General features: G+C 36.2%; 80 protein-coding genes. 68 read left to right on the forward strand and 12 right to left on the reverse strand.

Annotation, left to right across the window (positions count from 1 at the left end; all coding sequences use genetic code 11):
• A partial coding sequence (locus MKX31_RS28375) for a Y-family DNA polymerase (protein WP_340981902.1) occupies positions 1-918 on the reverse strand: 918 nt, incomplete at its 3' end.
• Between the two features lie 112 nt (positions 919-1030).
• Positions 1031-1252 carry a helix-turn-helix domain-containing protein gene (locus tag MKX31_RS28380; protein WP_340981903.1) on the reverse strand — a complete coding sequence of 74 codons (222 nt, stop codon included), beginning with the start codon at positions 1250-1252 and terminating at the stop codon, positions 1031-1033.
• A gap of 299 nt (positions 1253-1551) precedes the next feature.
• Here MKX31_RS28380 and MKX31_RS28385 point away from each other — a divergent pair, with 299 nt between their 5' ends.
• The 5 genes from MKX31_RS28385 to MKX31_RS28405 all read left to right on the forward strand — a co-directional run bounded on the left by MKX31_RS28385 (position 1552) and on the right by MKX31_RS28405 (position 5369).
• A complete protein-coding gene (locus MKX31_RS28385) occupies positions 1552-2850 on the forward strand; it encodes an FtsK/SpoIIIE domain-containing protein (RefSeq protein ID WP_340981904.1) in 1299 nt (432 codons plus the stop codon).
• The gene (locus tag MKX31_RS28390; RefSeq protein ID WP_340981986.1) at positions 2789-3364 is read left to right on the forward strand and encodes a replication-relaxation family protein; all 576 of its coding nucleotides are present in this window, start codon (positions 2789-2791) and stop codon (positions 3362-3364) included. The genes MKX31_RS28385 and MKX31_RS28390 overlap by 62 nt, the downstream gene beginning before the upstream one ends.
• 19 nt (positions 3365-3383) lie before the next feature.
• Positions 3384-3872, forward strand: a complete 489-nt coding sequence (locus tag MKX31_RS28395) for a hypothetical protein (protein ID WP_098487947.1) — start codon at positions 3384-3386, stop codon at positions 3870-3872.
• Between the two features lie 128 nt (positions 3873-4000).
• Positions 4001-4681 (forward strand): S-layer homology domain-containing protein, encoded by a 681-nt coding sequence (locus tag MKX31_RS28400; RefSeq protein WP_098961849.1) that lies wholly within the window; start codon positions 4001-4003, stop codon positions 4679-4681.
• 97 nt (positions 4682-4778) lie between these two features.
• Positions 4779-5369, forward strand: coding sequence for a DUF3967 domain-containing protein (locus MKX31_RS28405; RefSeq protein WP_340981905.1), 591 nt, complete (start codon positions 4779-4781; stop codon positions 5367-5369).
• 77 nt (positions 5370-5446) lie between these two features.
• Here MKX31_RS28405 and MKX31_RS28410 read toward each other — a convergent pair whose 3' ends face one another.
• The 7 genes from MKX31_RS28410 to MKX31_RS28440 form a co-directional block, all read right to left on the reverse strand.
• On the reverse strand, positions 5447-5881 hold the full coding sequence (locus tag MKX31_RS28410) for a hypothetical protein (RefSeq protein WP_340981906.1): 435 nt from the start codon (positions 5879-5881) through the stop codon (positions 5447-5449).
• Positions 5882-6080: 199 nt separating this feature from the next.
• Positions 6081-6881, reverse strand: coding sequence for a DUF5677 domain-containing protein (locus MKX31_RS28415; RefSeq protein ID WP_340981908.1), 801 nt, complete (start codon positions 6879-6881; stop codon positions 6081-6083).
• A 101-nt stretch (positions 6882-6982) separates the two neighbouring features.
• Positions 6983-7357 (reverse strand): hypothetical protein, encoded by a 375-nt coding sequence (locus tag MKX31_RS28420; RefSeq protein ID WP_340981909.1) that lies wholly within the window; start codon positions 7355-7357, stop codon positions 6983-6985.
• A gap of 1 nt (position 7358) precedes the next feature.
• Positions 7359-8180: a ParA family protein gene (locus MKX31_RS28425; protein ID WP_340981910.1), complete on the reverse strand. Its 822-nt coding sequence runs from the start codon at positions 8178-8180 to the stop codon at positions 7359-7361.
• Positions 8181-10630: 2450 nt separating this feature from the next.
• The gene (locus MKX31_RS28430; protein ID WP_340981911.1) at positions 10631-11446 is read right to left on the reverse strand and encodes a hypothetical protein; all 816 of its coding nucleotides are present in this window, start codon (positions 11444-11446) and stop codon (positions 10631-10633) included.
• A 60-nt stretch (positions 11447-11506) separates the two neighbouring features.
• Positions 11507-12100 carry a DUF4352 domain-containing protein gene (locus MKX31_RS28435; protein ID WP_340981912.1) on the reverse strand — a complete coding sequence of 198 codons (594 nt, stop codon included), beginning with the start codon at positions 12098-12100 and terminating at the stop codon, positions 11507-11509.
• A 193-nt stretch (positions 12101-12293) separates the two neighbouring features.
• The gene (locus MKX31_RS28440; protein ID WP_154131762.1) at positions 12294-12638 is read right to left on the reverse strand and encodes a helix-turn-helix domain-containing protein; all 345 of its coding nucleotides are present in this window, start codon (positions 12636-12638) and stop codon (positions 12294-12296) included.
• Positions 12639-13175: 537 nt separating this feature from the next.
• On the opposite strand from MKX31_RS28440, the gene MKX31_RS28445 reads away from it, so the two are divergent.
• From MKX31_RS28445 to MKX31_RS28455, 3 genes are all read left to right on the forward strand, one after another.
• Entirely contained in the window at positions 13176-14330 is a 1155-nt protein-coding gene (locus tag MKX31_RS28445; protein WP_445661313.1) for an AimR family lysis-lysogeny pheromone receptor, read from the forward strand.
• Positions 14331-14370: 40 nt separating this feature from the next.
• A complete protein-coding gene (locus MKX31_RS28450; protein ID WP_340981916.1) occupies positions 14371-14523 on the forward strand; it encodes a hypothetical protein in 153 nt (50 codons plus the stop codon).
• Between the two features lie 157 nt (positions 14524-14680).
• On the forward strand, positions 14681-14800 hold the full coding sequence (locus tag MKX31_RS28455) for a DNA polymerase III subunit delta' (protein WP_240369155.1): 120 nt from the start codon (positions 14681-14683) through the stop codon (positions 14798-14800).
• 35 nt (positions 14801-14835) lie between these two features.
• Here the strand turns inward: MKX31_RS28455 and MKX31_RS28460 are convergent, their stop codons facing one another.
• Entirely contained in the window at positions 14836-15183 is a 348-nt protein-coding gene (locus tag MKX31_RS28460; RefSeq protein WP_240369156.1) for a helix-turn-helix domain-containing protein, read from the reverse strand.
• 179 nt (positions 15184-15362) lie between these two features.
• Here MKX31_RS28460 and MKX31_RS28465 point away from each other — a divergent pair, with 179 nt between their 5' ends.
• From MKX31_RS28465 to MKX31_RS28760, 60 genes are all read left to right on the forward strand, one after another.
• Positions 15363-15566: a helix-turn-helix domain-containing protein gene (locus MKX31_RS28465; RefSeq protein WP_021728877.1), complete on the forward strand. Its 204-nt coding sequence runs from the start codon at positions 15363-15365 to the stop codon at positions 15564-15566.
• 65 nt (positions 15567-15631) lie between these two features.
• Positions 15632-16465, forward strand: a complete 834-nt coding sequence (locus MKX31_RS28470; protein ID WP_240369157.1) for an ORF6N domain-containing protein — start codon at positions 15632-15634, stop codon at positions 16463-16465.
• Between the two features lie 13 nt (positions 16466-16478).
• A complete protein-coding gene (locus MKX31_RS28475; RefSeq protein WP_240369158.1) occupies positions 16479-16742 on the forward strand; it encodes a hypothetical protein in 264 nt (87 codons plus the stop codon).
• A gap of 133 nt (positions 16743-16875) precedes the next feature.
• Complete coding sequence (locus MKX31_RS28480) at positions 16876-17013, forward strand: hypothetical protein (RefSeq protein WP_340981917.1); 138 nt, start codon at positions 16876-16878, stop codon at positions 17011-17013.
• 210 nt (positions 17014-17223) lie between these two features.
• On the forward strand, positions 17224-17424 hold the full coding sequence (locus MKX31_RS28485) for a hypothetical protein (RefSeq protein ID WP_262754261.1): 201 nt from the start codon (positions 17224-17226) through the stop codon (positions 17422-17424).
• A 1-nt stretch (position 17425) separates the two neighbouring features.
• Positions 17426-18376, forward strand: coding sequence for a YqaJ viral recombinase family nuclease (locus tag MKX31_RS28490; protein WP_340981920.1), 951 nt, complete (start codon positions 17426-17428; stop codon positions 18374-18376).
• Positions 18376-18663: a hypothetical protein gene (locus tag MKX31_RS28495; RefSeq protein ID WP_340981922.1), complete on the forward strand. Its 288-nt coding sequence runs from the start codon at positions 18376-18378 to the stop codon at positions 18661-18663. Before MKX31_RS28490 ends, MKX31_RS28495 begins: the two co-directional genes overlap by 1 nt.
• Positions 18664-18696: 33 nt before the next feature.
• On the forward strand, positions 18697-19524 hold the full coding sequence (gene recT / locus MKX31_RS28500; protein ID WP_340981923.1) for a recombination protein RecT: 828 nt from the start codon (positions 18697-18699) through the stop codon (positions 19522-19524).
• 169 nt (positions 19525-19693) lie between these two features.
• Complete coding sequence (locus MKX31_RS28505) at positions 19694-19915, forward strand: hypothetical protein (protein WP_078183713.1); 222 nt, start codon at positions 19694-19696, stop codon at positions 19913-19915.
• On the forward strand, positions 19916-20707 hold the full coding sequence (locus MKX31_RS28510) for a hypothetical protein (RefSeq protein ID WP_340981924.1): 792 nt from the start codon (positions 19916-19918) through the stop codon (positions 20705-20707).
• Positions 20700-21056, forward strand: a complete 357-nt coding sequence (locus tag MKX31_RS28515) for a replicative helicase loader/inhibitor (RefSeq protein WP_340981926.1) — start codon at positions 20700-20702, stop codon at positions 21054-21056. Before MKX31_RS28510 ends, MKX31_RS28515 begins: the two co-directional genes overlap by 8 nt.
• Positions 21053-22384: a replicative DNA helicase gene (gene dnaB, locus MKX31_RS28520; protein WP_340981927.1), complete on the forward strand. Its 1332-nt coding sequence runs from the start codon at positions 21053-21055 to the stop codon at positions 22382-22384. Before MKX31_RS28515 ends, dnaB begins: the two co-directional genes overlap by 4 nt.
• A 56-nt stretch (positions 22385-22440) precedes the next feature.
• Complete coding sequence (locus MKX31_RS28525; protein ID WP_445661314.1) at positions 22441-22686, forward strand: helix-turn-helix domain containing protein; 246 nt, start codon at positions 22441-22443, stop codon at positions 22684-22686.
• Positions 22683-22946 (forward strand): hypothetical protein, encoded by a 264-nt coding sequence (locus tag MKX31_RS28530; RefSeq protein ID WP_340981930.1) that lies wholly within the window; start codon positions 22683-22685, stop codon positions 22944-22946. Before MKX31_RS28525 ends, MKX31_RS28530 begins: the two co-directional genes overlap by 4 nt.
• Before the next feature lie 13 nt (positions 22947-22959).
• Positions 22960-23283, forward strand: coding sequence for a hypothetical protein (locus MKX31_RS28535; protein WP_340981931.1), 324 nt, complete (start codon positions 22960-22962; stop codon positions 23281-23283).
• Positions 23280-23963 carry a hypothetical protein gene (locus MKX31_RS28540; RefSeq protein WP_340981932.1) on the forward strand — a complete coding sequence of 228 codons (684 nt, stop codon included), beginning with the start codon at positions 23280-23282 and terminating at the stop codon, positions 23961-23963. Before MKX31_RS28535 ends, MKX31_RS28540 begins: the two co-directional genes overlap by 4 nt.
• Positions 23923-24063, forward strand: a complete 141-nt coding sequence (gene fbpA, locus MKX31_RS28545) for a Fur-regulated basic protein FbpA (protein WP_340981933.1) — start codon at positions 23923-23925, stop codon at positions 24061-24063. The genes MKX31_RS28540 and fbpA overlap by 41 nt, the downstream gene beginning before the upstream one ends.
• A gap of 166 nt (positions 24064-24229) precedes the next feature.
• Complete coding sequence (locus tag MKX31_RS28550) at positions 24230-24511, forward strand: glutaredoxin family protein (protein WP_340981934.1); 282 nt, start codon at positions 24230-24232, stop codon at positions 24509-24511.
• 10 nt (positions 24512-24521) lie between these two features.
• Positions 24522-24698: a hypothetical protein gene (locus tag MKX31_RS28555; RefSeq protein WP_179861607.1), complete on the forward strand. Its 177-nt coding sequence runs from the start codon at positions 24522-24524 to the stop codon at positions 24696-24698.
• 4 nt (positions 24699-24702) lie between these two features.
• Positions 24703-25206, forward strand: coding sequence for a dUTP diphosphatase (locus MKX31_RS28560; protein ID WP_340981936.1), 504 nt, complete (start codon positions 24703-24705; stop codon positions 25204-25206).
• Positions 25207-25237: 31 nt separating this feature from the next.
• A complete protein-coding gene (gene dcm / locus MKX31_RS28565; RefSeq protein WP_340981938.1) occupies positions 25238-26245 on the forward strand; it encodes a DNA (cytosine-5-)-methyltransferase in 1008 nt (335 codons plus the stop codon).
• Between the two features lie 32 nt (positions 26246-26277).
• Positions 26278-26547 (forward strand): hypothetical protein, encoded by a 270-nt coding sequence (locus tag MKX31_RS28570; RefSeq protein WP_445661311.1) that lies wholly within the window; start codon positions 26278-26280, stop codon positions 26545-26547.
• Positions 26548-26635: 88 nt separating this feature from the next.
• On the forward strand, positions 26636-26986 hold the full coding sequence (locus tag MKX31_RS28575; RefSeq protein ID WP_340981940.1) for a YopX family protein: 351 nt from the start codon (positions 26636-26638) through the stop codon (positions 26984-26986).
• A 26-nt stretch (positions 26987-27012) separates the two neighbouring features.
• Positions 27013-27399: a hypothetical protein gene (locus MKX31_RS28580; protein WP_340981941.1), complete on the forward strand. Its 387-nt coding sequence runs from the start codon at positions 27013-27015 to the stop codon at positions 27397-27399.
• 134 nt (positions 27400-27533) lie between these two features.
• Entirely contained in the window at positions 27534-27710 is a 177-nt protein-coding gene (locus MKX31_RS28585) for a hypothetical protein (protein WP_340981942.1), read from the forward strand.
• 2 nt (positions 27711-27712) lie between these two features.
• Positions 27713-28342: a Holliday junction resolvase RecU gene (locus MKX31_RS28590; RefSeq protein ID WP_340981944.1), complete on the forward strand. Its 630-nt coding sequence runs from the start codon at positions 27713-27715 to the stop codon at positions 28340-28342.
• Between the two features lie 14 nt (positions 28343-28356).
• Positions 28357-28602 (forward strand): hypothetical protein, encoded by a 246-nt coding sequence (locus tag MKX31_RS28595; protein ID WP_154131783.1) that lies wholly within the window; start codon positions 28357-28359, stop codon positions 28600-28602.
• Positions 28603-28739: 137 nt separating this feature from the next.
• On the forward strand, positions 28740-29123 hold the full coding sequence (locus MKX31_RS28600; RefSeq protein WP_000436121.1) for a hypothetical protein: 384 nt from the start codon (positions 28740-28742) through the stop codon (positions 29121-29123).
• A 984-nt stretch (positions 29124-30107) separates the two neighbouring features.
• Positions 30108-30311: a hypothetical protein gene (locus tag MKX31_RS28605; RefSeq protein WP_340981946.1), complete on the forward strand. Its 204-nt coding sequence runs from the start codon at positions 30108-30110 to the stop codon at positions 30309-30311.
• A gap of 88 nt (positions 30312-30399) precedes the next feature.
• Positions 30400-30570, forward strand: coding sequence for a hypothetical protein (locus MKX31_RS28610; RefSeq protein WP_340981947.1), 171 nt, complete (start codon positions 30400-30402; stop codon positions 30568-30570).
• Positions 30558-30737: a hypothetical protein gene (locus MKX31_RS28615; protein WP_340981949.1), complete on the forward strand. Its 180-nt coding sequence runs from the start codon at positions 30558-30560 to the stop codon at positions 30735-30737. The genes MKX31_RS28610 and MKX31_RS28615 overlap by 13 nt, the downstream gene beginning before the upstream one ends.
• A complete protein-coding gene (locus MKX31_RS28620; protein ID WP_340981950.1) occupies positions 30728-30880 on the forward strand; it encodes a BC1881 family protein in 153 nt (50 codons plus the stop codon). Before MKX31_RS28615 ends, MKX31_RS28620 begins: the two co-directional genes overlap by 10 nt.
• A 10-nt stretch (positions 30881-30890) precedes the next feature.
• A complete protein-coding gene (locus MKX31_RS28625; protein ID WP_340981951.1) occupies positions 30891-31034 on the forward strand; it encodes a hypothetical protein in 144 nt (47 codons plus the stop codon).
• A gap of 490 nt (positions 31035-31524) precedes the next feature.
• Complete coding sequence (locus MKX31_RS28630; protein WP_340981953.1) at positions 31525-32109, forward strand: recombinase family protein; 585 nt, start codon at positions 31525-31527, stop codon at positions 32107-32109.
• A 12-nt stretch (positions 32110-32121) separates the two neighbouring features.
• Complete coding sequence (locus tag MKX31_RS28635; RefSeq protein ID WP_340981954.1) at positions 32122-32877, forward strand: GIY-YIG nuclease family protein; 756 nt, start codon at positions 32122-32124, stop codon at positions 32875-32877.
• Positions 32878-32935: 58 nt separating this feature from the next.
• Entirely contained in the window at positions 32936-33829 is an 894-nt protein-coding gene (locus tag MKX31_RS28640) for a terminase small subunit (RefSeq protein ID WP_340981955.1), read from the forward strand.
• A complete protein-coding gene (locus MKX31_RS28645; RefSeq protein ID WP_340981956.1) occupies positions 33813-35111 on the forward strand; it encodes a PBSX family phage terminase large subunit in 1299 nt (432 codons plus the stop codon). The genes MKX31_RS28640 and MKX31_RS28645 overlap by 17 nt, the downstream gene beginning before the upstream one ends.
• Positions 35112-35126: 15 nt before the next feature.
• Positions 35127-36629 (forward strand): phage portal protein, encoded by a 1503-nt coding sequence (locus tag MKX31_RS28650; protein ID WP_340981957.1) that lies wholly within the window; start codon positions 35127-35129, stop codon positions 36627-36629.
• On the forward strand, positions 36629-37750 hold the full coding sequence (locus tag MKX31_RS28655; protein WP_340981958.1) for a phage minor capsid protein: 1122 nt from the start codon (positions 36629-36631) through the stop codon (positions 37748-37750). The genes MKX31_RS28650 and MKX31_RS28655 overlap by 1 nt, the downstream gene beginning before the upstream one ends.
• 11 nt (positions 37751-37761) lie before the next feature.
• Positions 37762-38382: a hypothetical protein gene (locus MKX31_RS28660; RefSeq protein ID WP_340981959.1), complete on the forward strand. Its 621-nt coding sequence runs from the start codon at positions 37762-37764 to the stop codon at positions 38380-38382.
• Between the two features lie 29 nt (positions 38383-38411).
• Entirely contained in the window at positions 38412-39305 is an 894-nt protein-coding gene (locus MKX31_RS28665) for a capsid protein (RefSeq protein WP_340981960.1), read from the forward strand.
• 53 nt (positions 39306-39358) lie between these two features.
• Positions 39359-39598, forward strand: a complete 240-nt coding sequence (locus tag MKX31_RS28670; RefSeq protein ID WP_340981961.1) for a hypothetical protein — start codon at positions 39359-39361, stop codon at positions 39596-39598.
• 8 nt (positions 39599-39606) lie between these two features.
• Entirely contained in the window at positions 39607-40008 is a 402-nt protein-coding gene (locus tag MKX31_RS28675; protein ID WP_340981963.1) for a hypothetical protein, read from the forward strand.
• Positions 40001-40336 (forward strand): putative minor capsid protein, encoded by a 336-nt coding sequence (locus MKX31_RS28680; protein WP_340981964.1) that lies wholly within the window; start codon positions 40001-40003, stop codon positions 40334-40336. The genes MKX31_RS28675 and MKX31_RS28680 overlap by 8 nt, the downstream gene beginning before the upstream one ends.
• A complete protein-coding gene (locus MKX31_RS28685; RefSeq protein WP_098831615.1) occupies positions 40333-40683 on the forward strand; it encodes a minor capsid protein in 351 nt (116 codons plus the stop codon). The genes MKX31_RS28680 and MKX31_RS28685 overlap by 4 nt, the downstream gene beginning before the upstream one ends.
• A gap of 10 nt (positions 40684-40693) precedes the next feature.
• Positions 40694-41113 (forward strand): phage tail terminator protein, encoded by a 420-nt coding sequence (locus tag MKX31_RS28690; protein ID WP_340981966.1) that lies wholly within the window; start codon positions 40694-40696, stop codon positions 41111-41113.
• Between the two features lie 3 nt (positions 41114-41116).
• Positions 41117-41560, forward strand: coding sequence for a phage tail tube protein (locus MKX31_RS28695; RefSeq protein ID WP_340981967.1), 444 nt, complete (start codon positions 41117-41119; stop codon positions 41558-41560).
• A 53-nt stretch (positions 41561-41613) separates the two neighbouring features.
• Positions 41614-42015, forward strand: coding sequence for a hypothetical protein (locus MKX31_RS28700; protein ID WP_340981968.1), 402 nt, complete (start codon positions 41614-41616; stop codon positions 42013-42015).
• The gene (locus tag MKX31_RS28705; RefSeq protein WP_340981969.1) at positions 42015-42671 is read left to right on the forward strand and encodes a Gp15 family bacteriophage protein; all 657 of its coding nucleotides are present in this window, start codon (positions 42015-42017) and stop codon (positions 42669-42671) included. Before MKX31_RS28700 ends, MKX31_RS28705 begins: the two co-directional genes overlap by 1 nt.
• 5 nt (positions 42672-42676) lie before the next feature.
• Entirely contained in the window at positions 42677-45238 is a 2562-nt protein-coding gene (locus MKX31_RS28710; RefSeq protein WP_340981970.1) for a phage tail protein, read from the forward strand.
• Complete coding sequence (locus MKX31_RS28715; RefSeq protein WP_340981971.1) at positions 45235-46047, forward strand: phage tail family protein; 813 nt, start codon at positions 45235-45237, stop codon at positions 46045-46047. Before MKX31_RS28710 ends, MKX31_RS28715 begins: the two co-directional genes overlap by 4 nt.
• 8 nt (positions 46048-46055) lie before the next feature.
• Positions 46056-47687, forward strand: a complete 1632-nt coding sequence (locus MKX31_RS28720) for a phage tail protein (RefSeq protein WP_340981973.1) — start codon at positions 46056-46058, stop codon at positions 47685-47687.
• A 45-nt stretch (positions 47688-47732) separates the two neighbouring features.
• Positions 47733-49316, forward strand: a complete 1584-nt coding sequence (locus tag MKX31_RS28725; protein WP_340981974.1) for a glycosyl hydrolase family 28-related protein — start codon at positions 47733-47735, stop codon at positions 49314-49316.
• Between the two features lie 2 nt (positions 49317-49318).
• On the forward strand, positions 49319-49468 hold the full coding sequence (locus MKX31_RS28730; RefSeq protein WP_340981975.1) for a hypothetical protein: 150 nt from the start codon (positions 49319-49321) through the stop codon (positions 49466-49468).
• Complete coding sequence (locus tag MKX31_RS28735; RefSeq protein ID WP_340981976.1) at positions 49452-49742, forward strand: hypothetical protein; 291 nt, start codon at positions 49452-49454, stop codon at positions 49740-49742. Before MKX31_RS28730 ends, MKX31_RS28735 begins: the two co-directional genes overlap by 17 nt.
• Before the next feature lie 399 nt (positions 49743-50141).
• On the forward strand, positions 50142-50792 hold the full coding sequence (locus MKX31_RS28740; RefSeq protein WP_340981977.1) for a DUF4760 domain-containing protein: 651 nt from the start codon (positions 50142-50144) through the stop codon (positions 50790-50792).
• Positions 50793-50816: 24 nt separating this feature from the next.
• Complete coding sequence (locus tag MKX31_RS28745) at positions 50817-50951, forward strand: hypothetical protein (RefSeq protein WP_340981978.1); 135 nt, start codon at positions 50817-50819, stop codon at positions 50949-50951.
• A gap of 129 nt (positions 50952-51080) precedes the next feature.
• Positions 51081-51233 (forward strand): hemolysin XhlA family protein, encoded by a 153-nt coding sequence (locus MKX31_RS28750; protein WP_445661315.1) that lies wholly within the window; start codon positions 51081-51083, stop codon positions 51231-51233.
• 1 nt (position 51234) lies between these two features.
• Positions 51235-51462, forward strand: a complete 228-nt coding sequence (locus tag MKX31_RS28755) for a hypothetical protein (protein ID WP_340981980.1) — start codon at positions 51235-51237, stop codon at positions 51460-51462.
• A complete protein-coding gene (locus tag MKX31_RS28760) occupies positions 51462-52223 on the forward strand; it encodes an N-acetylmuramoyl-L-alanine amidase C-terminal domain-containing protein (RefSeq protein ID WP_340981982.1) in 762 nt (253 codons plus the stop codon). The genes MKX31_RS28755 and MKX31_RS28760 overlap by 1 nt, the downstream gene beginning before the upstream one ends.
• A 31-nt stretch (positions 52224-52254) precedes the next feature.
• On the opposite strand, the gene MKX31_RS28765 is transcribed toward MKX31_RS28760, so the two are convergent.
• Together MKX31_RS28765 and MKX31_RS28770 are read right to left on the reverse strand one after the other, a co-directional pair.
• Complete coding sequence (locus MKX31_RS28765; RefSeq protein WP_340981984.1) at positions 52255-52596, reverse strand: YolD-like family protein; 342 nt, start codon at positions 52594-52596, stop codon at positions 52255-52257.
• Positions 52593-52940: DinB/UmuC family translesion DNA polymerase (locus tag MKX31_RS28770; protein WP_445661312.1), on the reverse strand; the 348-nt coding region annotated here is incomplete at its 5' end. The genes MKX31_RS28765 and MKX31_RS28770, both read right to left, overlap by 4 nt.

A 52940-nucleotide genomic window follows, 5' to 3' on the forward strand; every position in this document is an offset into this window, starting at 1 on the left:
ACCAATAGAAAAATGGATAGTTTGAGCCAGTTTGTTTTGTCTTCTCGTGCGGTAACAAACTTCCTCGATATGCTCCAGCAGAATAATTGGGAATTCCTCTATGGTGTAATCACGCATAAGTATTTGGCTTTTACCAATAGAAGTTGTTGCTGGAACGTATTTTTCTGATATTCGGCTAAAATCAATGCCGTTGCTATGTAAGTGTAGTTCTTCGCCAATGATCCCAAAGCTCTGCTTTAAGTATTTCAGTGGATATTGCGCTAAGTCACCTATTGAATGAATCCCTTTTCGGTTTAACTTCGCTTCTGTCTTACCCGAAATTCCCCAAAACTTAGTAAGTGGTCGTATTGGCCATAATTTTATGGGTACATCTTCGTACTTCCAGAATGCTATACAATCTTTTGTTTTTTTGGCTTCTACATCTAAGGCTACCTTGCTCATTAAAGGGTTAGGACCAATTCCTATCGTGCATTCAATTCGTGTTTTCGCATATATCTCACGTTTGAATTTCAATGCGAATTCATATGGATCGCTAGCAAATAAATGAATACTATCCGTAATATCCATAAAAAACTCATCGATAGAATATTGATGGAAATCCTCTATAGGAACGTATTGTAGAGCTAATTTCGTGATGAAATTGGAGCATTTTATATAGGTGCTCATAATTGGATTTACCACTAGAATGTCTTTTCTACGAGGAATCTGATAATTCCTTGCCATCTTCATGACGCCCAACGCTTTAAGTGGTGGAGTTGCAGCTAATACAATTGATCCGCTCCTATTTACATCACCAACTACAGCTAACTTCGTGTGGAGTGGGTCTAATCCCATCTTGATACAACTGACTGAAGCATAAAAGCTACGAAGATCTACACATAAAACAATTCGATTCGGCAATATTGAATAGTCATACACCGTTATTCCCCCTAAATAACAGAACGTTAGTTCTTATTATATACGAATGTATGTTCTTTTATGAAGAGGTTTTTTCAAAAAAATAAAAATAGCCCCACTGGTTTTAGTGAAGCTACATCCAAAATTCGTTTTCATTTATGTTTTTACCTAACTTCTTCAATCCCCTTGTTATTTGGGATATAGTCGAAAATTTAGGCATGTATTCTTTATCATTACACACTTTTGAAATAGTACCTCTGCTCAACTTAGCAGCTTTCTCTAATTCCCCTTGTGTGATTCCTTGTTTGTCTAACCATTTACCGAATTTACTACGTCTTTTGCCTAATCCAAACACCTCTATCACCTCATGAATAGCTTGCCCCTTTCGTCATTTTTTTAAACGCGAGAAAAAAACTGACATAAAGACCAAACAGTACACAATACTTTTTACCATACCAAACAAATTACGATTATCAGTTCCAATTTGATAGCATTTTAAAACTTCGGTTCACCTATTCGGAATAGAATTCGCCCACAGAATACTGCTTCAGACATTGCAAGATTAGTATTTTCAATGATTCGTAGCTGTTTTTATCTCTTCTAATCTTCAGGGACTATTCTTGCAGAATTCATGAGAAATGGTGGTGTGAGTTTGTGATATTTGAGTTAGTAAGTTCAGCTGCAGTCGGTGGTGTAGTCTTTCTATCAAAAATGCATCAAAAAGGAGCAACAAATGATGCCTCTAAGATTCAAAGAATCTGCGCTAACTGCGGATTAAAAATAAAAGAAGGGAAAGAGACCAGGACTATACAGCTGCTTCGCAAAACGAGAAATGATTGGGGAGTCGAATATGCGTATAGGATTCCGCTTGGCCTTAGTTTCTCCGATTTCGAACAAAAGATACAGCATCTAGAGGATGGATTAAATCACAAGAGCAAAGTGTATGATTTCAAATTACAAGACTTCAAATCTCTCCGAATGCGAAAAGATATTTTAAAACAAATACAAAACATCATAAATAAGAAAAAACTCGTTAGAAAGGAAATTGAGCTGTCTTACGATGGTTTACTGAAAATACGTGTTTACGAGAAAGGGATTCCGGATTTTGTAAAGTTTGAAGAAGACATGATGAAGCAATGTAGGGGTTGGGAGGTCCCGATTGGTTATACAAGGAATGGATTAGTAAAACACGATTTTGACCAGTTATCACACATGATATCAGCCGGTATGACGGATATGGGTAAATCAAATGTATTAAAACTAATTATTACAGCCCTGGTACGTAACCAATCAGAAAACATAAAGCTCTTCCTTATCGACTTGAAGGGTGGTCTCTCTTTCAACCGATACCGATTCCTAAATCAAGTCGAATCAATTGCGAAGAATCCAGAGGAAGCCCTTGAAACACTAAGGGAATTACAAGATAAACTGAATGCTAGAAACGAATACTTACTAGAAAAAGGATACGAAGATATAAAAGAAGCCGGGGATCCAATTAGGTACTTTGTAATCGTAGATGAAGCAGCCGACATAGCGCCGTATCAGGAGTGCAGAGACATCATAGTGGATATAGGTCGTCGCGGCAGGGCAGCGGGATTCCGCTTGGTATATGCGACACAGTACCCGACAAACGAAGCTTTGCCATCGCAATTACGACAAAACATAGGTGCTCGTGTTTGTTTTAGATTACAGACAGAAGCAGGGAGCCGTGCCGTTTTAGATGAGGGTGGCGCAGAGAGTCTTCCTAACATAAAAGGAAGGGCAATATACCAAACGAATGAGAAGAAGGTATTACAGACGGTTTATATCGATAACAAGCAGATTGATAATATCATAAAACCACATATCAATATCAGAGCGAGAAAGGAGCACGAAGATGCAAAAACTAGCCATGAAGGAACAACGATTAGAAAGCATACTCTCCAGCTTGAAGAGATTGGGATTCTTGACTAGGAAACAATTACAGGTACTTCATAATCTTGGTGGAGACAGGAATGCATCGCGTGTGATGAAAGAACTTGAAGAATACGTATCTAGCTTTAGGGATTCTGAAAAAATTTATTATCTCAATAAGGAAGGGCGTGAACGTATTGGAAGCAAGAAAATACTCAAGCGTTCGAATCAATTCCGCCACTACATCATGCGAAATGACATCTACATTGCTTACGAATGTCCGAAAACGTGGAAGCAGGAAGTGAAAATGAATGTAAAAGGTATTGTTTCTATAATTGCAGATGCGCTATTCACGGATAATGGCCGTTACCACATTGTAGAGGTGGATCATGAGCAAAAGATGAGTGCGAACCGTATCAAGATGCAGAAGTATCGCAAATTGATTGAATGCAATGTATTTGAGAAGCCGCCTAAATTTATTTGGTACACCACAACGGAATACCGCAGAAAACAACTCCAGAAGCTTTGCGAAGGATTAGATTGCAACATCTTTACGGTTACTGATTTCCATTAAAAATAGGGAGATGGTCCATATGGCAGCAGAGACAATGAGCATCAAAGATTTTATGGATGGTAACTACGGGGCAAAGAAAAAGTGGAGCTTGTTCAAAAAGAAAGCAAAAAAATACGCACCCGTGGCGGCGCGAATAAGTATTGTGATCGGTAGTGCTATTATATTCAGCAATATTATAGATATTCCGCATGTATTTGCTGATGGAAATAATCCGGACGTGAATGAAGTATTTAAAGATGTGCAGTCCAACGATGGGAAGATAAAGAATTATATAGATGGCCAATTATATAATCGTATTGTAAATGCATTTGAACCGGTTATCTTCTTGATCAAAGCAGTGTCTTATCCAATCGCATCCGTTGTAGCGTTATGCGGTGGGTTATTCATTATGGTTGGTAGCCAGGAACGAGGCTTCTCCCTTATTTCAAGGGCGGGGATCGGCTATATAGTAGTTCAAATGATTCCGTTGTTTATGAGATTACTTGTTGAGATTGCTAAAGCTATTTAATTCTATTAACGGGTTTATTATTGGAATAAAAATCAAAAAAATTCCTTCTTTTACTAATTACAAAATAGTTATATAATGATTGTTGGAATTGTATTGTTGACGTTTAAAATAAAGGGGAGAGAATAGTAATGAAAAAATTATTAATTTCAGGTGTATGTGCAGCAGTATTTGGTACAACTTTTTTTGCAAATAACTCTATGGCTGAGACATCAGGGAATACCACAAATCAGGGAATACAAGCAGCGAGTGCTCAAACTAGTAAATTTATAGATGTGCCCGATTGGAATTGGGCATATAATGAAATTAACTACATGGTTGACCACAATATAATGTTGGGATACCTCAATGGTTATTTTGGAGCTGTAGAAAAAATAACGCGTGAAGATTTAGCGGTATTCTTATATAGAACGGTGAAAATTCCGGATTATGATATGTCACAGCCGATTCCTTTCAATGATATAAATGATTCAATGTTTAAAAAGGAAATTGCAGCAGCATATAAAAGTGGAATTTTCTCTTCCGCGTCTGATGGTCGTTTTAATCCAAATAGAGTTGTAACCCGAGCAGAACTTGCTCAAACTTTCAAAAACGCTTTTGGGTTAAACAAGAAGTTTGATCATCAATTTAACGATATGCAAGGGCACTGGGCCAATGAAGCCGTAGAAATTTTATATAGTAATGGTATTACTGGTGGTGTAGGTAATAATAACTTTAATCCAGACGGTACAGTAACACGTGAACAATTAGCGGTATTTCTATATAGAACTATTCCAATGTCTATCAAAGATCTACGAGATAACGCTAAGTAAAAATAATTAAAAGACTGACTCTTATGAGTCGGTTTTTTTATTTGCAGGAATTTTTTAACTATCATGGAATACTCTCACTAGGAGGTGTTGTGACGTTATGACGGACGAAATTGTTTATTCCGCAAGCGAAGTATACAAGCGACTAGGAATATCTGATAGCACCCTTAGGAAGTACATGGAAGTATTACAGCGAGAAGGATTCGCTGTAAAGAAAGATAATCGAGGCAGACGCCAGTACACAGACAATGACATTATGGTGATTGAGAAATTGATTGAGCTTAGCAAGCATGACGGCATGACGCTAGAGAAGGCAGCAAAGATGATAGCGCAGAAAATAGAAAAAGTTAATCCGGATCTGATTAAAGAAGAGCCAAAGGAAACAGACCTAATACCATTCCACATTCAAGAACAACTTCAGCAGCAGTATGGCGTTATGGCGCAAGAAATGAAACAGGGTATGTTGGCAATGGAGAAACGATTGAGTGAACAGGCGAAGCAAAGTAACGAGGTAATCAAAGCGAGTGTAGAAGCGCATAATGAGCGAGTGGAAAAACGATTGGAAGCGCGAGATGAGACTCTTATGAAAACACTACGTGAGATGCAGGAAACGAAGAGGTTGATGCAGGAGTTTCGAGATGAGGTTGCTGCATCGAAAGAGAAGAAAAAGCCGTGGTGGAGGTTTTGGTGATGTATTGTAGTAAAAAAGTAGAAAAGTGAAATCTGCGCTTTTCTACTTTTTTATAGTTGTCTTGAAATAAGTGACTACTAATTTTTTTTAACATCTAAAATGTCGTCTATTTGTTGCTGCATTTTTAATAATTCTTTAATTTTGCTTAATTCATTAATGTCCTCTTCAGTTAAGAAATCAACTACCTCTATATTATTAATGGTATCCTTAATTTTTTTAAATGCATCATCCATTATTTTTTGTATATCTTCGATGACAGTATATTCCCCTGGTTTTGCTTCCGGATCATATAAATAAAGCCCTCTATTTACTTGGAAGATTCCATTTTTTTCGTTATCTATTAATAATCTGTTTAGAGCTCCTGTTTTTGCCCCATCTGTAGTTTCTAAGTTGCTATCATCGATATACTGTTCTAACTCTTTTCGTTTGAATTGTTTCTTCACATTCTTTTCAAGGAATTCCATTGCAATTACACGTATTTTTGCTGCAGAACTTTCGGAATGATTCGCCATTATAATTCGCCCCTTTTTTAACAATCTAACAGAACTATAACACAATAATTAACGAATTTACAATATTTATTGTAAATTACTTTTTAAAACAGATATATCGATTTTATATCGATATAGTCATCGTGTGATTTCGATGAGTTTTTTGATAAAATAAAAAGCCGTTAAAGGATTTTTCCTCTAACAGCTTTTTGTTTCTTATTTAGTCATCTATTTTTACTAAAAGTTTTAAGTGATTAGCTAATTCAAGAAGTTTTTCTCCATATTCAGATATGCCTTCGAGTTCTTCAATATTATAATAATCTACTAATAATGCTATATTGCTTAAAAGTTCAAGAGTACTACAAAATGCATTTCCTATTATAAAAGTATACAGAGGTAAAGGCATTTGCTGACTAAAAGTTTCGAAATCCATATTCTCAATTAATCTTTGTGGATGAACCCAATTCGATGGTTCATCATAGAATTGATAATAGGATAATTCTTGGAATTCGGCACTCAATTCTTTCAAACTTTTTCCGCTTGCTATTTCATACCACTGTTTAAATTCTGGACGATTTACTTTTAAGTTTTCTGATTTAATCTGTTCCAGAGATACATTCTTAAAGTGAGCCAGTAGTTCGATTTCTTCAGAAGTAGCAATACTTTTTATTATTTCATTGTCACTTTCGAAGTATTTATTTAACTTATTGAAAGTTTCGAAGTCGTGTTTTTTATTAAAAAACTTAACATATACAGTTTTATCTGTAGCATTTATAAAAGCGTTAAATGCTACTATTAATTCAAACAAAGTTCTTTGTAAAGGGAAGACTCCATCAGTAATATTATTCTCTAGCAGGTGAAAAATAGTATTCATTCTTAAATTGATATTTCCGGCAAGATAAAACAATAATTCATCTACTTCATCTATTTCTTTATTTCTTGAACAGATACTCTTTATATCTTTTAATATTCTCTGAGTTTCTTCAAAAATTTTAATATAAGTTGGGAATTTTTTGTTCATATTGCTAACGTCTCCTATTCGACAGTAAAGTTGTTTTTATGGTGGAATAGTTACAAATATAGAAATATCCCTATTTCTAAATAGGGATATTTCTATATTTTTTACATCTCTGTTAAGAGCTTAAATTTCCTTTTTTGTTCAGCTGTTAGCTCATTTTCTACATATCTATCTATAAGCAAGTCGATGATTTCATAAGCGAATTTTGTGTTTGTAAGTTTCATTAATACTTCTAGTTCTTCTTTTGATTGATTAGAAATTTTAATGCTGCCTTGCTGATTTTTAAATTTCTTTTTTGATTCAGTTTTTTCGTTTCTTTTTTCTTTTTGAGTTACTTGCTTTTCTTCTGTCTTAGGTTGAGAAGGAGCAGATGGAACTTCATTATCTTCCACTACAGCTTGCCCTTGCTCTGGTACATAAGGCTCAGTAGGTTCAAAGTTACTTTTCTTTCTACCTAACAAACCAGGAGTTCTCGCCATTTTACACACCAACCTTCATTTTTTCAAACATATCAATACGAGATAATAATTCATCACTAATTGTTTCGTATAGTTCAATTACATTCATATCATGTCTATCTTTTTCAGTAATACCATTCACATCAAATCGTTTAATACGTTCCATTTGAGGGACAATGTTTTTGAATAGGTTTTCTTCACCGAAAATTTCACGAGCGTTCTCCATGATATATTCGTCAACCTTACCGTTGTTTTTTAATAGGACAGGAAGAACGCCAACTACTTCAATATCAAGATCATATTGTTCCTTTAACTTAATAAGCTCATTAATATAGTTCTCAGCACCAGTAAGAGAACGTTCTTGTGTTTGCAGAGCAATTAGAACATAATCAGAAGCTACAACTGCATTTTTTGTAACTTCTAGTGACATAGGAGGAACGTCAATAAATATGTAGTCGTATTTATGCTTTATTTTTTCAAGTAATCCTTTAAAGTAATGATCTTCTTCAGCTTCTGAAGAACAATTTTTATAAAGGAATTTTGCGAAGTCCTGAAAATCAACATAAGAAGGAAGTAAATGTAAGTTCTCCATAATTTCCACTTCTAAGCCGTCTAGTTTTCCCTCTTGTATACCTTTCATTAATGTTTTTTCAACAGTAACGATTTCATCAGGGTTAAGGATTGATTTTGTTAACATTAAAGACTTTGTTGCGTTACTCTGTGGGTCAAGATCAACAAGTAATGTACGCTTGCCCTTTTTAGCAAATTCATAAGAGTTCAATACAGCATTTGTGGTTTTACCGACTCCACCTTTGTAATTACCTACAGTAATTGTAATAGCCATTTTTAACACTCCAGTTATAGTTTTTGAAATTTCCCTATATCCCTTTATAGAAATAGGGAAAAATAGAAATAGGGAAATAGGGATATTTCTAACTATAGAAATAGGGATATTTCTATATCTTTATAGAAATTATAACAATGATATTTGGGTTATGCAATAGAATCATAGAGTTAGTAATTAATAACAAAAACGTTGGTATCAAAAGATTCTTCAGATGTATGAAATAGAGAGATTTAAGTAATAAATATGAAATTTCTTAGAGGAGATAGTAGACGCAAAAATAACGAAAATAGGGAAATATAGATATAGGGAAAAGGGGAAATATCCCTATATCTATAATTGGAAATAGGGAAATAGGGAAATAGGGAAATTATTCAGAAAGTGCGCAAATTCGCTGTTTACAAAGGGTAATGCTTGTTGTAACGTAATAAACAACAAGCAACATTCTACAAAACAAAACATATTTTGATAAATCAAATCTACATAAATAGATCGATAAGACAATTGAATATGAACACAAAACAAAAAGCCACTCCCATATGCTAACGGCTACCAACCGTTGCGGGAATGACTTGCCCTAGCAAGTGTACCACCACTTGACTAGAAAAAAACTGTATTCAACCACAGTGTTAACGTTTAAGTAGTGTACCATCACTTTCTTAAACAACTATGCCTTTTCACGAGGCTTCTTTGATATACCCATTTTATCTATTGTTTGGATAAATATCAACTAGTAAATACTAGTTTTGATTATTTTATAGTCCAAAAGATATATAACGGGCATCTCTAATCCTAGAAGTCTTGTGATTGTACAGGCCATTTAGGATTTGGGATGCTTTTTTGTTTTTTGTTCGCGTGGAATTGCCTGATACCACGTAAATAAAAACTGATAAGCCGTAATTCCGTGCTTCTATATAGAGGGAACATGTTACGGCGTGGCTAGCTGTTGGTCGTGCAGGGGGTACAGAGTATACGCCTACAAAAACAGCACCCCTCATTGGAATCCTGTTCTTCTGGTGAGGGTGGGCGAGAACTTGCCCAGGGACGATTCTCTAAAAGGTTCGGGTGGTTATCGTTAGCGTTACGGCGTTAGGGAGTACATTCAGTTTGTCGTGTAGGGACGATATTACAAGGACAAGCCATAGTAAAAGGATGTATGCGGTGAAGATCGCTGAGTGAACAGGGTCTATACATACGGATACCTTATAAGTGACCGCATGGCGAAAACAAGACGCTTATCCATCTATTTTGATCGATTACTTTTTTTGTAGTCTTTCAAAATAGGGGATAAATCTGCCTTCCAGCCGTGTTCCATAATTGTTCCCACATGATAAAAAACCCTCAAGACCTTCAGTCAAGGTTAAACTCGAAGAAAAGCAGAAAAATATGAGATTGTTTAAGTCCTGGGGGAACTACTCACTAAGATAGAGGAATAAATAAAGGATTTACTACTTACTTGGTTAGAGGATAAGGGGACGGATGGACAGTTTTAGAGGGTGTCCCACGGTATGTCTGTTTAAACTTGTTATGAGTTAGTAGTTCACCTTTAGTTAAGGTACTTTTTGGGTAACGACAGTAATGAAGATAAGGTTTAAATTAGATATATGAAGTTAATAAATAGGAGAATTATTGTTTGGTTTAGGATTGTTTTTTATCAATAAGATATAGTACGTGAAATTTATAGGATATAAAAAAATATGCTATCTGTTTGCTAAAATTTCAATTAAATTTGTACAATATATGTGTAAAGAAGAATGATAAAAATAAGGGGTAAAATAAAGTATAAGTTTGTATGATTGGTGATGTTAGCTATTATAAAAATTTCTTTGGAGATGTATTTTTGATGATTAAGAGCTATTTGTTTTGTATGTTGAACTTGTTAAGAATTTAGAAGCATGATGTACGTATATGGTTATTATATATATTTGGTATATCCAGGGATAATTAGGTACTTAACATTTAGTTAAGGTAAGAAGAGATCATTTTTTATGTATTTATTTCTGTTATACTAAATAAATAAGCCCAACGTATTGGCGTACGAAAGGCTTAGAAAGGTGGTGAGTATAATGGACCAATCAACAATCATTGCAGTTTGTTCGATGCTTATGGTTGTATTAGGAATAGTATCGTTGGCGACGACTATTCTGATTGCTTTCATTAACTCAAAGAAATAGAGTTTTATAAGTAGCATCTTAGTGTTAGAGCACTGAGATGTTTTTTATCTATATGGTATTACTGTAGTACTACTATAACAATTATATCAAATGTACATAAAAAATCAACGAGCACGTAATGGATATAATGTATATAAAAAAAAGACACCCTAAGGTGCCTTCCTCCGACTTGAACCACTTTAATTTTAATAATATGTATTGGACGCCAATCCAAATATTATTTTACCATGTTAAGTTATTTCACGCATTGATAAATATAGTTGATGTTTTAAATTGTCAGTATAGTAGATCCAACTCATCGCTAAGCTTTATGCAATCTTTATATAAATCCATAGTGTTTCTTTTTAAATGGTTAGTGCCTTCTGTTATCTTATCAATGTCGATTTTTTGCCTTCCGGTTACGTCAGCACTAAAAATTGAAGATAATCTTCGATACGCATTTAAAAGTGACGCATGTTGGCCATTTAAATAAGATAATTTTACACTTTGTTCTTGTGATATTTCAGATGGTTTTTCAACATAGGCAATAATTTGATCAATAATATATTTAGACGAATCTAGTTGAATACTTATTTCTCTAATTGATATGTCTATCTTTTGATTTGTAATAGCAATGGTCGTTAAATTATTTATTTTCTTTTGTGTTTCTTCTAATTCATCTAACTTTCCTTGAGCAACGGTTGCTATCTTATTAGATTCACCAATTAATGAGTTCAATTTATCTATTTTTGTATCCGATTCAGTTAAGTTAGTTTCAATTTGTTGTCTTGCATCTGCTATTTCTGTTAGCTGTTCCGTAGCATTTTGCAATGTACTTTCCGCTTCTTCAATTTTGTCCTTAGCTTTTTCTTCTAATGATTTTATGTAAGAGTAAATAACAGCTGCTAGTGCGGTTATCACTCCGATAGCTATAGAACCCCAAGTGATTATTGTAGAAATTTCCCCTTGCAAAAATGTAATTTGACTGTCTTTAGCAGAAATGATCTTATCCTGCACATCTTTCACATTTTCCAAAGACTCAACCTTCGTTTGCAACTTGCTCAATTGTTCCTTAATTTGTTCATTAGATATTGTAAATAAAGTAAATTTCACCGTTTAATCTCCTCTTATGTATTAATTCATAATTAAAAGCACTCTTTCGAGTGCCTTCAACTATTCTACTTTTAATTTAATTTCTTTTCCCATCATGCCGCCGCGAGCTTTTAATACTAACCCTTGTGCGTCAGCAGGAACGTCATAGATGATTTTTCCCGTTTGAGATAAACCAGGGTTAAGCTGTTTTAAGAAGAAATCAGATTTACCGCCGTTACCTACATCGAAAGCTGTTTGTGCTTGTGTAGAGTATGTAAATTCCCGATCTTTATTATCAACTAATTTGAAGCTGTTAGCATCAACAGTAATTGCATCTTTTTGATTGTTTGTAATAGTAATTTCAACTATTTTAAACACGCCTTGTGCTTTCTCTTGTAAGTATTCGCCGCCAACAGAATCGTTTGATTCAACAGATCCTACAGCGATTTTAACTTTAGAAGACTCGCCCTCTTTAGAAAGTTCTTTTTTAGGCTCTTCTTTTTTTGCTTCTTGTTTCTTAGGTTCTTTTTTAGCAGCCGGAGCTTGTGTTTCTTGTTTTGGTTCAGTAGAAGCTTTTTCTTTGTCGTCGTCTCCTCCACCTAACGCTGCACCAATAGCGCCAAGTACGATTAAAGCAATAAATCCTAAACACCCAAACTTAAAAATTTTACCCATTATGTAGTTCCCCCAGTGATAAATTGTAAGATTTCCGAGATTATCATAACAGAAACAGTTACAACTATTTTGTCATATTTTGTCGAACGGAAATAAAAAAAGAGAGCCTAAGCTCTCACTGGAAAGATTGGTAATATTATGTAAAATTTTACCTCTTTCCTTTGGAAAAGATTTCTTTTATGATGAAATCAAATCACAATATTTCATTATTCTCACCTAAGAACTTTACATAATGATCAAGTTGCTTACAGAAGTTCTCTCTTTGGTTTTCAGATAACGCCCCATACGTTTTTTGAACGCCAACCAGAGTATTGTGTAGTCTTTCATCATCAGTAGCGTCAGTGCGACCGGTAAGCGCATCTAACGATACATTAAAGAAGGAGGCGAGACAAAACAAAGTTGTAAGATCTGGCTCAGAAAAACCATTTTCATAGTTGTTAATTTGACTACGACTAAGGTTTAGTTCGTGTGCCAAATCAGCTTGTCTAAGCGAACGACTTTTCCTAAGATTTTTTAGAGTTTCACCTAAAGTTTTCATACTATCAGTATAGTTATAGACATATCGATATACTATAAATGATAGATATATTGTCTTATGTAGTATAATGATAGAAAAATAATCATATATCCAAAATAAAATAGAACAAAAGTTCGATTTTATGGTAATATATGCATGTGAGGTCTTTAATACGTCACATGCATAATTGCATATTTTATTTTCATGTCAATTGAGAAACCTTGTTGTACAGGGGTTTCTCAACTTTCTCAACAATTATAAGGTAACTCTATGACCGAATTTTGGGAAAAATGTGTTATTATGAAAACATTAAAATAAACGGACGTAAAAAAGACTCACAGCGTGTATAAGTAGTGTTAGCGCACTCTTACACCGCTTTCCCTAATGCGCTAGGGAAAACACTTACTGCAAGTCTTACATAAATTATAACACATCTTTTGAATGTAGTGACGCGTTTTCCTCAAAAGTTAAAAAATGGGTATAACGTGTCTTTTTGTTCCGGCAAGGAGGAGCAAAATAGTGGATAGCATCGCAATAGCTAACGAAAAAAATCAGGTAATGATGGAATTATTGAAAAAAATAAACAATGATTTATTTGCTTTAAAAATCACGAATAATGAACTATCTTCTTATTTAGGGATTGCAAAAAGCACAGTCTCTAGTATTTTGAACGGGAAAACGGAAATGAGTTTTAATTACTTAATCAAAATTATCATGAAGATTTACAAGAAGCCTTATGTTACGTTGAAAGATGAAATGATATCAGCTTACTTAATTCATGCAAAACCTGAGAATAGAAGAGAAGCTTTAGAATACGCTGCGTTCCGAAGAGAATTCGATTCTTTAAAGGCGATTACTGATATTGAGAAAAGTTCTGCTACTGAAATTAATCAGGAGTTTGCGAAAGTATACGGAATCATTTTTAGACACTGTAAGGATGTAGAAGAATATAGCCCTGAGGATTTTTATGATGATTTAGAAGAGTGCAAAAGTGATGTTTCATCATGGGAAATGAAAGTTCTGATTGATATCCTTTTATGTCAAACGTTGTATCAAACAAAAGAATATAAAAAATTATTTAAGCGTATTAGTGTTGCTGAAACAAACATAAAAGAAATAAAGAATAAATTTATTTATAATAGTTTTTTAGTCAGGATAAAAGAAGTGTTAATTGTCACTTGTATGATGCAAAATGAAGTAAAGCAAGCTAGATCGGCATGCATTGAATTAATGAATATGTGTGATGTGAATAATGGTTTTGTTATACAAAAAGCTAACTCTTATTACAACATGGGGGAATCATATATATTTGAAGATTATTCAAAAGCGAAAATGTTCTTGGAGAAAAGCTTAGCGGTTCTAAGTGACGAAATGTTTGCTGGAGAAAAAGATATCGAAAGAAAAAAAGAAAGAATTAAAAGTACGATAATTTTCTTGAAAATTCATCACTACAGAGACATACAAGATGTGTATTCTGGATTAGATAAGAACGGACATGTGTATTTAGAACTGCAAAAAGGGAACAAAGAAAAAGCAGAAAAGTATTTATTAGAGATCGAAAAAGAAAACGGTGCATTAAACGAATTTCAAACGTGTTACATGGGATTAGCCAGAAATGATAAATCATTATTAGAAAAATCCTATGTGATGTTTTTACAAAAAAAGAGTCTTTTTTATGCAAATTTACCTAAATTATACTTGGGCGATTTTTAAAAAAATGGTATAATTATCTTTATAGAAAGAGGTGAATTTATTGAAAAAGATTTTAATGCTTTTACCAATCTTAGCAATTGCTGGAGTATTTGCTTTCTCAGCTGACAAAAAGGTTGAAGAACCGAAACAAGAAGCAGCAAGCTATGAAAATATTATTTTGTACGCAAACGAACCAGGCGGAGGCGGCCTTTAAGGTTCTTATATATAATTAATAAAAAATGCGATTGTCCTGAAAAGGATGGTCGCATTTCGTGCTTTTAGGGGAAGTTCGGTTTTTATCAAAAAACAGAGAAGCCGAATCTTTGTGAACGATTCACAAACTACTATGAAGATAATGGAGGATGTTGGGGATGGAAAAGTATACAGAATTAGAAGTGTTAATCAGTAAGGCGAAGAGCGGGGATCAGGAAGCAATCGCAGCTTTAAATGCAATCATGGAGCAGATGAATCATTTCCAAGTGGAAGTTTAAATAAAAAATAGACGATTGTCAGCTGAATATCGCCATCAATCGTCTAAACTGTTTACTGCACCTTTAATCATGCTTAATATTAGTTTTTGTTTATCTTCATCAAGTTTTTCTATCTTACTAATCATGTCGTGTAATTCTGTTTTAACTTCTGATGACTGACTTTCATCTAGGTTTTTATAATTAGAAAGTCCCATTACATAGTCTGCAGACACATTACCTAAGTTTGAAATCTTAGATACAGTATCTCTAGAAGGTTTTTTCTTACCTGATTCAATTAAGGATACCATCCCTTTACTTACTTCAATAGCATCAGCGAAACTTTGCTGACTCATAGCCAGGCTAGTCCTGATTTCTTTAACACGAATACCAATAATGTTTTCCATCACTTAAAACTCTCCTTTAATTGGGCTACTATAAGTAGTTCCCTCATATAAAATGTAACAGAAAAGTTTACTCAAAGACAACTTTTATTTTTATTTTATGATTTTTTTAAAATTATATGTTTACTTTAGGTAAACGTTGTTATATAATCAAATCAACGAAACGAATAAAGGTGATTAACATGGCGAAATTAAATACGCAAAGGGCTAAACAGATACGGTTGCAACTAGGTTATAGTCAAGAAGAAGTAGCAAAACACCTAGAATGCACAAAAGGATCTTACTGCCAAATGGAACTTGGTTATCGACAACCTAGTCTTGAAAAACTAGGGAGATTATCGAAGTTATACAAGGTATCGACGGATGAACTTTTAGAAATAAGTTAACTATAGGTAGTCAAATTTTTTTAAAGTTATGTTTACCTAAGGTAAACGATGGGGGAGGAATAATAATGAATGAATTACAGGTCATCGGTAAACAAAATATCGCAGGTTATGAATTTACCGGAATTGAAGGTGGATTCGGTAAAGACAAAAAAGCGATGTTAGCAAAAGAAGTTTCCGAAATTCATGGTCAACCATTAAAAGAAATCAATCGTCGCATCAACACAAACAGAAACCGCTTTAAAAACGGCGTAGACATCATTGATCTCCTAAGTGGCTCTGAACCACTTAGGGAACTAGCGATATTAAACGGATGGATTGGCAGCAATCGAACACAAAATGTGTATCTTTTATCAGAACGAGGATATGCAAAGCTCTTAAAAATTCTCGAAGATGATACAGCTTGGGAGTTATACGACAAATTAGTTGATGGATACTTCAATATGAGAAAACAACAAATAGATACTACTCAACTAAGCCCAGAACTTCAAATGTTCCAAACTCTTTTCACAACATTAGCTACACAGGAGCTGAATCAGAAGAAGTTGGAACAGAAAGTAGACAACATTAGTGAAATTGTAGCTTTAAACTCTACAGATTGGCGAAAAGATACAACTTCAATTTTAAACAAAATAGCTCGTAAACAAGGTGGATTTGAAATGTATCGTAAGATCCGCAATGAGAGTTACGAAATTTTAGAACAAAGAGCCAGTGCTAAATTGAGTATTCGTGTAAACAACAAGAAAAAGAGTATGGCGTTAGAAGGTGTATCAAAATCAAAAATCGATAAAGTCTCTAACTTAGACATCATTGGTGAAGAAAAACGTTTACTAGAAATTTATTTAGCAATAGTTAAAGAAATGGCAATCCGTTATCAAGTAAACATTAATGAGGCTATATAAGGGAGGAACAACAATGGCAAACGTAAATATGAGCACAGTATTGAAAGCGAAACTATTCAGTGACTTATTGAAGTATTTAGACGATGTATCAACATCATTAATGATCCAACGTGACGATATGTTAGAAAATGATGAAAACGAATTAAATATGGAATCTGTTAAAGAGATAAATAGCTTGTTAGATAAGAATGAAGAATTTGAGTGTGATATTAAATCGTTGTTGATTACGGAAGTAGACAAAATACATGAAGAAGTGATGGAAATCAAAATCTCCTAGAACAGAAGGCGGTGTAAACAATGGAAGAAAGCACATTCTCACATTTAATGATATTGGTGGCAGTCATTGTTCTTGCTGGATTCATCTACCTGATGGATCGGATAGACAAACGGATTATGAAGGATGAAAAGTGATGGATAAACAGCAGCGAGATGCAGACGAACGAAAGAAAATCTTGTGGATCATAAATGATTTAAAAGCTAGAGACGTACATAAAAGCGCGGAAATCGTTGCTATTCAACATTACGAGTTTATAACTCTAGCTAAATAGGACAAGCTCTCGCTTGTCGGAATATTCAGGAATCTAATGATGGTCCCCACCTTACCGAAAAGGTTCCTGGATATTCCGATGCGTGAAAGCATCAAAACAAAATAAAACCAGCCGATTACCCCTAATCGACTGGTTCAGGAAACGACGCAATAAATTGTACCTCTATTATAACACGGTCGTTTCTTCCAGTAAATAAGGAGGAATGTGGAAATGATTGAAAACGGAATGTTAATCGGTAATCATCACGATTCATCAGCTAGAGACTTCATTGAACTGTGTTGTGGTTGTGAAGGAGAGATCTACTACGGTGAAAGTTGCTTAGACTTCGGTGGAGATTACTTACACGCAGATACAGATTGCATTACTCAATATGTAAAGTCTCATTCTACAGAGAAAGTAGCAGGTGAATAATATGGAAGCAAACGTACTTATAACAACTGAAGATATGGCCCATGAACAATGGTTAGAAGCTAGAAAAGCTGGTATTGGCGGTTCTGATGCAGCAGCTATTGCAGGGTTAAATAAATGGAGCTCTCCAATTGGAGTTTACTACGACAAAACAAGCGAAGCGGTTGAAAATCAATTGCCAAGCGAAGCGGCTTACTTTGGAAATGTCTTAGAAGAAATTGTAGCGGAAGAATTCAGCAAACGTACAGATATAAAAGTTAGAACATGCAACGCGATCTTACAACATCCTGATTACCCTTGGATGCTCGCAAATGTGGACAGGCTTGTTGTTGGTGAAAAGGTAGGACTTGAGTGTAAAACAGCTTCTGAGTACTTAAAGAAAGAGTGGGAAGGCGAAGAAATCCCAGCGTCTTATCTTCTACAATGCCAACACTATATGGCTGTAACGGGGTATAAAGCATGGTGGATTGCAGTGTTAATTGGCGGTAATAAATTCATCTATAAAAAGATTGAACGTGATGAAGAAATCATTCAGTACCTAATCGATATTGAAAAAGACTTCTGGTTAAACCACGTTGAGAAGGGAATCCCTCCAATGTTTGATGGATCGGAATCGTCATCTACTTTACTAAAAGAAATGTATCCGGATTCGGTTGAGGATAGCGAAGTCGAATTAGGAAATGAGGTTGAGTTATTAATAGAAGCTCGTGATCAGGTAGATAAGGAAATTAAAGCGTTGGAAGAACAAAAAACAGAGTACGAAAACAAAATTAAAGCAAAACTTGGTTCAAATGAGATCGGGAAAACAGAAAACTACAAGGTTTCTTGGAAAACACAAGTTTCTAATCGAATTGATAGCAAACGATTGAAAGAAGAACAACCAGAATTGTACAAGCAGTACTTAAAACCATCTAAAAGCAGAAAATTTACAGTTAAACAGGGAGGAAATGAATAATGGAATGTCCACATTGCGGAGCAGAACTTGAATATCACGATTACTACTATAGAGGGATTTACGGCACAGAAACATATGAAAAGTTAGGCGATATTTATAAGTGCCCTAATTTCGAAGGTTTTGAAGATGAAGAAGATGCAAAAGAATACGTCGAATCGAACAACCTTGAAGTCGGTGAGGGTAATGACTTTGAAACGCTTGAAGAGGTTTGTTGTGGAAGTACAGATTGGGACGGTAATTTCTATACAGATATGCAGGATGAGTTACATGAAGGTTATCCTTGCTAAATAAAATCATTAAACACTAGGAGGAAATGAATAATGGCAAACAATGAAACTATTAAAAACCAATTAGCAAACCGCACTGAAAATAAACCTGCAAGCCCTGAACAAACGGTTGAAGCTTATATGAAGAAAATGGGCCCAAGAATGGCAGAAGTATTACCGAAACACATGGATATGGACCGTATGAGCCGTATTGCCCTTACGACAATAAGAACTAACCCAACTTTATTAGAATGCACTGTTCCTTCTCTTATGGGGGCTGTGATGCAAGCGGTGCAACTCGGATTGGAACCAGGATTACTTGGGCATTGTTACTTACTTCCGTTTAACAAAAACGTAGGTACAAAACAGAATCCACAGTGGGTTAAGGAAGTTCAATTCATCATCGGATACAAAGGAATGATTGACCTTGCAAGACGTTCAGGTCACATTCAAAGCATTTATGCTCATGCAGTTTATGAACACGACGAGTTCGAATACGAATTAGGGTTACATCCTAAATTGACACATAAACCTTCATTTGGAGATCGAGGTTCATTCATAGGGGCTTACGCAGTTGCTCACTTTAAAGACGGTGGATACCAAATGGAGTTCATGCCAACAAGCGAGATTGAAAAGCGTCGTGGTCGTTCTAAATCGAAAGACTTTGGCCCTTGGAAAAGTGATTATGAAGAAATGGCAAAGAAAACAGTCGTTAGATCGATGTTTAAATATCTTCCAATTAGTATCGAGGTTCAAACACAGGCGCAACATGACGAAGTGGTTCGAAAAGATATTACAGCAGAACCAGAATTTATTGAAGCAGAAGAAACAAATGAAGAAACAACAAGCCAAGAACAATCAGAAATTGTATTTGAACAATGATTGGAAAACAAAGTAAGGTACTCCTTCCGGCTTGGTGCTGGAAGGATGCCAAATCAACAGACGAAGTAAAACAAAATGTACTGAAATATATAAATCCAAAACGCTACCCAGGTTATAGGGTCCTGAAAGTATCGAAAGGATTTGCAATATGTGAACGGGAGGAAACATGATGTTCCAAGTGCCAGTAAGACGTGGATCGATGAAAGAAATGTTAACAGCAGTTCGTGATTTAGAGAAACGGGGTTATGACTATGTAACGCCAATAACAAAAGTGTACAGAGCAGAAAAGACATTTTATAACGATGGAAAGTTCAAAGGGAAGGACAAAATTCGATTCACAGGCATGGAAGATCGTGCAAGTTATGAATGTTGGATGAAGAAGGTGAACTAAATGAGTAATTACAACACGATACGTACTATTATTTCTCAAATAAGTGGACAAGAAAATATAGTTGTTGTGCCAAAACTGTTCATCAAATTAACAGGCGATCTTACAACGGCAGTGCTTTTAAACCAAATCGTATTTTATAGTGATAAATCGAAAAGAACAGACGGTTATTTCTATAAATCACATAAGGAATGGCAAGAAGAAATCTGTTTAACCAAACGTCAGGTTAGTTACTCTACAGCGAAATTAAAAGAAATGGGACTTGTTGATACTAAGTTGATGAAGGCAAACGGGGCACCGACTCTTCACTACAAATTGGATTATGACAAATTGGTAGATTGGATAGTAACAAATTGTAACAATGGAAAGTCACAAAATGTAACTATGGATTCTAACAATTTGTCACAATCTTTAACAGAGAATACTACAGAGAATACAACAAAGAAAAAGACTTCTTGTCAAAAGTTTGCAACTTCCGACCTAGAGAATGCGAAATTGTTATTCGAATTAATGTTACTAAACAACCCATCAGCAAAAGAACCTAACTTAGAAAAATGGGCTAATGACTTCCGTTTAATGAGAGAAAAAGATAATAGAACGGATGAAGCGATTAAATACCTTATTAACTGGACGCAAAAGGATGACTTCTGGAGTACTAACATTCTTTCGCCATCTAAGTTAAGAAAACAGTTTGATGCATTAGTAGTAAAGATCAAGAAAGAGAAGGCGAAAACTCAGCCTAAAGTCGTTAAAGGTAAAAAGGAATTAAGAGAGGAGGATTTTGACCTTGAATAAGAAGCAGACGTTTGAATTATTAAAAGCAATTAGTGCATTGTATCCAATATTTGAAGTGACACAAATAAAAATTGATTTATGGACTACTATTCTATCGGAACAAGAATATGAGGAAATGCTAAAAAACCTTTCTAACTATGCAAAATACAATCAATTTCCTCCTAAACCAGCGGACTTATTAAAAGAAGATCATGAAGTGAAATATACAGGGCCAACTGTCGCGGAGACAAAATCAATGTTCAATCAGTGGGATGAAAATAGCAAAGATGTGGCGCCGCAAGAGGAACGGGAAAAGCATTTAAAAGAAATAGCGAAGATATTGGGGATTAAACGGAGGGGAAGACAGTGAATCACACTTTAGATTACGAGGGGTTATATAGCATCCAAGCGGAGCAAGGTCTTCTGGGAGGACTAATTTTAGATCCAGACAAGATAAAAGATATTAATTTACAACCTGAGCAGATGTATCGTCCTCAGCACGTCCATATCTTCCGTACAATGCTCGAAATCGATAGCGGAAACGAACCAGTAGACTTCGTAACGATGACCGCTAGATTGGCTGAGAAAGGGCTTATAGAAGATGTTGGTGGAATTGGTTATCTTGCTCAATTATCTGAATCGACACCAAGCACTTCTAATATTAAATACTATGAAAAAATCGTGTGGAGTAAATGGCGAGATCGAGAGGTTGTTAGAAATACAGAAGCGCTAAAACAGGCAGTTCATAGCGGGAATGATACGGAGCTTGCTATACAAACACAAATGGCAGCGTTACTGAATTTAAGTAGGGAAGACAAGAACAGTGACGGGCGAATCAAGGATGGACTTATAGAAGTTTTCGGCGAGTTAGAAAATCCAGTTCGTGGATTGGCTGGAATGGATACAGGATTCACTGAATTAAACCGCATGACGGCAGGATTTAAACCACAGGAGTTAATAATTGTTGCAGCAAGACCATCGGTAGGTAAAACAGCATTCTGTTTAAATGTAGGAAGCAATGCAGCAGGAGAGCAAGGTGAAGGTGATGTAGTCGCTATCTTCTCGCTTGAAATGGGACAAAAGGAACTACTGAAGAGAATGGTTAGCATAAACGGGAATATTGATGGGAATCGCATGAAAACAGGCGAGCTAAACCCAGAAGATTGGACGAAGTTAACGCAAGCTATGGGAGTTTTAAACAACAAAAATATTCGAATCTTTGACGATGCAGGGATAACAACAAACTTTATATGGTCGAAGGTTAAAAAGTTATGCGATGAGTTCCCAGGCAGACAAATCATGGTGATCATTGACTACTTACAACTCATAACAGGGAATCCGGTACATAAAGGAAACAGACAAGCAGAGATTGCAGAGATTAGCCGGACGCTGAAAACGATGGCTCGCCAATTAAATATATGTGTGGTTGCTCTATCTCAGCTAAGCCGTGGTGTAGAACAACGTCAAGACAAAAGGCCTATGATGTCAGATTTACGCGAGAGCGGGCAAATAGAGCAGGATGCGGACGTCATAGCGTTCCTATATCGCGAAGATTATTACGACAGAGAGACAGAAAACAAAAACACAATCGAAATCATTATAGGGAAGCAAAGGAACGGCCCGGTTGGATCAGTAGAATTGGCATTCATTAAGGAATACGGGAAGTTCGTAAATCTAGAAAGAAGATTCGATTCATAACGGAGGGGAAAGATATGCCAAAACTTGAAACGGAAGTAGATAAAGAAAATTACACGATGGTTTTGCAAGAGAAAAAATACATGAAAAAGTCACGTCGTAACTTATATATCGCTTTAGAAGATTTGGACTTGTTGTTTGATGAAAGCGAAGTGATTCGATTGCAGGAAATGTGGAAGGAAGGCAAAGGGATCCTTGAAATTGCAAAAGAGTTGGGAAGACATCAATTAGAAATTGCCGCTTTGATTATGGATCAGGCAGACAAAAATATTATTAAGTCGCGTCCGATGGGGTTGGGAGCATGAAACAACTAACACTGGAGGATGTTGTTGGAAGTTTCGATTACACAGCAAAGAGTACGGCAGAGAGATTTCTTGCAAAACCTAGCGTTATAACGTATTCGGTCGAGTTTTACGATAAGGATGATAAATGGAAGCTCAGATGGTTTGAAGCGAAGTCAGAGAGCGAAGCCGTGGGAATGGCTAAAGATAAATACGGACGTATCGAGATTATTAACACGTATATCTCAGATCGGACCCTGAAAGAAATTATGGAGCTAGATTAGGAGGAAGATGGTGGTGGATAATAATTACCTTCCAATCCCTACTTGGGAACAATATGAAATAGCTAAGAGCAATGGAATTAACAAAAGGAATGTAGACCAACGGATTATACGTGGTTGGAACATATCAAAAGCTATCACATGGCCAGTAAATGAATCATTCACGAAAAAGTATAAGAAAGAGTTAGAAATTGCGGAGAAAAACGGGATTGGGTACCGGTTATTCCGCAAACGTATAAAAGAATCTTTTTGGGAGCCATTTGAGGCTGCTACTGTTCCGAGGTTGACCAATAAAGAAGCAGCAGAAATATCATCAAGAGTAAGGAGGATACCTAAATGACAATATACATCACAGACGAGCAGTATTTAATCGCAAATAGAAACGGTATTTCAAAGAAAAATGTATATCAACGTGTGAACGAATATGGTTGGTCGATAGAGAAAGCTATTACGAAACCTCTTCATAATACCAAAAATAAAAAAACAGATCGCGCTTTAATGCTGTTAGCTGAATTAAACGGAATTAGTTATGCCGCTTATAAAAGGAGAATAAAAGATGGAATGGATCCTCATGAAGCTGCTGTTAAGTGCAACAAATACAGCGTAGAGTTTCAGATTGCATTAGACAATGGTATTGGAAGTGAAGCCTTTTACTCTCGTCTCAGAAGAGGAATGACGCCCTATGAAGCAGCGACGCAACCATTAAAGTATAAGAGGTTTTCTAATAAATATAAGAAAGAATTAAAAATCGCTAAAAGCAACGGGATTACTTATCAAACATTTTATAAAAGAGTTATGGATTTAGAATGCGATCCAATGGAAGCAGCGACGAAAAAGTCAATTGAAAGAAGCAGTAACGCGGCTATAGCAATTAAAAATGGAATAAGCGAAAACACGTATTACCAGAGAGTCCATAAAGGATGGAGCAAAGAAGATGCAATGACAATTCCAGTAGTGAAAAGTAAGAGGTATTTCGATCGTGAACAAAAAGCGAATTTACATAGAAGTACTACTGCATAAAGGGATTTACAAGGAAGAAAATACTGGACGTCAGCTTTATGAAATGGATGAAAAAGAGTTATGGAAACTAATAAAAGGAGATGGAAAGAATGACAAATGAAGAAATAACTAATGCGGCAATGAAGCTAATGTCAGAGGAGTTAATATCTTGGGAAGACGCTTTAAAACAAATATTAAGAGAAGAGGGAATTGAACAATGAAACCAATCGAAAACGGCGTTTATGAAATTACTAAATTAATTAATGATGCGAAGGAGAATGAAGAGAATGGCAACTAAGATCGTTATGTATACAGGAAACACATGTGGGAAATGCAAAGCTGCAAAGGAGCGTCTTGCAGACCTGCCGCCGGATATAAAAGAAAATGTGGAATTGATCGAAAGGAATGTAGATGAAAATGAGCATGATTATAAATTTTTAACGGAACAATTAAAATCGAATTCGCTACCTACATTTCTTATTAACCCGGAAGAAGGTTCGACGGATTATAAACCGTTAATTGGATTTGATGAAAATATTGGGAAAATCATGTCAGCGATAGGTTTGTAGGAGGGATTGCATGAAGAAAGAAACGAGAATTCAACTCGAATCAGAATTAAAAAGTGTTCAAAGCGATGTTAGCAACACGAAGTTACATATCCACATGTTAAACCTGGAGAAACAAAAATCAGAAAGAAATCTATCAGAATTAGTTGATCGCAAAAATAAAATTATCATGCTACTAAAAGGGGCGTAACGGAATGAATTTACGAGTGAAGATTAAGCGAGTGAAAGATGTAGAGCTACCGCGATATGCGAAACCTGGGGATTCGGGTTTTGATCTAGTTGCAGCGGAGGACACGATTATATGGCCAGAAGCAACAGAGGTTGTACCAACAGGATTATCTCTTGAAATTCCGTCGGGATACGAGTTACAGGTGAGACCAAGAAGTGGAATATCACTTAACACAGATTTAATAGTAATCCTTGGAACGGTTGATTCGTCGTATCGTGGAGAGGTTGGAGTTATAACAAAAAATTCAAGATCATTAATAGGAACAATGACGGATTATTTACGAACTATTGATGATGAATTTGCTCGAGTGGATGGGTTACACCAAGAGGGGTCTTATATTATCCGCAAAGGCGAACGTATTGCTCAAGGTGTCATAGCGCCAGTGGAAACAGCTAATTTTGTTGAAGTGGATGAGTTATCGGTTAGTGAGAGAGGCACAGGTGGTTTTGGGAGTACAGGAGTTAAGTAAACGATATTTTATTAGAAAGCGAGGTGGTGATATGAGTCTTACTTTTATAGACTTATTCGCCGGAATTGGTGGTTTTAGATTAGGAATGGAACAAGCAGGTCATAAATGCCTTGGATATGTAGAATGGGACAAGTTTGCTAGAAAATCATATGAAGCAATACATAATACTGAAGGAGAGTGGACGGCACATGACATTACAACCGTTACAAACGAGGAACTACGATTATTTAGAGGAAAAGTCGATGTTATCTGTGGAGGATTCCCTTGCCAAGCCTTCAGCATTGCCGGAAAGCGATTGGGATTCGCAGAAACTAGAGGAACTTTGTTCTTCGAAATTGCTAGATTCGCCAAAGAAATCCAACCACAATATTTATTCCTTGAGAACGTCAAAGGCCTACTCAATCACGACGGAGGGAACACATTTAGAACAATCCTCTCCACGCTTGATGAATTGGGGTATGATGCGGAATGGCAAGTACTTAACAGCAAAGATTTCGGAGTCCCACAAAACCGTGAGAGGGTGTTCATTATCGGACATCTTAGAGGACGAAGTAGACGAGAAGTATTTCCTATCAGAGGAAGTTACGAAACGCCTGGTATTAAAATTGTAGGTTCAACAAAGAACCATAACGCGTTAGGTACAAACTATCGGCACTCTGTACATGAAATCTCGGGAATTGTTGGAGCTTTAAGCGCTACGGATTATAAACAACCAAAACAAATAATGATTGCTAGTAATTTAGATATAAAAGGTGACAGTATAAAATATTCCGTCCTGAATTCAAAAACAAGAAGAGGACGGGTTGGTAAAGGAATTGCTCAAACATTGGATACGTCCTGTAATCAAGCAACAATCGAAAACAAACCACCTTATCGAATTAGAAGATTAACCCCAAGAGAATGTTGGAGACTCCAGGGCTTTCCGGATTGGGCTTTTGATAAGGCACAGGAAGTAAACTCAGATTCTCAGCTTTATAAACAATCCGGAAACTCAGTGACTGAGACAGTCATCCATGAGATAGCAAAGAGATTAGTATAAAAATTTCATTTTGTAGAAAAGTAGGTGATCCGGTGGGGTATACGTTCATATTTTTACTAGGTTGGATTATTGGTCTAGTTACGGGATTGGTAGAAAAAGTGAATAGCAAAATAAACGCGAATGAGAAACGAAAAGATATTATCAAAGCTAATTACCATGAATATAGCGAACTAGCAAAAGAACGGCAAAAGATACGTGAAGAAAATGAGTTTTTAAAAGATGATATCCAAATAATGGACGAGCGTATTGAGGAACTTGAAAAAGAGTTGCATGAATTAAAAAGAGCAGCTAGCAAAAGCTAACTGCTCATGTAAAAAAATCGGAGAAAGATAACAATGTATCTACAGTATTGACGGAATTTTGAGTTTTATTCAGGGGAGGAAGATTAAGATGAGAGAAATTAAGTTTCGTGCGTGGGATAAAGAATTTAAACAGTTCAGTGATATGGCACTTAATTATAAAATTGCGGATATAAATTGCTACACCGATTACGAATGGATGCAATACACAGGTCTAAAAGACAAGAATGGTAAGGAAATTTGCGAAGGGGATATTGTAAGAGTAAATAAGTTAACTTTTGAAAACTCCGGACCATTACCTGAAAATCTGGTTGTTAAGTTTTATAACGGAATGTTTCAGCTTTTCAGAGATGATGAATATTTATATGGACTTCATTTGATGTATATAGAAGATGGAGAAGTAATCGGAAACATCTATGAGAATCAAAACCTAACAAAATAATCCTTTTAATAGAAAGGTAGATTGTAATGAATAAGTTATGTAAACACCAAAAAGTGTATGAAAATAAAATGTTGTTTACATATCCACCACAAGTTAGATGGATATGTAAAGATTGCGGAGAATCAGGAACAGATGTCGCAGTAATTCAAGATGCTAAAACAGAATATGTAAAAACATATACAGGTTTCGAAGCATTGGATCGTATGAAAACAAATTGGCTTCAGTTGGTGAAGATAGAAAAAGACCCATTTGGTCTTGAACATATTTATATACGTGGTGAAGATGGAATTATTTCAAAGGTGATCTACAAAAAGGAAATTGGCGAGATGTCTATAGAATCAAAAGATTATAAGCTTAAGTGGTTTGCTGAGAACACATTTATAGATGTTGATATAGAGAGTCTGAATAAATAACCCTTTTATAGGAGAGACATGAATGAAATATCACATTAAATATTACATCAAATTATTAATGTACATTTTATGGAATACAGAAGCACCAAAGAAAGAGCATTTAAGACATTTTAAGAGAAAGTGAGGTTAAAAGAATGGAAGGTAACGTAAAGCTATTAGGTGCAGATGGAATGTGCGGAATGGAGTTTACAGGAAGTAAGGTCAATGTTTACAACGATGAAGGACACGTAATGGAGAGTATGACAACAAAGGAGCATGTTCAGGAAGTTATTGATTTTCTTGAAGAGTGTAAAGAGGAAATGGAGGAATAAAGATGGGACTAGGAAACCGCGGAATGGCGTTTGAAAAGCTTATTAATCTATCGAATGAAATGTATCAAAGGGAGGGAGTGGCGCTTATAAATAAGCGTGCAACTCCTGTGAAGGTGTTAAAAAGTAAAGGTGGCCGTGTCCTAAGTGGATTCTATGAAGCTAAAAGTACAGTAGACTATGACGGCGTATATAAAGGACGAGCAGTAGCATTTGAAGCGAAATCAACACAGAGCCTTACACGATTTGATTTAAGTAACATTGCACAACATCAATTAGATTACCTGGAGAAAGCAGAAAAGATGGGCGCGATTTGTTTCTTCCTTATAGAGTTCAGTAAGGATCAAACAGTATTCCTTGTACCTGCATCAGTTGTTCAGTCTTACGTAAGGATGTCACATCAACCAAATGGCAAGAAGTCTATATCAAGAGCGGACTTTGATATTTATGGATACTTAGTAGAGCAGACAGAACGAGCGCCAGTGGATTACTTACAATACATTGATGAAGCGGTAGCACCAGTTATGTTTGATGGAATGATTCAATTTGATCAGGACCATAAGAAAGTAGCAAATAACATTGAAGCAGCAAAAGAGAAGATGGCCAACAAGAAACGAAAATTATTAAAAGCTTAATGGAGGGTGAAGAAATGTTTATTACAGAGCTGAGAAAGAAATTGAAGGAAGTTTGCGATAGTAAAGTAATGGTTAGGGTTGCAGGTTGCGGTCACTTTTATGTTTACTTAGCGTACTCCAAAGATGTTTCTATAGTTAAAAAAGTAGTAGAAGAACTTAATGAATTATTTAACAGTGATGTAAAATTCAACAGAAGTGTAGGTAGTGTAGACGGAAGAGTATATAACTGGTACTTAAGTTGTTGGGGATTAGAAGGATAAATGGATAACGGAACCATGCAGAGTGGATGGTGGGGGCTACTCGCTATGCATGTTTCCCTTATTCAACAAAGAGATAGTAAAATTTCACGTACCTGATGTGAATGTAAAAAACAAAATTCGAAATAGGGGGATTACAGATGGAGCAATTAGCATTCTTTCCAGAAATCGATGACAAGGAGTATAAGTTAATTCAAAAAGCAGTAGTGAAGGTGTTACGTGATTATAAGGCTCTAGCTGTACGTATGGAGAATCAAACTGAGTGCGAGAGGGAAAGTATTCAGTTATTCCCTGAATTACGTGATACAAGGAAATTGAATGATTATAAGTACTTACAGATTAAAAGAGCACTAGACCACTCATTAGATCTTGAACAAAGAGAGATTATTGAACGGAAGTATTTAAAAGGTGGGGTAATGAATGACACATTAATTAAGGCTCAAATGATGTTAGAGCATAAGTGGTATTATTATCAAAAGAAAAGTGCGATTATGGCAATTGCGACAGCATTACGTATGATTTAAGTAAATAAAAAATCGGGAACAAAATGGGAACAAATACGGAAGAAAGTGAGGAACAAATGAATGCGGTTTTCAAATTATCATTATCTTACAAGCTTATTAACGAGCTTTGGACAGCCCTTTGACAACCGCATATCGAAGAGGATTAGTACTCCTTAACGTATACCGCGGCAGGGCGGGCATGGGCGGTAAGAATCTCGCCGTAAGGGTGGTAAGATTCCCTTAAATGATTAACAATGACATATTCCAGTGTGGCGGGTGTGAGATAACTCGCATTCGTCATGCTGTTTTACTTCTCAATGAGTGTATAAGCGTACCGCCTTTCGTTTGTAGGCTCATAGGTAGTAAAAACACATCTGTCATGTGATTTCTTGATTTCAATGTTAAAACTGGATCTTTTTACAAATGGGATATTGGTCTGTTAAATTAAATGAATTACATGTTATAAAAGAAGTTTCAATTGTTTTATACGGAGTTGCTCACGACAATTACTAATGTAAGTCATGGTTCTTCTTTTAAACAACAAAACGAGCAAAGAGTTCCGCTCTTTGTTTGAACTAACATAGTGGAGCCTCCTCTCCATCCCCTTGAAAATATGTTAGTTCAAACAAGGCGTCGGAAGAAAGATATACGTCTTGGATATAATCACGTTATCAAACGAAAATGGTCAGCAAAGGCGAAAGCTGAAGTATTGACCGACTCTACGGAGCATAAAAAGGAAATAGTTTCGACTGTTTCCCTAGCTAAATCAACGATGGTGTAAGGTGCATATTCGCGAAGGTGAGGGTTCAATTCCCTCAAGTTGGTTTAGTGAGGGAAGCTGTTGATTCCTATTCTTCTCCCAGTCACCGAACGTAAAGCGCGTAGCTAATAAGAGCTAAAACATTACATGATGCGGTGGCTTGGAGAAGGTTGAGAGTAATCAGCTTGACAGATTAGTCTATAGTCGTTTAAATAAGTTAACTACTATAGAAAGAAGTGAATAGAATGAATGAATTTATCATTGAAGAAGGTTTTAAAAGAGCAATAATGGAATGCAAGCATTGTGGGTGGGAAGCAGACATTATTAAGTCAAATAATACTGCAATTTTGGAGAATAATCGCCGAATCGCAGTAGAAAAAGCTCAGTACCGATGCCGAATTCCTGAATGCTCTGGAAAATCGGATTATTACTTCAATCGTCAATCGTAATTAAGTATTAAGCATCCATAACGGGTGCTTTTTTCTTTGTTATATAGAAATTACACATTAAACGTGAAGTTGAATGGGAGGATTACTATTGGTTAACATAGATTCCTTTATGGAAGGTTTTATATTGTCTTTGAGTATGAGTCTTAAAGACGGAAGTGCGAAAGAGGAAGAACTGATTGAGAAGATTATAGCTAGAGGAATTTCGAAAGAATACGCTGTATCGATAGTAGAAGAGGCTAAGAAGAGATGCAAGCAATAGCAATTATCTTAGGCGCTGCCGTGATTTGGTGGGCGTCTTGTTTGTTGTTAAGGAAAGATAAGGATAAGCCTACTTTATTGGATAGAGAGGTTTATGGGTTTTGGGATAACGAAGAAGATGATGTTTATGAAGTTTATAACGATAAGGAGGGAAAGAAATGGACTTAAAGAACGTATCAACGAAAGACTTGAGTGAAGAATTAGAGGAGCGTGAAGGCGTTGCGACAATCCAAGTAGAGCCTTATGAAAAGATTGAGGTTGGTGGTATTGTTGTTGATGGTCCTGCAATTATCCTGATTAATAAGGATTAGGGGTGAAGGGATGACTAGAGAAGAAATGATTCGATTCGTCATTGAGGGTGGAAAAGAGTTTGGGGAAAATTACACTCTTAAAGGATTAGAGAATATGTCTGATGAGGAATTGAAGAAACAAGTTGAGTGGGTTGATTATCTGTCAGGTAAGTAGAGGTTAGGGGTGAGGGGATGAGCGAAAACATACAAATACTTTTGATAGTGTGTGTCACAATTTACATGTTATTCTTCACTTGGTGTATGTATAAATCCTAACAAAACAAACGAACACAACGAACGAAAAAGAAAAGCAAGAATCAAATGATTCCTGCTTCATGGAGAGCTCGGACTAAGTCAGCGATAGCAAAGATTAATCCTGTTAATTTAAATTCTGAAGTGATCGTTTCATTTTCTAATTCTGTCTTTTTAATTTTCATAGTAAAACCTCCCTAAAATGTGTTCATATATGTAGTACCGTTGCCGCGCTATTCGAAATAAAATAGAGATAGTTAAAACGTCCTATTTAGGTCTACCCTATACGGACATAAAAGAGCAAACGAATTTATTATACTTCTTAATGTCCTGTTTACATATACGGAAAATAAATGTTATTATGTACTTAGAATTAATTTCCGAACACGTTAACGGACAAAGGGGAAGATATTATGATAATTGGTTATGCTCGCGTTTCTACACAAGAACAAAATTTAGCTAGGCAATTGAAACAGCTGAATGATTATGGATGTGATCATGTGTATGAAGAGAAAACAAGCGGAGCAACAACAAACAGAGAAGAACTTCAATTGATGCTTGATAATTTACAAGAAGGTGACACGATTGTAGTTACCGATTTAACACGTATCAGTCGTAGTACAAAGGATTTATTTGAACTAATTGAAGTTATTAAGAGTAAAGGAGCTTCGATTAAATCAATAAAAGATACCTGGCTTGATACGACAAGTGATAATCCATATAGTACTTTCCTACTCACTGTAATGGCTGGCGTTAACCAGTTAGAAAGGGATTTGCTTAAGATGCGCCAGCGAGAAGGTATAGATCTTGCTAAACAACGTGGCGTATATAAGGGAAGACCTAAAAAATACGGTGATAAAAATCCTAAAATGGAGCATGCTTTAGAGCTGCTTACTAATCGTGAAGAGAATGGCTACACTGTTAAGAAGATATGTGAAGTTACTGGTGTAAGTCGTACAGTTCTTTATGAGAGAGCAAAAGAAAAGGGGATAATGTAGGAGGGGAAAGGCGTGGAAGAATTAAACTTTATGAGTTTTGAAGAGTTTAATAATAAAATACAAAGTCACGACAGCGGGGTTTACTTAATCACCGATCATAATGACAAAATTGTTTATGTAGGCAAAGCTTTTAAAATAAAGACTAGGGTTCATGCTCATTTTAATGGTTATTCGAATACTAAAGATTATGCGCACCTGTTCAATAAAGTGGCTTATATATTAGAAGATAGTCCGTTAAAGCGTTCATTATTAGAGATAACTTATATGATTGAATATAAAACAGTGCTAAATAAAGAGGTGCAAGAGGAGTTCCCGGTTTTATACACTGACTATATTAAAAATACAAATGCAAAGTACAAACATGTAAAAATGATTCCTGAAATCGATGAAGCTTTTAAACAGGCTAAACTAGAGGATGCTGTAAGAGACATTGAAAAAGGGAAACATAGGGTTACGACACCTCAGATGATTGCGTTACAGAAGGAAAGAGCTAGGGAAAGAGATAGATTTAAAAAAGAAATGTTCAAATCTGTTGGTGGGAAGTCGATTTTTTATGAGGTCCTTTCGCTATTGGACAGTGGATATAACCCTAATATGTTAGCGAATGCACTGAGTATAGATATCAATGTTATCAGCGCATTGAAGGAGCGAAGAAAGGATTTTAAAATACCTCGTAATCATCAGAGAATGATTAAACACCAGGATATTATGTACTCTTTATCTGGTCGAAAAAGTACAAATAACTCAAGATTAGATCATTTACTTTAAAGTAGCGAATCAGCTGCTTTTTATTTTATATAAGCGATTAGCGTGTGAGGTGGTGGATATGGCTAGGCAACGAAGTCCAGATCGTGATAAAGCATTTGAAATATATAAAGCGAGTAAAGGTGAGAAGCCACTTATTGATATTGCAGCTGAGTTAAACCTCAAGCCTTCGCAAATCAGAAAGTGGAAATCGCAAGATAAATGGGATGAACAAATGAATGGTAACGTTACTATTGCAAAAAGGAGCGTTACTAATGTTAAAAATCCCAAAACGAAAGAAAAACTAAAAGAGATTTTAGAAGATGAAGAGCTGTCCGAAAAGGAACGGCTCTTTTGCTTGTATTACGTGAAATACTTCAATGGTACACAAGCTGCACTAAAAAGTGGATACACCAAAGAAAGCGCTCATGTACAGGCAAGTAGATTACTAAGACGCGAACGAGTTTCTTCCTATATAAAGGAACTTAAAGGTGAGTTAGTTGAGAATGTATTCGTTGAAGCAATGGATGTGCTGAAAGAGTACATTAAAATCGCTTTTGCTGATATTACTAACTATGTGACTTTTGGACAAAGGGAAGTTGAGTTTGAAAGTGAAGATGGAACTCCTATTACAAGAATGATGAATTTTGTTGACTTACAAGATCATGAAGTGGTAGATGGGTCTATTATTACTGAAGTAAAGCAAGGTAGAGATGGTGTTTCCATCAAACTTGCAGACAAGATGAAAGCTCTGGATAAATTAGCTCAGTACTTCGACTTAGTTCCTGATAACTTCAAGCGTCAGATTGAAGAGGAAAGACATCGTATGCAGATGGAAGCTCAGAAGGTACATGTTGAGAAGATGAAAGCTGAGGTTAAGGAACTTACAGACGACTCCAGCAATGGTAATCGCGTAATCATTGTAAACGATAAGGAAGCCATGAGAAAGGCGATGCAAGATGACCAAGACAGTTAATATCATGGACTTGATGAATGCCAATTTCTATTCGTTATGGCTTGCTGAACAGTCTCATATCGTTGCAAAAGGTGGACGTTCTTCTATGAAGTCATCGGTCATCTCTATGAAGCTTATAACGGACTTTTTAGAGGATGAACAGGGCAATGTAGTTTGCTTGAGGAAAGTCGGTAAATACCTTTCAACTTCTATATATGAGCAAATCAAATGGGCTATTTATATGCTTGGTGTCGAAGGTGAATTTTACTTTGGTAAGTCACCATTAATCATTAGACATAAGAAAACCAATACTGCTTTTTACTTCTATGGTTGTGACGATCCATTGAAACTTAAGTCTGCCAAGATAGCTAAGGGATACGTAATGTCTCTATGGTTTGAGGAAGCAGCAGAGTTCGCAGGTGTAGAGGATATCGATATCGTTGAAGATACTTTCATTCGTCAAGAAATCGAAGGTAAGGAAGTAAAGGTGTATTTCTCATACAACCCACCACGAAATCCCTACAGTTGGATTAACGAGTGGCTGGATAGTAAAGCAGGAGACGACGACTATTTTATTCACCATTCAACATACATGGATGATAAAAAAGGATTTTTGTCTCAGCAGATGATCAGGAAGATTGAGAAGTATAAGATACATGACGAAGATTACTGGCGCTGGATGTATGGCGGAGAAGTTATTGGTCTAGGTGATATGGTCTATAACATGAACAACTTCAAGAAAATAGATCAATTGCCTGAAGATGATGATTTAATCCTTATCGATATCGCAATAGATACAGGTCACCAAGTCTCTGCTACTACTTATCTAGCCTTTGGATTGACGAAGAAAGGTAACGTCATACTGCTCGATACGTATTACTATTCACCTGAGAATAAGGTCGTTAAACGTGCTCCTAGTGAGTTCTCGACAGACCTGAACAAATTCGTTACCGATGCTACAAAAGAATTTAATAGATATATCGATAAACAAACAATTGATTCCGCTGAGGGTGGATTACGTAACCAATACTTTAAAGATTATGGCATTAGATTGCATCCAGTAGCAAAAAAGAGAAAAGTCGAAATGATTGAAAACGTCTATGACCTATTGTCGCAAGGACGCTTTTTTATTTTGGATACTGAGAACAACAAGATATTTTATGAAGAACACAAGAAATATCAGTGGGAAGCGAAGACATTAAAAACTCCGAATCCTGAAGTAATTAAGGTAGATGACCATACATGTGATGCATTCCAGTATTATGTGAATGATAATCTACAGAAATTAAACCTTAAATATTAGTAAGGGGGTGATGCGTTGTATAAAAGACTCATCTCCGGTATAAGGCAGGTGTTATATAAAATGGGCCTAATTAAAGGGATTAAGAAAATATCCGATAAAAAGGATATATCTGTTAATGAAGAATCCTACAAACATATTGATATGTGGAAGTCGTTATATAGCGGTCATTATGATGATTGGCATAACGTTAAGTATCATACGATTGAAGGGCAGAAGAGTAGAAGAATGGCTTCGCTAAATATGGCTAAAGTAATCTCACAAGAAATGGCTGCTCTTATCTTTAATGAGAAGTGCTCAATCAACATATCGGATAAAACATTATCGGATGATATTAAGAATATCCTGGATAAAAATAACTTCATTAAGGAGTTTCAGAGGTATCTAGAGTACACGTTTGCTTTAGGTGGAATGGTAATTAAAGTTTACTGGGATGAAGGAATCAAACTTTCCTATGTTACAGCAGACTGCTTTATTCCAATCGCTTGGGACAACAAACATATTACCGAGGGTTTATTCGTTAACGAAATCTCTAAGGGAGATAAAAAGTACACACTTCTTGAGTGGCACTTAGTTGAAGGTGAAGAATACGTCATCAAGAATGAATTGTATGAGAGTAAGAATCAAGGTGATTTAGGTGTAAAAGTCTCCTTATCTACTTTATATCCTGACTTAGACGAAGAAGTGCGGATCGAGAACTTATCTAAACCAATGTTTGTATACTTTAAACCGAATACAGCAAACAATTTGGATTTAACTTCACCACTTGGAATCTCACTTTATGCTAATGCACTAAGTACGCTGAAATCACTTGACATTGCGTTTGATAGCTTCCAACGGGAGTTTGTTTTAGGTAAGAAACGTATTGTGGTACCTGCTTCAGCAATCAGAACTGTTATAGATCCACAATCAGGCATACCGCAAAGATACTTTGATGCCACTGATGAAGTCTATGAAGCGATGAACTTCGATGATGGAGTAAAACAGATTCAAGATATATCAGTAGAATTGCGTGTAGAAGAGCACACAGCTGCTATTAATGCATTATTAAACTATGTATCCATGCAGGTCGGTTTCTCGGCTGGAGCATTTAGTTTTGACGGACAAGGAGTAAAAACTGCCACTGAAGTTGTGAGTGAAAACTCCAAGACATTCAGAACAAAGCAGTCGCATGAAACGATTATTGAGGATGGTATTCGTGATTTAGTTGATATCATTATCGAAATTGCTGCTTTGTATGATGAGTTCGAGAGTACAGATGATTATGAAGTTACCGTTACCTTTGATGACTCTATTGCAGAGGACCAGACAGCAGAAATCAACAAACAAGTTACACTTGTTATGAATGGTTTAACAACTAAAAAGTTAGCCATTATGAAGATACATGGTGTTTCTGAAGAAGAAGCAGAGAGAATAGTAGAAGAAATTCAAAATGAAAATAAACTGGTTATGCCTGAAGGAGTGGATTTCTTCGGTATGAACAATATAAAACAGAATAAGAGTCCAGGAGATGAAGGGTAATGGCACTCCCTCCTGAGAAGTTACAGCAACTCTCTATGTTTGTAGTAGATATCTACAATGCAATCGAAGAAGAGTTGCTTTTAAACATGGCCAGAATGCTCAAGTATGATAGGGAATTGCTACTTACTGCCGAGAACTTTGACCAATATCAACATTGGCGCATAGTACAGCTAAATAAGTTAGGCAAGTTGAATCAACAGCAAATGAATACAATCTCCCGTCATAGCGGTAAAACGGTTGAAGAAGTGCGGAAGATGCTAGAAGGTGCTGGTTTCACTGCGGTAGAACAACACGAGCCGTTATATCAGGAAGCAGTACAAGCGGGTAGTTTAGCTGCTGCTCCTGCAATGCACACAAGCGCCGCACTAATTGGCATACTCAATACTTACGAGCAACAAGCGTTAGATACACTGAACCTTATAAACACAACGATGCTGAAGCAGTCACAACAGGTTTATCTGGATGTTTTAAACAAGACAGTAGGTAAACTGTTAGGCGGTGTCATAACGCCACAACAGGCACTTAGGAAAACCGTTTCTGAGTGGTCGCAACGTGGAATCCCTGCTTTGATTGATAAGGCGGGTAAACGTTGGAGTACTGAAGCCTACGTGAATATGATAAGCCGTTCTGTTAGTCAGAACGTAGCGAATGAGATGCAAATGGCTCGCATGGATGAATACGATGTAGATCTGATAGAAGTTAGTAGCCACTTAGGTGCGAGACCCCTCTGCAATCCTTATCAAGGTCGTATTTATTCTAAAAGCGGAAAGAGCAAGCGATACCCTCCGTTTTCCAGTACATCGTACGGTGAAGCGGCAGGGTTATTAGGCGTTAACTGCCGTCACGTTCTCTATCCTTATATTCAAGGTAAATCAACGAAGCGTTATGAACCGTATGACACTGATGAGAACTCTAGAGTATATAAGGAAAGTCAACAGCAAAGAAGCTTAGAGCGACAAATTAGGAAAGCGAAGAAGGAAGTAAAGGTTATGGAAGCGTTAGGCGATGCAGAAGGCGTGAAAGAAGCGAAGAATAAGGTTTCGCAACGACAAGCTAATATGAGAGATTTTATTCATCGAACGAAGCGTAAACGCCAATATAACCGCGAAAGTATTGTATAGGAGGAATTACGATGAAAAAACCATTCAGATTACGATTAAACGAAATGCAGTTCTTCTCTGAAGGGGGAGATAATCCACCAGTTGCACCGGAAGGAGGTGAACCGAATGTAGTGACACCAGAAACTACACCGCCGACAAATCAAGAACCACCTGTTACTTTCACTCAAGAGCAGATGGATGTTGCTAAAAAGGATAATGAAGCAGTTCTGTTTAAGAAGCTCGGTGTAGAAAATGCAGATCAACTTAAAGATGCACTAAAAGGATGGAAAGAACATCAAGATTCTCTTAAAACAGAGCAAGAAAAGACAAATGAAAAATTAACAACTTTTGAGACTCAATTGAAAGAAAAAGATGAGTCTCTTTTTAATTTACAAGCAGAAAACGCTGCGATTAAGTCAGGCATTACAGAAGAAAAGAACTTAAATGCAGTTATTACTCTAGCGAAAACAAAGGTTAGTGAAGATATAGATATTACGAAAGCTATCGAAATGGTAGTTGAAGAGTTTCCTCATTTTAAAGGTGTAGTGGAAGAACCACAAGGAACTCCCAAGCCTACATTTACAACTGGACAGCATCAAAAGAAAACGCCGACTGAAGCAGAGCAATGGGCTTCAGCATTTAAACTTATCTAAAACAATATGAAAATAGGAGTGATTTATTCATGGCTACATTGAATTACGCTGTACAATATCAAGAGGCATTAGTACAAAAGTTTGCACAAGGGTCTGCATTCGGTGCGTTATACAACACACCTAATAACAATATCGTTAAATGGACAGGTCCTAAAACGATTCAAATTCCAAGCATCAAAGTAGGCGGATACACAGACGTTAACCGTGACGTTGTAGGGAACTACACTCGTCGTGTTGATAACTCATTTGAGCCTAAGACTTTAGGTCATGACCGTGAATTCCGTACTTTAGTTGATCCAGTAGACATTGACGAAACTAATATGGCTGTATCGATTGCTAATATTACGCGTGTATTCCTTAATGAAGAAAGTATCCCTGAGCATGACAAATATATGGCTTCAAAATTATACTCTGAATTCACTGGAGCAGGGAAAACTGCAGATGCTACGGTATTAACTGCTGCGAACATCTTAGATGTATTTGATCAAATGATGTTAGAACAGGATGAAGCAGAAGTGCCACAAGATGGTCGTTTACTTTATGTAACTCCTGCTGTTAAAAAGTTATTAAAAGAAGCAGAAGGAATCCAACGTACGTTAGAAGTTGCAGGTGGCGGGAAAGACATCAACCGTAATGTGTACTCATTAGACGATGTGACAATTGTTACTGTTCCTTCTTCTCGTATGAAAACAGCGTACAACTTTACTAATGGTGCTGTTCCGGATGCCGCTGCAAAGCAAATCAACATGATCTTAGCTCATCCTTTAGCAGTTGTATCTCCACAAAAATACGAGTTCGTTGACTTAGATACTCCAAGCGCTGCTACAGGTGGCAAATACCTTTACTACGAGCGTAAATACTGGGATGTATTCATCTTAGGTGCAAAAGTAGCAGGTGTTAAATTCAATATCACTACTGCATAAAGAGAAGTTTTTACAGCTTCTCTTTTTTCTTATTACGAAAGGAATGGTGTTAAATGAGTAACACAGTAAAAGTGCAACGTTTGAATAAAGTATTGCACATTGAAAAAGACTTTCTCCCTAGCTATTTGAATGATGGGTTTGACCAGATTACTGAAGAAGGCAAAGTAATCAAACGTGCTACAGGTGGACGTAATGTCACGTTAGGTGAATACAACAAAGCTCTTGACCAAATTGAAGAGTTAAAAAAAGAATTAGCTGATTTAAAAGTACCGAAAAAGTCTACTGCTAAGTAGGTGATGACATGCCGTATATAGATGTTGATTACTACAATAACGAATACAAAGGTACTCCGGTATCGGATGTGGCGCTATTAGATAGGTTAATCAATCGAGCTAGTGACCAAATCGACCACGTTATAAATTACAAATTGGAAGGCGTTGATTTTGATAAGTTAGCGCCTTTTATTAAAAAACAGGTCAAGAAAGCTACTGCTGCTCAAGTTGAGTTTTTAGCAATCAATGGCGAAACTTCTGCAACTGTAAGTGAAGGTAGTGGCGGTTTTGATGTCGGTTCTTATTCTGAGAATGGAATGAGTGCAGGAGCAGACGATTCACCTAGTTTCTATGCTCAGTATGCAATCTCAGTCCCGAAGTTCTTAAGCCCTACTGGATTGCTTTATGCGGGGTTGTGTGTGAATGGCTAAACCAATCAGACGTTCATTGTTAATCCACACAATTCAGTATTTGGAGTATAAAGGTGAAGATGATACTTGGGGTGGTAGCGACAACTATAAACCTGCTGTAACGATTGAAAGGGTTCGAGTTGAGCCTAAAAAGACAGTCGTGTTGAATGGTAATGGTGATAGTACAGTCATGCAAACACTGTTATTCCATGATGCAGTACACTCAACACCAATAACTTTTAAAGAAAAATCTAAAGTTATATTCAACGGAAAAGAAATGACCGTTAGTGAAGTCAGTGACTTTTATGATAGAAGCATTCTTCACCATGTGGAGGTGCGACTAGTATGATTCGAGTGAATATTCGAGTTGATGCACCTGCTATCGAAGGAAAGGTAATGGAAGCTACTCAGAAAGCGCAATTTGCACTGGATGAGCAGGTTCTTAAAGACAGTAACTTCTATATTCCAAAAGATACAGGTGAGGTAGAGAGGTCGGGCATTAGATTCAGTAGACCGGGAGAGGGACATATTGAATGGAATACTCCTTATGCTCGGAGAATCTACTATAATCCTCAATATAATTTCTCAACAGATGTCAATCCTAATGCCAGAGGTCTCTGGTTTGAGGAAGCAAAGGCTAGGCATGTTATGGATTGGACTAGAATCGTAGAAAACGAGATAAAACGGAATTTATAGGAGGGTAAATATGATATGGCTAATAGAATCGGTCAAGAAGCATTTAATCGCTACTTTGCCAACAGGTATCCTATTCGCTCCTATAAAAGCTGATTTATTGGATATAGGAGTAAATGATGCACCACGAAAAAGTATTGCTATACGAATGATTCCGTCAGCGTCAGGAGAGCAATATTACGAAGGTGAAATCATCAATAAACAAATTCAAATACTTGCAAAAAGCAGTAATCAATTAGAAGCAAACAATACAATGGAATTGATCACAAGAGAACTAAATAACGTTCATAGGCGTGTTTTTCACGCTTTAGATGGCTCCTATACACTAAGAAGATTAAATGTGTATGTGGAGCCTAATTTTGTTGAGAAAACAACAGCGAATGAATGGATATTTACCGCGCTATTTAGTGTGGAATTAGAATTAGGAGGTTAATATATGTCATTTTTACTGAACTATGGTTATAAATTCGAAATCGACATAACACCAGGCGGACAAACACCTACAAAAGCTGCCATTGCAAAAGGTATAACGTCTGTTGATCCAGACAATAACGAAGAAACAGAAGAGACATATTACTATGATGGTGGCGGTTCTGCGGAACGTGATGTTACGGGTGGTATGCTTGGTTATGGCTTTGAAGGTCATCGTTTCTATGGGGACAAAGCGCAAGATTACATCTTTAGTTTGCTGAATAAGTTTGGCCCTGATCGTAAGACAACATTTACAGTAACAGAACCGAATGGAGACAAATGGGAAGGTAAGGCAACAATTTCTGAAATTAAAGCACCAGGTGGCGATGCGAACAGTAAGGGTGAGATTGAATTCACTATCTCGTTCGATGGGAAACCAACATTCACAGAAGCACCTGTTACACCTTAATGAAGAGTCGTTAATACGGCTCTTTTTCTATTATCTAAAAAGGAGAAATGGATATGACACAATTTAAATTTGAATTTGAAAAGACATATAAAGAAATAGATGTAGCTGGTACTGTGTATCAAGTGGAGTTTAACGATGAGGCGTTAACAAAGTATCAAAAAGCATTTAAACGATTTGATAAAGGGATTAAAGATGTTACTGGAGATGCACTAGATTATGAAACAGCTACAGACGAATCAATCGATGAAGCAGCTCAAAAACAAAAAGAGTTAGTTAAAGATATTGTCGAAACTTTCTTAGGTGAGGGAACATTTGAAGTATTATATGAAAAAGCGGGTAAAGCCTCTGCAAACTTAATGGGACTTGTTCATTATTTAAATGAGCTTTACTTTAATGAAACTCAAAAAAAGGCAGATGAAACACGTAATAAATATCTAAATAACGTGAAGAAATAATGCTGAAATTAACCGAACGTGGATATGACTTCTATACATGGAATGGCGTTCGTTTAGAGTTGAACTTATCCTTTGATAATATCCTTTTATTGTTCGAGTTGTTCGATGATGCAAGTATTAATGAATATCTTAAAACGGACATCGCGCTAAATATGTTAGTGATAGATAAAGTGGCTGTTAATCAGTTAGACATAGAACGCAAATCAATGTTGTTTGTAGATATTTTAAAAGACAGGTTAGATATTGATTTGAAATTGTTAATGAATAAGAAGATTAAAGAAATAGAAGAGAAAGAAGAGGAAAAAGCGCCGACAATCCCTACTGTAGATTTTGTAGTGGATGCCGAACGGATTTTTTCCTCTTTTTTGTTTGACTATAATATCGACCTAATTGAACAGCAAGGAAAAATGCAATGGAATAAGTTCATGGCTCTCTTCCGTAACCTTTCTAGCAAATCCCCAATGGGACAAGCGCTTCATTATCGAACATGTGATATTCCGCCGAAAGATAAGACTAATGCTGACGAGAGGAAACGTATTAAGAAAATGAAAGAATTATACGATCTTCCGAAAGCAAAAGCTATTAGAGAACAACAGGAATTCATAGCATTCCAAAAAAGAATGGATGCGCAAAAAGATAAGGCGAAAGGTAGGTGAGATAATTGGCAGATGGTCGCGTTGAGATAGATACCAGGTTAGAAACAGGTAATATACGTCGTGATGTACAGCGGGTAAACGATGAGTTAAGTCATATTGGTGATGGAGTAGCAGATGCGGCTCGTGGATTAACTGATGAAGTTGGTGCTCGTTATGATAGTTTAGGGCGCCGTATCCGTTACGCTTATAGAGGAACATCAGAAGAAGCGAGACGGATGTACAGCGAAATGAGAAGCGCTCACTATCAGCAATCGATTGCTATGCGTGGGGTAAAAGACCAAATGATTGGTGCTCAATATCAATATTTTAAATTAGCGCAAGCATCCAAGAATTATACTGGAACAACTAGAGAGTTCATGGCAGAAGTACAAAGGGTAGGTAAAGCGCAAAAGGCAGCAGCTGATGCAGCAATTAATGCAAATAGGTTAGCTATGATGGGTATGTTGCAGACTATTGGTTATATGCAAAATATGACTACTCAAGCGACTCGTATACGTGAAAATTACGCAAGAATGGCAAACCCTCTATATTCAATTAATAGCGCGGGATTACGTGCGGCGGATGGGCTTAATAGGTTGGCTAATGCAGGTAACGCTTCAGTACTCGCCTTGAAAATGTTAGGTCCAACTGCAAGTATGAAAGACCTAAGAAACATGACCATGATGATTACACAAGGATTAATGAGATTTCAAATGGTAGCATTGGGGGCTGCGGTTACAGCGGGTCTCTTTTATGCGGCGTTATTTAAGGCAGCTAAAGGACCAGATCCTTCTGAAATTTATAAACAACAAGAGGAAGCGATGACTACTTATAGAGATGCAGTGCAGCAAAGAACAACAGAAATCATGAATGCTTGGAATTTATTTGAAGAAGTACAAATGAAAAAGACAAGTGGAAAGAAACTAATGCAGAACCTTGAGGAACAGGTAGGGATATTAGGTAGGTGGAAAGATAATCTTGCTAGTATAGCGCAAAGAGCAGGTTCAGAATTCGCCAATTATCTCGCTCAAATGGGACCACAATCAGCTGAAGAAGTAAAAGCCATATCCAAAATGACCGAACCTGAGTTACAAAAGTATGTTGGACTATGGAAAGAGAAAATGAGTTTAGCGAGATCTCAAGCAACTACGGAATTACAAGGGTTAAAAGAAGAAACTGATAAAAAAATCAAGGAACTTCAAGATTCATTAACTCCACTAGGATTAGCTTGGGAAAGAATGAAAGGTGCTTTCATTACAGCGGTTCAACCTATGGTTACCGCCTTCGGAATGCTGATGACTCCTATAGTTAACTTTGCAGCGAAAATATTTGAACTAGTAACGTTATTTAATCAGGCGCATCCTACATTAGCTCTTATAATACAATCGATCATTATGTTAGTTCCTGCGTTAACCTTACTGTTATCGCCTCTAGCTATAGGTATTGGTTTATGGAACGGTATGTTGGCAGCATGGAACGCCATCTGGATGTTAATAGGCCCGCTTATAACAGGATTAATGGCAATGAGTGCAACAGTATGGGTGGTAGCAGCTGCAATCGTTGGTTTAGTTGCTGGTTTCATATATTTATGGAATACCAGCGACGGATTCAGAAACGCAATTATTACAGGATGGGAAATGATAAAAATTGCTACCATAACGGCGTGGAATTTCATTTTAAATGGAGTATTAATACCAATTTGGAATGCAATCGTTAGTTTTGGTCAACAACTTTTCGGTCAGTTAAAAGATTTTTGGCAACAAAACGGAGATAATATTATGCAAATCGCAGAAGCGGTTTGGAGTTTTGTTAAAGCGAATGTTATAAATCATGTCACAACAATGGTAGCGGCTGTTCAAACCGTATTCTTTGCGATGCAAAGTGTCGTACAGTCAGTTTGGGGTGCTATAAAACAAATCATATCTGGTGCACTAGATGTTATTTTAGGGGTTATTGGTGTTTTCGTGAATGTTTTAACAGGAGACTGGGAAGGAGCTTGGGAAAGTATCAAGCAAATAGCAAGTGGCGCTTGGGAAATGATGAAAGGGAATATGAGGCTCGGCGCTGATGCTGTTCTTGGGATAGTAAAAGGTTTAGGGAAAGCTTTTGGCGGCGTTTTTGAAGATATAGCAAATTCTTTCTATAATGCAGGAAAAGGCTTTATGGATATGCTAATGAAAGGTTTGGAAAGTATGAAATCTAAGGTAACAGGAACGATTTCTGATATCGCTGGATCGATTCGTGATTTCTTACCTTTCTCTCCTGCAAAAACAGGGCCGTTAAGCGATTTAGACCATCTGGATTTTGGCGGGCCAATCTCTGACAGTATTAAACTAGCTTTTCCGCAGGTAAAAGGTTTACTCGGGAATTTATTAGATGTTCCTGATATTGCAGCTAACGCTCCTGTGCAAGGTCAACAAGCAAGAACTTTAAACACTACAAATAACAATACTCCTATATCAGTGGTACTGAATTATAACGGAAGCGCAAGTGAAACAGACATGCTACAAATGGTTGATTTTTTTGAACAAGAGTTAGGAAGAAGAATGGGTAACCAAATGTATTTATCAGGGGTGAGAATGGGATGAGTTTAATAATTCAAAGACTGAATGGCGTTAAATTAAATACGGCTGATTTTGGTTTGAGATTAATTGAATTTGATCCTGAATCACCTAATTATGATAATAGATATGAAGAGGTAGATGGGGTTGATGGTTTAATTGATGTTGGCTCCACAATGAAACAACGGAATTTAAATGCTAGATTTAATATGGTCGCAAGAGATATGTACGATGTTGCTTTATTGAGAAATGAAATTTTTAAATTGTTTCATAGTAAAGAGTCATTTTATATTATCGATAATCGAGAACCTGGAAAACGCTGGTTGGTAAAGGTGCATCCATATACAATTAGTACTCTAAGATATGTGAAGTCCTCGGTAGAGTTAACATTCACTTCTGCGAAAGGTTTAGCGGAATCAGTTGGAACCACAATGGATGACTTTACATTCGACTCAGAATTATGGCAAATAGGACAAAACTTACCCGCTGAAGACTTGATTTACAAGCCGACAACAACCTCCTTCCGTATTTTTAATGCAGGCGATATAGAAATAGATCCAAGAAAATTACCGCTAGTAATTCGTGTTCGTGGGGCTACAAATGGATTAACAATCACAAATCGAACAACAGGTGATATTTTTAAATTGAACATCCCAACCGCTGTAGGTGACACAGTAGAACTCAATCGAGTCCGCGTCTTTAAAAATGGTAATACAGTGTTTGCAAGTACAAATAGAAAAGTAATTAGATTAGCTCCTGGATGGAACGACATTGTAGTGTCGGGAACATCAGGAGCTTTTCAAATTGAATTCGATTTTAGGTTCTATTATTTATAGAAAGTGTGGTGAGTAGAATAATAGACTTGTATATTCGTTCTATAACTGGACAAGAAGAAATGGTCACGGATTATGAGGTTTCTAGAAAAGATGTAGTAAACGGTGATAAATATATAGATGTTACTGCTATCAAGACTGAAATTAATAAAGCAGCATATCAATTAATCCGTAATCAAAATTATTTTATTTATGATAATGAAGAATATATTATAAAAGGTTTCAAAGAAAAAACGTTAGGTGATACAGTAATCGCCAACTGTAAAGCATTTCATCGAGTATTTGATGATTTAAATGGCAATCACATATATGAGGAGATTACAGGGATATTCCCTTTAGGATCTTTATTGACATTTGCATTAAAAGGGACAGGATATACTCCTAAAATCATTCATACACCCGATATGCCTGTAAGTGTAAAGGTTGATAATTTTGGCGATGATAACTCTCTTGCATTAGTGAAATCTATTCTTGAAAAATTTGGAGCGGAGTTTGATGTAATCGAAAAAACAATTGAAATCAAAAAAGAAATTGGAACGTATACCGATGAACAGTTTCGGTATTTTTTTAATATAAAAGAACCTTCAAGGGAAATAGATACAACTTCCTTTTTCACATATATAAAAGGTTTTGGGAAAAAAAATGAAGATGGTTCATATGTGGTCACTGCTGAATACAAAAGTCCACTTGCTGATATATACGGGGTTAAGCACGCTAAGCCAGTACGTGACGAAAGATACACCGACTACAATTCGCTACTGGAACGTATTAAACGCGAATTAAACGATAGTATCGACATCGTTGTTAATTTAACAGCAGTCGAAGCAGAAGAATTAGGTTGGCAATATATCAATAAAGGTGACTATGTATGGTGTATTATTGATCCATTTGATTTGGATGTTCGTATTAGAGTTGTAGAAGTTCAAGACTTCTCGAATGAGGGCAAACCAAAAGTATATACACTCGGAAAGATTACTAAGAAGCCATCTGATATATTAGCAAACTTTACTGTAGCGGAAAATCAATTGAAACAATTACTAGATGATGGTGGTAATTTAAGCTTATTACAAAAGAGACTCTATGCTAATACGTATGTGTATACGGATTATACAGGAATGTGGATGATTAATCCTGATGATCCTCAGAAATACGTGCATCATGGTTCAGGTGGAAGTGATTATAACGGTGGAATGATTCGCATCACTCGACCAGATGGATATCCAACAATCATAGATGGTTATTTACAATACGGTTTCGATATTGCAGGACACTATCCGCCATATCGCGGGATTAATGTAGTGGAAGATGGTTGGTGGTTAACATCCGTCCATGACGAACTAGACAATTGTCAGTTTTATACGTTTGAACACAAAACACAATATGTAAAATTAAAAGCGCAAATTTTCACTGAAGAAGGTGGAGAGGTTGAAATCGCAATGGTTTCTTCCGATAGTGGTCAGCAAATCATGAGTAAGGCTTCATCCACACAGACTACCGCACCACCACAAAACGATGATGTGGAACTTAGTTATGATTTAGGCGTTCCGACTGGGGAACTCAAAAGTTTTTATTTACGTATGAGGAATAAGGTTAAAGGAAAGAAAGCATATGCACGGATATTCCGTGTGTGGTTAGAAAAATAAAAGAAACTATTAAAAAACGAATTTGATTAAAAAGGTGGTGTTTAGATGAATGATAATTTAGAACTCCATTTAACCCCAGAAAAAAACGGATTATCGAGAGATTATCGTTTAAAAGAGATTGAAAACAAGAAAAGAACAATGAACTTTGTGAATAAACAAGGAACCTATATGCGAATTAAATTCGATGAGCATGATGAGCGTATAAAGAATCTTGTTATCAATGGCACTGGTAACAATAATCCTGAAGTTGCAGACGCTCGCTTAGATAAAGACAATGTATTACATGATTCATTAAAAGAAAGGTTAGATAGCGAGCAAGAGAAAATTAAAGAACTATTTGTTGATATAAAACGATTTGGCGCGGTTGGAGACGGTTCTTTTGATGATTCGGAAGCTTTCAGGAAAGCAATAGATCACATCAACATAGCAAATGGTGGGACAATAAAATTCACTAACGGCCATTTTAACCTAACTGGAGATTTCCAATTAAATGAAAATATTACTTTGGAAGGTAATGGCATATTAAATACAGCGTTAGTTGGCTTTTTTGATTTAAAAGGCGATTATTTCTTAAACGGCATCTCATTAGGTAATTTCAAGCACGGTAAAGAGACCTGTGTAATTGATTATAATTCAGAAGACCAAACGGCACATGATCCTCTTAATGCGCTTATTGGACAAGGTGCATCGACAGTTGTTACCCATTATATTATGAGTAAAAGTAGTGGTACACATCGACATTACGCAATGGCGGTCGAAATGGATGCGAATGGTTCAGAAACAACAGGAACTGGTCAAGATGGTCACAAAGTAGCTATATATGCAGCAGCAAAGACTGGAAGCCAAGGGAAACCTGATATTTGGGCACTTAATACTCTTACAGAAGTTACGCAAGGGTTAGCCGCAACGGTGAATGCTCAGGGCTATGAGCTTGATATGAATAATATGCAAGGTGATTTGTATGGATCATGGGATTGGTATCGCGGTAATGTAATTGGATTAAACGTCACTTCCGGTGGAAGGTACCCAATTACGGCTGGTATACGCGTTGGTGGAACAAAAGAAACGAATAAACCATATTATTCAATGGTATTTGAAGGTGCACAGGATTCATTAGGATTAATAGTTGGTAAATATCAAGCGGGATTGGATTTTAGAAATGCCGTTATCACTAGTAATATAGCATTTTACTTAGCGGATAATCAGGCAATTGTTTATAAATGTAAAGATGGTCTATCACGTGAAATTTTAAAATCAGCTTCAGGCGATACATTTATTACGGCATCAGGAAATTCTATCGCCTTTAGAAATTCAAGTGCGAACTCCGTTCTTTTACAACTTCGTGATGATGGAAAAATCAGAATGGATCCAAGCACATGGTTGCAGTTAGGGTGGAAAGCACCTTCGGCACCAGGTGCAGGCGAAATGTATTACGATCAACCAAATGAGAGATTTCGAATTTTTGATAGTGTAGGTTGGATAGAACTAGCGAGAACAAGAACCGGCACTGGAAAACCAGCTATTACACCAAGAGCATTCGGACAAGATTATTATGATTCATCAAATGATAAATGGTATAAAGCAAAAGGAACTAGCTCAGTCAATGATTGGGTGTTATTAGGAGGATAAAAATGGGTCAAATAAATGTAGAAGATTTATTCATTTTGTTAGGTGAGAAAGATTTAATTATATATCAGTTAGAAAAACAAAATAGAGTACTAGAAGCGCAATTAAATCAGCAAAAAGAGAAAGAAGGTAATACTGATGGGGCTAAAGCTTAATAAATCACTGGGATCTGGTATCACATTAGATGGAGCTTATATGAAAATTACAAACATCAATGGCAACAAAGAAACCTTAGATTTGTCCATTTGTTTTTATGTGAATTATCAAGCGTGTAAAGAAGGCAAAACGCCAGTTGAATATGCGAATCATAAGTTCAAACCGTCTGTTGCTCCTGTATCTGATAATTTTCTAAAACAAGGGTATTTATTTTTGAAAACATTACCTGAATTTCTAAATGCATTAGATGTATTCGAACCAGAACAGATTTAATAAAATACGGATTAGATTGGTTTCTATTTAAATAGAGAAGAAGCAAATAGCGGATACTCACCTGTTTTCGAACGTTTTTTCAGTTGCTCGCCTAGTGTCCGTGATGAAGCCAAAACCTTTTATAAGCAAAGCTATGAGTTTATAAAAACATTGGAAGAATTCCTGTTAGCGAGGCCCGTAGTTAGATGAGGTGTAAATGGGGAACTAACAGCACATACAAGGTGCAAATCCCTTACCGCTATATATGGGTATTTCGCGAAAGAACTAACGGATGCATATAGAATGAAATTTATAAAAAGTTAGAATAAAATTCAGTTAAAAACTTATAAATAAGTAGAAATACCAATACCTTTTCTTGTAAGATTGTAATATAAAGTTATAAGAAGAGGAGATTTACAAATGGATTCGATAAAATACGTAATAAGTGAAATTAAACCAATTTTAGAAGCGTTGTATTATCTAGCCGGCATAGGTCTACTTACTACTGTGATAATTGCATTAAAACAATTGCAAGTTGTTAAACAAGACATGGATATAAGAAATAAACGTGCAGCAGTTGAAAAAAGTATTGAATATCTTAAATGGTTTTCTTCAGAGTATATACCTAAGGTTAATAAAGTGCTTGGGAAAATTACTATTGCTGCCACTATTGATAAACTTAATCCGATGAATGATCTGTTTTTTCCAGATGATAGCCATAAAACTCCAGAAGTCCAAACGCTTATTTCGGAAGCAAAGAAGCATGGTGGCTTAGATATATTAAATGATTTAGAGTTTTTTAGTACAGCTGTATTAAATGGATTATCTGATGAAAAAATCCTTTATAAACCTTTAGCGAAATCTTATTGCTCAATCGTTGCGGTTTTATATCCAGTCATATGTAATTATAGAGCAACAGCAGATCCTACTAATGGATATAGCAATATCATGAAGTTGTATAAAATCTGGAATGACAGAGGAATGAAAGTGAATATGGAATATGCAAAATCAAATCTTGAAGAAGACATTTCAAAAATTAAAGATGTTGATATTAAGTCAATAGGTTTATAATTCAGAATTCAAGAGGTGGAAAGTATGAATGTAATTCAATTCCCAGACAAACAAGAAATTAGCAATAGAAAAGAACAAAAAAATAAAAAAACTAATCAAGATAATTCCTTTATCGACGCATATAACTATTTAAAAAAAATGAACATTATTAGTAAATAAAAAATCAACAAAATACGGCTTTTACAACAAAAGGGAGACATAACTGTCTCTCTTTTTATTTTGCATAAAGGAGTGATAACAGTGGAGAAATGCAAGGATTGTGAATCTAATAAATCACAGATTCAGGGCATGGAAGTACGTCTTGCAGTTGTGGAAAGTAAGGTAATAAAAATAGAAGAAAGTATTGAGAAAATCAGCGCTAATACTACATGGATTCTCCGCATCATAATTGGTGCAATTATAACAGCATTGATTGGATTACTTCTGAAAGGAGGTGTGTAAGATGCCACTTACAAAAGAAAATATTTTAAAACGTTTGCGCAACTGGAAAACATGGGTTGCGCTATTTTCATGCTTCGGGCTAATTTTATCGGTATTCGGAGTAACTGGGTTTGAAGGTAATTTAGAAAAGATCCAACAAGCTGTTTATTTATTTGGTATTGCGCTAGGTATTTGGACAAGTCATGGAAATGGTACAGATCCAACAAATGAAAAAGGAGATGTTGAATAATGAGAGTGTCTAGTCATAGAGGACATAATGGAATTGTACCGGGTGCTAACTATGGTGGCAGGAAAGAACACCTTTTAGGAGATCAAACTAACGGAGATTTTATTAAGAAGTTACGTGCATTAGGTCATTCTGTAGAGGACGACACTGATAATGTGGGTCGCACAAAGAGCGCTGTCGTTGGTAACCAAGTTAGGAATATCAACGATAGACCAAACGATGTAGGCTTTGCTTGGCATAATAATGCTCATAACGGTCAAGCTCATGGGGTAGAAGTTCTCTGTTACTCGGAAAAGGAAGCGCCTATGGCAGCTCGTATTTCAGCAGAAATTGCTAAACGTACTGGTTGGACAGACCGCGGAGCTAAAATTCGTCCGGACATAGGAGTAATTCGCTCATCTAACTGTCCGTTCTTCTTGGTGGAAGCAGGGTTTATCGATAACGATGGAGATATGGATAAGTGGAATGTGGACGCAATCACCTCAGCTGTAATCTTTGCTTACTTTGGACAAGAATGTGGAGGTGGAAGCTCAAGTGTTGCACCTACTCAACCATCTAAACAAAATATCATTCAAACAGGAGCTTTCTCACCATACGAAACTCCTGATGTAGCAGGAGCTATGAAATCTCTTAATATGACAGGTACATTTCTACTTCAAGGAGATGGATTAATTTTTGTAGTAACAGATCCAACATCAGATACACAATTAAAAGCAATGGAAGAATACCTTGTCCGTAAAGAGTTTTGGTATGAAGTTAAATAAAAACAAGAGCCGTCCTGTTGGGCGGCTTATTTTATTTTGCATCAATAATATCGATAAATTTCAACGTTATATTATTGTAAAATGCATCGGTACAAATTATAGATTTATTCAGTGGATCAATATCAACAACAGTCATATAGTTAGTAAGTAAAAATCCACCTTCGTAATAAGTAATCAGCATTTCTTCCGCAGATAACAATGAACATAATAGCATGTTCTCAATACGTTCTTGTTCATCATGTGTTAATGAAGGGCGTTCTACTTTTGTCTTGTCTTTAATAATTTCACGGATACCTGCGAATTGCTCTGGCATCGCTGCAAATGGAGTCCACTTAACCATTCCTCTTCCTTTTGGCATATTAGCGTTGTTCATGATTTATGTCCCCCTAACAAAGTGTTTCTGTATCTTGCTGTTGCACTATTCGTATACGAAATCCCTCTTAATATGCTGTTCTTTCCAAATTTAGTGCGTATTTCGTCCATTACTTTAGTTAGTTTCATTTCTTTTTCTCGTTGTATTACATTATCGAATAGTGAAATTTGTTCTTCGCCTTCATTGATTAAGTTAGTTAAAGAAACATTGATGGATCTAATGGGTTCCCCAGTATAAAACTCGTGTAAAAAATATGTACAAATCTTATATATATCCATTGTTAAATTGGTTGGTCGGTTCATAGTGTGAGTTTTTCTGAAACCACCAGAGTAATTCTTACTGTA

The sequence above is a fragment of the Bacillus sp. FSL M8-0063 genome (assembly GCF_038005545.1).
Taxonomy (GTDB): Bacteria; Bacillota; Bacilli; order Bacillales; family Bacillaceae_G; genus Bacillus_A; species Bacillus_A wiedmannii.

Coding starts and splice junctions, on each gene's coding strand:
- MKX31_RS28655 (WP_340981958.1), top strand. CDS start 36,629: ATGGCACTCCCTCCTGAGAAGTTACAGCAACTCTCTATGTTTGTAGTA.
- MKX31_RS28425 (WP_340981910.1), bottom strand. CDS start 8,180: ATGGCTATTACAATTACTGTAGGTAATTACAAAGGTGGAGTCGGTAAA.
- MKX31_RS28750 (WP_445661315.1), top strand. CDS start 51,081: ATGGAAGTACGTCTTGCAGTTGTGGAAAGTAAGGTAATAAAAATAGAA.
- MKX31_RS28670 (WP_340981961.1), top strand. CDS start 39,359: ATGAGTAACACAGTAAAAGTGCAACGTTTGAATAAAGTATTGCACATT.
- MKX31_RS28510 (WP_340981924.1), top strand. CDS start 19,916: ATGAGTAATTACAACACGATACGTACTATTATTTCTCAAATAAGTGGA.
- MKX31_RS28475 (WP_240369158.1), top strand. CDS start 16,479: ATGGCAAACGTAAATATGAGCACAGTATTGAAAGCGAAACTATTCAGT.
- MKX31_RS28440 (WP_154131762.1), bottom strand. CDS start 12,638: ATGAAAACTTTAGGTGAAACTCTAAAAAATCTTAGGAAAAGTCGTTCG.
- MKX31_RS28585 (WP_340981942.1), top strand. CDS start 27,534: ATGGAAGGTAACGTAAAGCTATTAGGTGCAGATGGAATGTGCGGAATG.
- MKX31_RS28540 (WP_340981932.1), top strand. CDS start 23,280: ATGACAATATACATCACAGACGAGCAGTATTTAATCGCAAATAGAAAC.
- MKX31_RS28525 (WP_445661314.1), top strand. CDS start 22,441: ATGGTTTTGCAAGAGAAAAAATACATGAAAAAGTCACGTCGTAACTTA.
- MKX31_RS28760 (WP_340981982.1), top strand. CDS start 51,462: ATGAGAGTGTCTAGTCATAGAGGACATAATGGAATTGTACCGGGTGCT.
- MKX31_RS28435 (WP_340981912.1), bottom strand. CDS start 12,100: ATGGGTAAAATTTTTAAGTTTGGGTGTTTAGGATTTATTGCTTTAATC.
- MKX31_RS28740 (WP_340981977.1), top strand. CDS start 50,142: ATGGATTCGATAAAATACGTAATAAGTGAAATTAAACCAATTTTAGAA.
- MKX31_RS28485 (WP_262754261.1), top strand. CDS start 17,224: ATGATTGAAAACGGAATGTTAATCGGTAATCATCACGATTCATCAGCT.
- MKX31_RS28615 (WP_340981949.1), top strand. CDS start 30,558: ATGCAAGCAATAGCAATTATCTTAGGCGCTGCCGTGATTTGGTGGGCG.
- MKX31_RS28390 (WP_340981986.1), top strand. CDS start 2,789: ATGAAGGAACAACGATTAGAAAGCATACTCTCCAGCTTGAAGAGATTG.
- MKX31_RS28460 (WP_240369156.1), bottom strand. CDS start 15,183: ATGGAAAACATTATTGGTATTCGTGTTAAAGAAATCAGGACTAGCCTG.
- MKX31_RS28415 (WP_340981908.1), bottom strand. CDS start 6,881: ATGAACAAAAAATTCCCAACTTATATTAAAATTTTTGAAGAAACTCAG.
- MKX31_RS28575 (WP_340981940.1), top strand. CDS start 26,636: ATGAGAGAAATTAAGTTTCGTGCGTGGGATAAAGAATTTAAACAGTTC.
- dcm (WP_340981938.1), top strand. CDS start 25,238: ATGAGTCTTACTTTTATAGACTTATTCGCCGGAATTGGTGGTTTTAGA.
- MKX31_RS28680 (WP_340981964.1), top strand. CDS start 40,001: ATGGCTAAACCAATCAGACGTTCATTGTTAATCCACACAATTCAGTAT.
- MKX31_RS28605 (WP_340981946.1), top strand. CDS start 30,108: ATGAATGAATTTATCATTGAAGAAGGTTTTAAAAGAGCAATAATGGAA.
- MKX31_RS28445 (WP_445661313.1), top strand. CDS start 13,176: ATGATGGAATTATTGAAAAAAATAAACAATGATTTATTTGCTTTAAAA.
- MKX31_RS28695 (WP_340981967.1), top strand. CDS start 41,117: ATGTCATTTTTACTGAACTATGGTTATAAATTCGAAATCGACATAACA.
- MKX31_RS28560 (WP_340981936.1), top strand. CDS start 24,703: ATGAATTTACGAGTGAAGATTAAGCGAGTGAAAGATGTAGAGCTACCG.
- MKX31_RS28455 (WP_240369155.1), top strand. CDS start 14,681: ATGGAAAAGTATACAGAATTAGAAGTGTTAATCAGTAAGGCGAAGAGC.
- MKX31_RS28410 (WP_340981906.1), bottom strand. CDS start 5,881: ATGGCGAATCATTCCGAAAGTTCTGCAGCAAAAATACGTGTAATTGCA.
- MKX31_RS28645 (WP_340981956.1), top strand. CDS start 33,813: ATGACCAAGACAGTTAATATCATGGACTTGATGAATGCCAATTTCTAT.
- MKX31_RS28660 (WP_340981959.1), top strand. CDS start 37,762: ATGAAAAAACCATTCAGATTACGATTAAACGAAATGCAGTTCTTCTCT.
- MKX31_RS28705 (WP_340981969.1), top strand. CDS start 42,015: ATGCTGAAATTAACCGAACGTGGATATGACTTCTATACATGGAATGGC.
- MKX31_RS28725 (WP_340981974.1), top strand. CDS start 47,733: ATGAATGATAATTTAGAACTCCATTTAACCCCAGAAAAAAACGGATTA.
- MKX31_RS28735 (WP_340981976.1), top strand. CDS start 49,452: ATGGGGCTAAAGCTTAATAAATCACTGGGATCTGGTATCACATTAGAT.
- MKX31_RS28700 (WP_340981968.1), top strand. CDS start 41,614: ATGACACAATTTAAATTTGAATTTGAAAAGACATATAAAGAAATAGAT.
- MKX31_RS28630 (WP_340981953.1), top strand. CDS start 31,525: ATGATAATTGGTTATGCTCGCGTTTCTACACAAGAACAAAATTTAGCT.
- MKX31_RS28745 (WP_340981978.1), top strand. CDS start 50,817: ATGAATGTAATTCAATTCCCAGACAAACAAGAAATTAGCAATAGAAAA.
- MKX31_RS28550 (WP_340981934.1), top strand. CDS start 24,230: ATGGCAACTAAGATCGTTATGTATACAGGAAACACATGTGGGAAATGC.
- MKX31_RS28405 (WP_340981905.1), top strand. CDS start 4,779: ATGACGGACGAAATTGTTTATTCCGCAAGCGAAGTATACAAGCGACTA.
- MKX31_RS28555 (WP_179861607.1), top strand. CDS start 24,522: ATGAAGAAAGAAACGAGAATTCAACTCGAATCAGAATTAAAAAGTGTT.
- MKX31_RS28420 (WP_340981909.1), bottom strand. CDS start 7,357: ATGGCGAGAACTCCTGGTTTGTTAGGTAGAAAGAAAAGTAACTTTGAA.
- MKX31_RS28665 (WP_340981960.1), top strand. CDS start 38,412: ATGGCTACATTGAATTACGCTGTACAATATCAAGAGGCATTAGTACAA.
- MKX31_RS28590 (WP_340981944.1), top strand. CDS start 27,713: ATGGGACTAGGAAACCGCGGAATGGCGTTTGAAAAGCTTATTAATCTA.
- MKX31_RS28765 (WP_340981984.1), bottom strand. CDS start 52,596: ATGAACAACGCTAATATGCCAAAAGGAAGAGGAATGGTTAAGTGGACT.
- MKX31_RS28395 (WP_098487947.1), top strand. CDS start 3,384: ATGGCAGCAGAGACAATGAGCATCAAAGATTTTATGGATGGTAACTAC.
- MKX31_RS28730 (WP_340981975.1), top strand. CDS start 49,319: ATGGGTCAAATAAATGTAGAAGATTTATTCATTTTGTTAGGTGAGAAA.
- MKX31_RS28470 (WP_240369157.1), top strand. CDS start 15,632: ATGAATGAATTACAGGTCATCGGTAAACAAAATATCGCAGGTTATGAA.
- MKX31_RS28490 (WP_340981920.1), top strand. CDS start 17,426: ATGGAAGCAAACGTACTTATAACAACTGAAGATATGGCCCATGAACAA.
- MKX31_RS28505 (WP_078183713.1), top strand. CDS start 19,694: ATGTTCCAAGTGCCAGTAAGACGTGGATCGATGAAAGAAATGTTAACA.
- MKX31_RS28620 (WP_340981950.1), top strand. CDS start 30,728: ATGGACTTAAAGAACGTATCAACGAAAGACTTGAGTGAAGAATTAGAG.
- MKX31_RS28495 (WP_340981922.1), top strand. CDS start 18,376: ATGGAATGTCCACATTGCGGAGCAGAACTTGAATATCACGATTACTAC.
- MKX31_RS28595 (WP_154131783.1), top strand. CDS start 28,357: ATGTTTATTACAGAGCTGAGAAAGAAATTGAAGGAAGTTTGCGATAGT.
- MKX31_RS28625 (WP_340981951.1), top strand. CDS start 30,891: ATGACTAGAGAAGAAATGATTCGATTCGTCATTGAGGGTGGAAAAGAG.
- MKX31_RS28600 (WP_000436121.1), top strand. CDS start 28,740: ATGGAGCAATTAGCATTCTTTCCAGAAATCGATGACAAGGAGTATAAG.
- MKX31_RS28690 (WP_340981966.1), top strand. CDS start 40,694: ATGATATGGCTAATAGAATCGGTCAAGAAGCATTTAATCGCTACTTTG.
- MKX31_RS28715 (WP_340981971.1), top strand. CDS start 45,235: ATGAGTTTAATAATTCAAAGACTGAATGGCGTTAAATTAAATACGGCT.
- MKX31_RS28640 (WP_340981955.1), top strand. CDS start 32,936: ATGGCTAGGCAACGAAGTCCAGATCGTGATAAAGCATTTGAAATATAT.
- MKX31_RS28675 (WP_340981963.1), top strand. CDS start 39,607: ATGCCGTATATAGATGTTGATTACTACAATAACGAATACAAAGGTACT.
- recT (WP_340981923.1), top strand. CDS start 18,697: ATGGCAAACAATGAAACTATTAAAAACCAATTAGCAAACCGCACTGAA.
- MKX31_RS28755 (WP_340981980.1), top strand. CDS start 51,235: ATGCCACTTACAAAAGAAAATATTTTAAAACGTTTGCGCAACTGGAAA.
- MKX31_RS28400 (WP_098961849.1), top strand. CDS start 4,001: ATGAAAAAATTATTAATTTCAGGTGTATGTGCAGCAGTATTTGGTACA.
- MKX31_RS28580 (WP_340981941.1), top strand. CDS start 27,013: ATGAATAAGTTATGTAAACACCAAAAAGTGTATGAAAATAAAATGTTG.
- MKX31_RS28530 (WP_340981930.1), top strand. CDS start 22,683: ATGAAACAACTAACACTGGAGGATGTTGTTGGAAGTTTCGATTACACA.
- MKX31_RS28480 (WP_340981917.1), top strand. CDS start 16,876: ATGGATAAACAGCAGCGAGATGCAGACGAACGAAAGAAAATCTTGTGG.
- MKX31_RS28685 (WP_098831615.1), top strand. CDS start 40,333: ATGATTCGAGTGAATATTCGAGTTGATGCACCTGCTATCGAAGGAAAG.
- MKX31_RS28465 (WP_021728877.1), top strand. CDS start 15,363: ATGGCGAAATTAAATACGCAAAGGGCTAAACAGATACGGTTGCAACTA.